Source organism: Streptomyces griseoflavus, from assembly GCF_014649995.1.
In the GTDB taxonomy this organism is placed as follows: Bacteria; Actinomycetota; Actinomycetes; order Streptomycetales; family Streptomycetaceae; genus Streptomyces; species Streptomyces griseoflavus.
Genome location: NZ_BMUC01000002.1, coordinates 548765 through 605761, shown reverse-complemented (window position 1 = coordinate 605761; position 56997 = coordinate 548765). Strand labels below are relative to the sequence as shown.

Annotated in this window: 51 protein-coding genes, 1 tRNA gene and 1 pseudogene (1 of these 53 running past the window's edge); 19 read left to right on the top strand and 34 right to left on the bottom strand. The window is 73.3% G+C overall.

Annotated features, from left to right (window positions below; translation table 11 throughout):
* The 9 genes from IE172_RS08580 to IE172_RS08540 form a co-directional block, all read right to left on the bottom strand.
* Positions 1-69 carry the 5' portion of an amino-acid N-acetyltransferase gene (locus IE172_RS08580; protein ID WP_190096473.1) on the bottom strand. 465 nt of this gene lie to the left of the window's left edge, so the window shows 69 of its 534 coding nt (coding positions 1-69); its start codon is at positions 67-69; the stop codon falls past the left edge of the window.
* 9 nt (positions 70-78) lie between these two features.
* Complete coding sequence (locus tag IE172_RS08575; protein ID WP_190096523.1) at positions 79-480, bottom strand: BlaI/MecI/CopY family transcriptional regulator; 402 nt, start codon at positions 478-480, stop codon at positions 79-81.
* A gap of 158 nt (positions 481-638) precedes the next feature.
* The gene (locus IE172_RS08570) at positions 639-815 is read right to left on the bottom strand and encodes a hypothetical protein (RefSeq protein ID WP_190096472.1); all 177 of its coding nucleotides are present in this window, start codon (positions 813-815) and stop codon (positions 639-641) included.
* 26 nt (positions 816-841) lie between these two features.
* Entirely contained in the window at positions 842-1453 is a 612-nt protein-coding gene (locus tag IE172_RS08565; protein ID WP_190096471.1) for a hypothetical protein, read from the bottom strand.
* 119 nt (positions 1454-1572) lie between these two features.
* Entirely contained in the window at positions 1573-2370 is a 798-nt protein-coding gene (locus IE172_RS08560) for a type III pantothenate kinase (RefSeq protein ID WP_190096470.1), read from the bottom strand.
* Between the two features lie 8 nt (positions 2371-2378).
* Complete coding sequence (nadC, locus tag IE172_RS08555) at positions 2379-3353, bottom strand: carboxylating nicotinate-nucleotide diphosphorylase (RefSeq protein WP_190096469.1); 975 nt, start codon at positions 3351-3353, stop codon at positions 2379-2381.
* A gap of 5 nt (positions 3354-3358) precedes the next feature.
* A complete protein-coding gene (locus IE172_RS08550) occupies positions 3359-5065 on the bottom strand; it encodes an L-aspartate oxidase (RefSeq protein ID WP_190096468.1) in 1707 nt (568 codons plus the stop codon).
* Positions 5062-6060, bottom strand: a complete 999-nt coding sequence (gene panC, locus IE172_RS08545; RefSeq protein WP_190096467.1) for a pantoate--beta-alanine ligase — start codon at positions 6058-6060, stop codon at positions 5062-5064. The genes IE172_RS08550 and panC overlap by 4 nt, the downstream gene beginning before the upstream one ends.
* 70 nt (positions 6061-6130) lie before the next feature.
* Entirely contained in the window at positions 6131-7096 is a 966-nt protein-coding gene (locus IE172_RS08540) for a Rossmann-like and DUF2520 domain-containing protein (RefSeq protein WP_190096466.1), read from the bottom strand.
* 170 nt (positions 7097-7266) lie between these two features.
* Here IE172_RS08540 and IE172_RS08535 point away from each other — a divergent pair, with 170 nt between their 5' ends.
* Positions 7267-8502: a threonine aldolase family protein gene (locus IE172_RS08535; RefSeq protein WP_190096465.1), complete on the top strand. Its 1236-nt coding sequence runs from the start codon at positions 7267-7269 to the stop codon at positions 8500-8502.
* 63 nt (positions 8503-8565) lie between these two features.
* On the opposite strand, the gene IE172_RS08530 is transcribed toward IE172_RS08535, so the two are convergent.
* Positions 8566-9237: a response regulator gene (locus IE172_RS08530; protein WP_190096464.1), complete on the bottom strand. Its 672-nt coding sequence runs from the start codon at positions 9235-9237 to the stop codon at positions 8566-8568.
* 91 nt (positions 9238-9328) lie between these two features.
* Positions 9329-10528 carry a sensor histidine kinase gene (locus IE172_RS08525; protein ID WP_190096463.1) on the bottom strand — a complete coding sequence of 400 codons (1200 nt, stop codon included), beginning with the start codon at positions 10526-10528 and terminating at the stop codon, positions 9329-9331.
* 141 nt (positions 10529-10669) lie between these two features.
* On the opposite strand from IE172_RS08525, the gene IE172_RS08520 reads away from it, so the two are divergent.
* The gene (locus tag IE172_RS08520) at positions 10670-11692 is read left to right on the top strand and encodes an SAM-dependent methyltransferase (RefSeq protein ID WP_229885881.1); all 1023 of its coding nucleotides are present in this window, start codon (positions 10670-10672) and stop codon (positions 11690-11692) included.
* A 3-nt stretch (positions 11693-11695) separates the two neighbouring features.
* On the opposite strand, the gene IE172_RS08515 is transcribed toward IE172_RS08520, so the two are convergent.
* Positions 11696-12847, bottom strand: a complete 1152-nt coding sequence (locus IE172_RS08515; RefSeq protein ID WP_190096462.1) for an NADH-quinone oxidoreductase subunit D — start codon at positions 12845-12847, stop codon at positions 11696-11698.
* 31 nt (positions 12848-12878) lie between these two features.
* On the opposite strand from IE172_RS08515, the gene IE172_RS08510 reads away from it, so the two are divergent.
* Positions 12879-13424: a PH domain-containing protein gene (locus IE172_RS08510; protein ID WP_190096461.1), complete on the top strand. Its 546-nt coding sequence runs from the start codon at positions 12879-12881 to the stop codon at positions 13422-13424.
* The gene (locus IE172_RS08505) at positions 13421-14755 is read left to right on the top strand and encodes a PH domain-containing protein (RefSeq protein WP_190096460.1); all 1335 of its coding nucleotides are present in this window, start codon (positions 13421-13423) and stop codon (positions 14753-14755) included. The genes IE172_RS08510 and IE172_RS08505 overlap by 4 nt, the downstream gene beginning before the upstream one ends.
* A 114-nt stretch (positions 14756-14869) precedes the next feature.
* On the opposite strand, the gene IE172_RS08500 is transcribed toward IE172_RS08505, so the two are convergent.
* On the bottom strand, positions 14870-16201 hold the full coding sequence (locus tag IE172_RS08500; RefSeq protein ID WP_190096459.1) for a hypothetical protein: 1332 nt from the start codon (positions 16199-16201) through the stop codon (positions 14870-14872).
* A 367-nt stretch (positions 16202-16568) separates the two neighbouring features.
* Between IE172_RS08500 and IE172_RS08495 the strand changes: the two genes are divergently transcribed.
* The 6 genes from IE172_RS08495 to IE172_RS08470 all read left to right on the top strand — a co-directional run bounded on the left by IE172_RS08495 (position 16569) and on the right by IE172_RS08470 (position 21735).
* The gene (locus tag IE172_RS08495; protein ID WP_190096521.1) at positions 16569-18446 is read left to right on the top strand and encodes a phosphatidylglycerol lysyltransferase domain-containing protein; all 1878 of its coding nucleotides are present in this window, start codon (positions 16569-16571) and stop codon (positions 18444-18446) included.
* A 102-nt stretch (positions 18447-18548) separates the two neighbouring features.
* Positions 18549-19463, top strand: coding sequence for a dihydropteroate synthase (gene folP, locus IE172_RS08490; protein ID WP_190096458.1), 915 nt, complete (start codon positions 18549-18551; stop codon positions 19461-19463).
* Positions 19460-19978: a nuclear transport factor 2 family protein gene (locus tag IE172_RS08485; RefSeq protein ID WP_190096457.1), complete on the top strand. Its 519-nt coding sequence runs from the start codon at positions 19460-19462 to the stop codon at positions 19976-19978. The genes folP and IE172_RS08485 overlap by 4 nt, the downstream gene beginning before the upstream one ends.
* A gap of 230 nt (positions 19979-20208) precedes the next feature.
* Positions 20209-20568 (top strand): dihydroneopterin aldolase, encoded by a 360-nt coding sequence (gene folB, locus IE172_RS08480; RefSeq protein ID WP_190096456.1) that lies wholly within the window; start codon positions 20209-20211, stop codon positions 20566-20568.
* On the top strand, positions 20565-21176 hold the full coding sequence (gene folK, locus IE172_RS08475) for a 2-amino-4-hydroxy-6-hydroxymethyldihydropteridine diphosphokinase (RefSeq protein WP_190096455.1): 612 nt from the start codon (positions 20565-20567) through the stop codon (positions 21174-21176). The genes folB and folK overlap by 4 nt, the downstream gene beginning before the upstream one ends.
* 61 nt (positions 21177-21237) lie before the next feature.
* Positions 21238-21735, top strand: coding sequence for a DUF3180 domain-containing protein (locus tag IE172_RS08470; protein ID WP_190096454.1), 498 nt, complete (start codon positions 21238-21240; stop codon positions 21733-21735).
* Between the two features lie 60 nt (positions 21736-21795).
* On the opposite strand, the gene folE is transcribed toward IE172_RS08470, so the two are convergent.
* The 6 genes from folE to dacB all read right to left on the bottom strand — a co-directional run bounded on the left by folE (position 21796) and on the right by dacB (position 29537).
* Positions 21796-22401 (bottom strand): GTP cyclohydrolase I FolE, encoded by a 606-nt coding sequence (gene folE / locus IE172_RS08465; protein WP_190096453.1) that lies wholly within the window; start codon positions 22399-22401, stop codon positions 21796-21798.
* A gap of 141 nt (positions 22402-22542) precedes the next feature.
* Positions 22543-24582: an ATP-dependent zinc metalloprotease FtsH gene (gene ftsH, locus IE172_RS08460; protein ID WP_190096452.1), complete on the bottom strand. Its 2040-nt coding sequence runs from the start codon at positions 24580-24582 to the stop codon at positions 22543-22545.
* Between the two features lie 189 nt (positions 24583-24771).
* Positions 24772-25332, bottom strand: a complete 561-nt coding sequence (gene hpt / locus IE172_RS08455; RefSeq protein WP_190096520.1) for a hypoxanthine phosphoribosyltransferase — start codon at positions 25330-25332, stop codon at positions 24772-24774.
* A gap of 68 nt (positions 25333-25400) precedes the next feature.
* Positions 25401-26426 carry a tRNA lysidine(34) synthetase TilS gene (gene tilS, locus IE172_RS08450; RefSeq protein WP_190096451.1) on the bottom strand — a complete coding sequence of 342 codons (1026 nt, stop codon included), beginning with the start codon at positions 26424-26426 and terminating at the stop codon, positions 25401-25403.
* Positions 26427-26619: 193 nt separating this feature from the next.
* Positions 26620-27753, bottom strand: coding sequence for a zinc-dependent metalloprotease (locus IE172_RS08445; protein ID WP_190096450.1), 1134 nt, complete (start codon positions 27751-27753; stop codon positions 26620-26622).
* A gap of 158 nt (positions 27754-27911) precedes the next feature.
* On the bottom strand, positions 27912-29537 hold the full coding sequence (gene dacB / locus IE172_RS08440) for a D-alanyl-D-alanine carboxypeptidase/D-alanyl-D-alanine endopeptidase (protein WP_190096449.1): 1626 nt from the start codon (positions 29535-29537) through the stop codon (positions 27912-27914).
* Between the two features lie 79 nt (positions 29538-29616).
* On the opposite strand from dacB, the gene IE172_RS08435 reads away from it, so the two are divergent.
* Both IE172_RS08435 and IE172_RS08430 read left to right on the top strand, forming a co-directional pair.
* Positions 29617-30108 carry an inorganic diphosphatase gene (locus tag IE172_RS08435; RefSeq protein ID WP_030828087.1) on the top strand — a complete coding sequence of 164 codons (492 nt, stop codon included), beginning with the start codon at positions 29617-29619 and terminating at the stop codon, positions 30106-30108.
* 134 nt (positions 30109-30242) lie between these two features.
* Positions 30243-31943 (top strand): threonine/serine exporter family protein, encoded by a 1701-nt coding sequence (locus IE172_RS08430; RefSeq protein WP_190096448.1) that lies wholly within the window; start codon positions 30243-30245, stop codon positions 31941-31943.
* Between the two features lie 139 nt (positions 31944-32082).
* Here the strand turns inward: IE172_RS08430 and IE172_RS08425 are convergent, their stop codons facing one another.
* Together IE172_RS08425 and IE172_RS08420 are read right to left on the bottom strand one after the other, a co-directional pair.
* Complete coding sequence (locus IE172_RS08425; protein ID WP_190096447.1) at positions 32083-32982, bottom strand: DedA family protein; 900 nt, start codon at positions 32980-32982, stop codon at positions 32083-32085.
* 190 nt (positions 32983-33172) lie between these two features.
* Positions 33173-33934, bottom strand: a complete 762-nt coding sequence (locus IE172_RS08420; RefSeq protein WP_190096446.1) for a MerR family transcriptional regulator — start codon at positions 33932-33934, stop codon at positions 33173-33175.
* A 100-nt stretch (positions 33935-34034) separates the two neighbouring features.
* Between IE172_RS08420 and IE172_RS08415 the strand changes: the two genes are divergently transcribed.
* Positions 34035-35321, top strand: coding sequence for an ion channel protein (locus tag IE172_RS08415; RefSeq protein ID WP_190096445.1), 1287 nt, complete (start codon positions 34035-34037; stop codon positions 35319-35321).
* A 58-nt stretch (positions 35322-35379) separates the two neighbouring features.
* A complete protein-coding gene (gene gad, locus IE172_RS08410; RefSeq protein WP_190096444.1) occupies positions 35380-36789 on the top strand; it encodes a glutamate decarboxylase in 1410 nt (469 codons plus the stop codon).
* 76 nt (positions 36790-36865) lie between these two features.
* Here the strand turns inward: gad and IE172_RS08405 are convergent, their stop codons facing one another.
* The 5 genes from IE172_RS08405 to IE172_RS08385 all read right to left on the bottom strand — a co-directional run bounded on the left by IE172_RS08405 (position 36866) and on the right by IE172_RS08385 (position 41860).
* Complete coding sequence (locus IE172_RS08405) at positions 36866-37594, bottom strand: ABC transporter permease (RefSeq protein WP_190096519.1); 729 nt, start codon at positions 37592-37594, stop codon at positions 36866-36868.
* Positions 37595-37629: 35 nt separating this feature from the next.
* On the bottom strand, positions 37630-38601 hold the full coding sequence (locus IE172_RS08400; RefSeq protein WP_190096443.1) for an ATP-binding cassette domain-containing protein: 972 nt from the start codon (positions 38599-38601) through the stop codon (positions 37630-37632).
* 75 nt (positions 38602-38676) lie between these two features.
* Positions 38677-39318, bottom strand: a complete 642-nt coding sequence (locus IE172_RS08395; protein ID WP_190096442.1) for a PadR family transcriptional regulator — start codon at positions 39316-39318, stop codon at positions 38677-38679.
* A 120-nt stretch (positions 39319-39438) separates the two neighbouring features.
* Positions 39439-40899, bottom strand: coding sequence for an aldehyde dehydrogenase family protein (locus IE172_RS08390; protein WP_190096441.1), 1461 nt, complete (start codon positions 40897-40899; stop codon positions 39439-39441).
* Between the two features lie 124 nt (positions 40900-41023).
* On the bottom strand, positions 41024-41860 hold the full coding sequence (locus IE172_RS08385) for a Sco1979 family transcriptional regulator (RefSeq protein WP_494402818.1): 837 nt from the start codon (positions 41858-41860) through the stop codon (positions 41024-41026).
* 374 nt (positions 41861-42234) lie between these two features.
* On the opposite strand from IE172_RS08385, the gene IE172_RS08380 reads away from it, so the two are divergent.
* Positions 42235-42732 (top strand): ATP-binding protein, encoded by a 498-nt coding sequence (locus IE172_RS08380; RefSeq protein ID WP_190096440.1) that lies wholly within the window; start codon positions 42235-42237, stop codon positions 42730-42732.
* 87 nt (positions 42733-42819) lie between these two features.
* Here IE172_RS08380 and IE172_RS08375 read toward each other — a convergent pair whose 3' ends face one another.
* Positions 42820-43104, bottom strand: coding sequence for a DUF397 domain-containing protein (locus IE172_RS08375; RefSeq protein ID WP_190096439.1), 285 nt, complete (start codon positions 43102-43104; stop codon positions 42820-42822).
* A gap of 391 nt (positions 43105-43495) precedes the next feature.
* Between IE172_RS08375 and IE172_RS08370 the strand changes: the two genes are divergently transcribed.
* The gene (locus tag IE172_RS08370; RefSeq protein WP_438817009.1) at positions 43496-44038 is read left to right on the top strand and encodes a hypothetical protein; all 543 of its coding nucleotides are present in this window, start codon (positions 43496-43498) and stop codon (positions 44036-44038) included.
* 151 nt (positions 44039-44189) lie between these two features.
* Here IE172_RS08370 and IE172_RS08365 read toward each other — a convergent pair whose 3' ends face one another.
* Positions 44190-45314 (bottom strand): DUF2786 domain-containing protein, encoded by a 1125-nt coding sequence (locus IE172_RS08365; RefSeq protein ID WP_190096438.1) that lies wholly within the window; start codon positions 45312-45314, stop codon positions 44190-44192.
* An 87-nt stretch (positions 45315-45401) separates the two neighbouring features.
* Between IE172_RS08365 and IE172_RS08360 the strand changes: the two genes are divergently transcribed.
* Together IE172_RS08360 and IE172_RS08355 are read left to right on the top strand one after the other, a co-directional pair.
* The gene (locus tag IE172_RS08360; RefSeq protein ID WP_190096437.1) at positions 45402-46154 is read left to right on the top strand and encodes a Clp protease N-terminal domain-containing protein; all 753 of its coding nucleotides are present in this window, start codon (positions 45402-45404) and stop codon (positions 46152-46154) included.
* A 185-nt stretch (positions 46155-46339) separates the two neighbouring features.
* A complete protein-coding gene (locus IE172_RS08355) occupies positions 46340-48031 on the top strand; it encodes a bifunctional 3'-5' exonuclease/DNA polymerase (protein ID WP_190096436.1) in 1692 nt (563 codons plus the stop codon).
* Here the strand turns inward: IE172_RS08355 and IE172_RS08350 are convergent, their stop codons facing one another.
* Positions 48032-51058, bottom strand: coding sequence for an AfsR/SARP family transcriptional regulator (locus IE172_RS08350; RefSeq protein ID WP_190096435.1), 3027 nt, complete (start codon positions 51056-51058; stop codon positions 48032-48034). It lies immediately after the preceding gene.
* Positions 51059-51291: 233 nt separating this feature from the next.
* A complete protein-coding gene (locus IE172_RS08345; protein WP_190096434.1) occupies positions 51292-52185 on the bottom strand; it encodes a glycosyltransferase family 2 protein in 894 nt (297 codons plus the stop codon).
* Positions 52186-52555: 370 nt separating this feature from the next.
* Between IE172_RS08345 and IE172_RS08340 the strand changes: the two genes are divergently transcribed.
* Positions 52556-52792, top strand: coding sequence for a hypothetical protein (locus IE172_RS08340; protein ID WP_190096433.1), 237 nt, complete (start codon positions 52556-52558; stop codon positions 52790-52792).
* A gap of 75 nt (positions 52793-52867) precedes the next feature.
* Here IE172_RS08340 and IE172_RS08335 read toward each other — a convergent pair.
* The 4 genes and pseudogenes from IE172_RS08335 to IE172_RS08320 all read right to left on the bottom strand — a co-directional run.
* Positions 52868-52941: transfer RNA gene (locus tag IE172_RS08335), tRNA-Thr, on the bottom strand.
* A 118-nt stretch (positions 52942-53059) separates the two neighbouring features.
* Positions 53060-54655: an alpha/beta hydrolase gene (locus tag IE172_RS08330; protein ID WP_190096432.1), complete on the bottom strand. Its 1596-nt coding sequence runs from the start codon at positions 54653-54655 to the stop codon at positions 53060-53062.
* A 98-nt stretch (positions 54656-54753) separates the two neighbouring features.
* On the bottom strand, positions 54754-55959 hold the full coding sequence (locus IE172_RS08325; protein ID WP_190096431.1) for a DNA polymerase III subunit delta': 1206 nt from the start codon (positions 55957-55959) through the stop codon (positions 54754-54756).
* Positions 55960-56063: 104 nt separating this feature from the next.
* A pseudogene (locus IE172_RS08320) lies at positions 56064-56997 on the bottom strand (dTMP kinase); the annotation flags it as partial.

The following is a 56997-nucleotide window of genomic DNA, read 5'->3' as shown; positions in this document are numbered from 1 at the left end:
TACATCGCTGGTGCGGGCCCGGCGGACCGTGATGGCATTTGCGGTGGCTTCGGGGCTGTCTGCTGACATGAGCGGACGCTATCGCCCGCCGCGGTCCTCGGCGGAGCCGGGGTTCTCGTCGGTGCCGGTTTCCGGGAGCTGGACGATCCGTACCGCGTCGGTGAGAGCCTGGCGCTGTTCCTCGCTCATCATGCCGAAGAAGGCGACGAGAGCGGCCGCGGCGTTGTCGCTCTGCGACCACGCCTCGTTCATCAGCGCGGCGGCGTAGGCGGCGCGAGTGGAGACCGCCTCATATCGATAGGCCCGGCCTTCGGCTTCCCGGCGCACCCAGCCCTTCTGATGGAGATTGTCCAGGACGGTCATCACCGTGGTGTACGCGATGGACCGCTCCTTCTGGAGATCTTCCAGGACTTCCCGAACGGTCACCGGGCGGTTCCACTTCCACACCCGCGTCATGACCGCGTCTTCGAGTTCTCCCAGGGGGCGAGGCACAACTCAGACAATAGTGGGAGAACTCCGTCACGGCGTGCCGGAGGGGCCGCGACGTGGCGAACGCGCGCGAACAGGGCGCACGAGTGGGAGTCGTACGCCCTGGGAGTGCGGCGGCGTCGGGCGGCCGCGAGGGCCGTGGGGAGGCGTCAGGCCTCGGACCTGGGGGCGGGGCTCGCGCCCTCCACCCTGGTGAGGGCCGCGTCGACGGCGGCGTCCTCCTTCGTCTTGTTGGCGCCGCCCTGAGTCTTCACGATCACTCGGATGACGCTGATGAAGAGGACGGCCATGACGGCCGGGGGGAGGAGCGCGGAGACGTAGTCCATGACACCAGGGTAGCCAGCCCGGGCCGTCAGCCCGCGGCCAGGTGCCGGCCGGGCGGGGGCGGGGTGGGTTTGCGACGGGGGAAGACCTCGCCGGGAGTGGGGACGGGGCGGCGGGTGGGCTTGGGGGTGCCGGGCGGAGGGGCGGGCGTGGGAGCGGGGGTGGGATTCGGTGCCGGGTGGGGCCTGGACGGCCGTTCCGCGGGCTCGTTCTCCTGGTCCTCGCCGGAGGCGGCGGTGGCGGCCGCCCGGCCTCCGGGGAGGGCCGTGAGGCGGGTGCGCCCGCAGTGCCGCAGGAGGGCGGCGGCGGTGGGGTTGCCGCGCAGGGCGCGCAGGGCGGCCAGGTCGTCGGGGCCCGGGCGGTACCCGGCGCCCAGCGCCTCCTCCAGGAGTGTGAGGTAGCCGGCGGCGGTGCCGGGGAGGGCGGCGCGGTAACGGCCTAGGTCGGCCAGGAGGAAGGCGCGCAGCCGGGCACTCTCCCGCGTCGCCTCGTCGAGGGAGTCGGCGAGGCGGAGGCAGTCCTGGACGTCGTCGGCCGAGGCGGGGGTGGGGTGCAGGGCGAGGGCGAGGGCGCGGCGGAGCACGCGCAGTTCCTCCGCACCGAACGCCAGGCCGCCGCGGGATCCGTAGGGCGTGGGCATGGTGCGACGATACGCGCTAATCAGACAAACAGGGCGTATCGGGTGATGGTGTGGCGCCGGGTGCCACCCAGGTGGGCGGGGTGGCACCCGGCGGCCGGGGGCACTGCCCCCGGCGGCCCCTACAGGCGGGACACGTTCCGCTCGTACACCATGCGGAGGCCGATCAGGGTCAGCCACGGCTCGTGCTCGTCGATCACCGAGCTCTCCCCCAGCACCGTCGGCGCCAGTCCGCCCGTCGCGATCACCGTCACGTCGTCGGGATCGTCCGCCAGCTCCCGCGCCATGCGGTTGACGACCCCGTCCACCTGGCCGGCGAAGCCGTACACGATGCCCGACTGCATCGCCGCGACGGTGTTCTTGCCGATCACCGTCCGGGGCCGGGCCACCTCGATCTTGCGCAGCTGGGCCGCCTTGACCCCGAGCGCCTCCACCGAGATCTCGATGCCGGGGGCGATGACCCCGCCGACGTACTCCCCCCGCGCGGAGACCGCGTCGAACGTCGTCGCCGTACCGAAGTCGACGACGATGGCCGGTCCGCCGTACAGCTCGTTCGCCGCGACCGCGTTGATGATGCGGTCGGCGCCGACCTCCTTGGGGTTGTCGAACTGGATCGGGACGCCCGTCTTCACGCCCGGTTCGACGAGGACCGCCGGCACGTCCCCGTAGTAGCGGCGCGTGACCTCGCGCAGTTCGTGCAGGACGGACGGGACCGTCGCGCAGATCGCGATGCCGTCGATGCCGTCGCCCAGCTCGTCGCCGAGCAGCGGGTGCATGCCCATGAGGCCCTGGAGGAGGACCGCGAGCTCGTCGGCCGTGCGGCGCGCGTCGGTGGAGATGCGCCAGTGTTCGACGATCTCCTCGCCGTCGAACAGGCCCAGGACGGTGTGCGTGTTGCCCACGTCGATCGTCAGCAGCATGATCGGTCCTACTCCGCCGCGCGCAGGTCGAGGCCGATGTCGAGGATCGGCGAGGAGTGGGTGAGGGCGCCCACGGCCAGGTAGTCGACGCCCGTGTCGGCGTACGCCTTGGCGTTGGTGAGCGTGAGGCGGCCGGAGGCCTCCAGGGCGGCACGGCCGTCGACGACGGCCACCGCCTCCGCGCACTCGCCCGGCGTGAAGTTGTCCAGCAGGATCAGGTCGGCGCCGGCGTCGAGGACCTCGCGGAGCTGGTGCAGGGTGTCGACCTCCACCTCGACGGGCACGTCGGGGAAGCGTTCGCGGACCGCGGCGAAGGCCTCGGCGACCCCGCCTGCGGCCACCACGTGGTTGTCCTTGACCAGGGCCGCGTCCGACAGGGACATGCGGTGGTTGACGCCGCCGCCGCAGCGCACGGCGAACTTCTCCAGGCTGCGCAGGCCCGGCGTGGTCTTGCGGGTGTCGCGGACCTTCGCCTTGGTGCCCTCCAGGGTGTCCGCCCAGGCGCGGGTGGCGGTCGCGATGCCCGAGAGGCGGCACAGGAGGTTGAGGGCGCTGCGCTCCGCGGTGAGGATGTCGCGGGTGCGGGTGGTGATCGACAGCAGGGCCTGGCCGGCCTCCACACGGTCGCCGTCCTCCACGTGGCGCTCGACCTCGAACTCCTCCGTGCAGACGATCGACATGACCGCCTCGGCGACCCTGAGGCCCGCCACGGTGCCGGCCTCCCGGGCGGTGAAGTCGGCGGTGGCGACGGCGTCGTGCGGGATGGTCGCGACCGTCGTCACGTCCACTCCGTGGGCCAGGTCCTCCTGGAGCGCCACGTTGGCGATGTCCTCGACCTCGACGGGGTCGAGGCCCGCGTCGGCGAGGAGCTGGGCGAGCGCGGGGTCGAGGCCGCACTCCAGGTAGGTCTCCTCGTCGGCGCCGCAGGCACAGCCGTCGCCACAGCCGCCGGAGGAAACGAGGGGAAGGTCGGGGGTGGTCACTGCTGTCACTGCTCCTGGGGCCGGGTGAGGGTCGGGGGGAAGTCTGTGGTGTCGGTGGTGCGCACCGCCAGCGAGCGGTCCGGATTCAGCCGTACGACGATGTGGCGGCGCCAGACCGTGTCGTCGCGCTCGGGGCGGTCCTCGCGCCAGTGGCAGCCGCGGGTCTCCTCACGGCGCTGCGCGGCGGCCACCAGGACACGGGCCACGCACAGGAGGTTGGTGGCCTCCCACGTGTCGACGCCCGGTTCGGCCGTCTTGCCGTTCTCGTCGAGGGCGTCGCGCGCCTCGGCGTGCAGGCGGTGGAGGCGGTCGGCGGCCTCGGCGAGGGACGCCGCGGAGCGCAGGACGCCCGCTCCCCGGGTCATGGCCCGCTGGATGGTGAAGCGGGTCTCCGGGGCGAGGAGGGGGTGGGCGGGGCGCTCCGTGACGGGCAGCGGCTGCGGCTCGCGCGGGTGGAGGGTCCCGGTGCGGGCGATGTCGGCGGCGATGCGCTCGGCGTACACCAGGCCTTCGAGGAGGGAGTTGGAGGCCAGCCGGTTGGCTCCGTGCACGCCGGTGCAGGCGACCTCGCCGCAGGCGTACAGGCCGGGCACGGTGGTGCGGCCGCGGGAGTCGGTGCGGACGCCGCCGGAGGCGTAGTGGGCGGCCGGGGCGACGGGGACGGGCTCGGTGACCGGGTCGATGCCGTGCGCACGGCAGGCCGCGAGGATCGTGGGGAAGCGGTGCTCCCACATCTCGGCGCCGAAGTGGCGGGCGTCGAGGTACATGTGCTCGGCGTCGCGCTCCCGCATGCGGCGCATGATGCCCTTGGCGACGATGTCGCGCGGGGCGAGTTCGGCGAGGTCGTGCTGCCCCAGCATGAAGCGCACGCCGTCCGCGTCCACCAGGTGGGCGCCCTCCCCGCGCACCGCCTCGGAGACCAGCGGCTGCTGGCCTTCCGCGTCCGCGCCGAGGAAGAGCACCGTGGGGTGGAACTGGACGAACTCCAGGTCGCTCACCTCCGCGCCGGCCCGGAGGGCCAGGGCCACGCCGTCGCCGGTGGAGACGGCGGGGTTCGTGGTCGCCGAGAAGACCTGGCCCATGCCGCCGGTGGCGAGGACCACGGCGGGCGCGTGGACGGCCCCCACGCCGTCGTGCTGGCCCTCGCCCATGACGTGCAGGGTGACGCCGGCGGTGCGGCCGGCGGCGTCCGTGAGGAGGTCCAGGACGAGGGCGTTCTCGATGGTGCGCAGCCCGCGCGCGCGGACCGCCTCGACGAGGGCGCGGGAGATCTCCGCTCCCGTGGCGTCGCCGCCGGCGTGGGCGATGCGGCGGCGGTGGTGGCCGCCCTCGCGGGTGAGTTCCAGGCGGCCGTCGGTCGACTCGTCGAAGTGCGCGCCGGTCGCGATGAGCCGCCGTACGGCGTCGGGGCCCTCGGTGACCAGGATGCGGACCGCTTCCTCGTCGCACAGGCCGGCCCCGGCGACCAGGGTGTCGTCCAGGTGCTGTGCGGGGGTGTCGCCCTCGCCGAGGGCCGCGGCGATGCCGCCCTGGGCCCAGCGGGTGGAACCGTCGTCGAGGCGGGCCTTGGTGACGACCACCGTGGTCAGGCCCGCCGCCTCGCAGCGCAGGGCGGCGGTGAGGCCCGCGACGCCGGAGCCGACGACCACGACGTCCGCGTCGATGGACCATCCGGGCGCGGGGGCGTGCAGTCGTATGCCTGTGCTGGTCACGAGGCGGCTCCGAAGGTTCCGAAGGTCAGGGGGACGTTGTCGATCAGGCGGGTGGCGCCCACGCGGGCGGCGACGGCGAGGACGGCGTCGCCGGTGAAGCCGTCGCCGATCTCGGTGAAGTCGGCCGGGTCGACCAGGGCCAGGTAGTCCAGGGCGAGGGGCGGGTCGAGGCGGGCGGCCTCGTCGAGGACCAGCCGGGCGGCGGCGCGGATGGCGGCGGGGCCGCCGGCGGTGGTGGCCACCGCGTGCGTGTCGGCCGCCGCGCGGGACTCGCCGATGGCGCTGAGCGCCTCGGCACGCTCGCGCGTGGCGGGCACCTCGCGGGCACGCGCGCGCAGCGCCTGCTGGGCCGCGTGCCGGTCGCGTCCGGCGAACAGGGCCTGGGACAGGGCGAGCGCGGTGCGCCGCTCGGCGGGCGACAGGTAGCGGTTGCGGCTGGACAGGGCGAGCCCGTCCTCCTCGCGGACGGTGGCGACGCCGACGATCTCCACGCCGAAGTTCAGGTCGCGCACCATGCGGCGGATCAGGGCGAGCTGCTGGGCGTCCTTCTGTCCGTAGAGGGCGGTGTCGGGGCGGGTGAGGTGGAGCAGCTTGGCGACGACGGTGAGCATGCCGTCGAAGTGGCCGGGGCGGGCGGCGCCCTCCAGGCGCGCGCCCATGGGGCCGGCGGTGATCCGTACCTGTGGTTCGCCGCCGGGGTAGACCTCGTCCACGGCGGGGGCGAACACGGCGTCCGCGCCGGAGCGTCCGGCCAGCTCGAGGTCGGCGTCCAGGGTGCGCGGGTAGCGGTCCAGGTCCTCGCCCGCGCCGAACTGCAGCGGGTTGACGAAGACGGTCACCACCACCTCGCCGTCGGCGCCCGCGATCTCCCGCGCGGCGCGGATCAGCGTGGCGTGGCCCTCGTGCAGCGCGCCCATGGTCATCACGACCGCGCGGCGGCCGGTGCGCGCGCGGGCGTGCAGTTCGGCGGCGGTGCGCAGCAGGGTGGCGGTCATCGGAGGGCTCCGTTCCGGGACGCGCGCGTCGTCGTACGGCTGGGGTGGGTGGTGAGGGCGGGGATGCCGTTCATCGGTTCTCCCCCGGGGCGTCGCCGGTGCCGTCGGTTCCGTCGGTGCCCCTGGTGCCGTCGGCTCCGCCGGCGAGTACGCCGAGGAGGTCCTCGGCGAGTTCCGGCTTCAGCAGACCGTGGGCGAGGGCGCGGTCGGCGGTCGCCCGGGCCATGGCGAGGTAGCCGGCGACGGTCCCCGGTGCGTGCCGGCGCAGCTCGGTGACGTGCGCGGCGACCGTGCCCGCGTCGCCCCGGGCGACCGGTCCGGTGAGGGCCGCGTCGCCGGAGCGCAGGGCGTTGTCCAGGGCGGCGCCGAGCAGCGGGCCGAGCATCCGGTCGGGTGCCCCGACACCGGCGGCGCTCAGCAGTTCCATGGACTGGGCGACGAGGGTGACCAGGTGGTTGGCGCCCAGGGCGAGGGCAGCGTGGTAGAGCGGGCGGTTCTGCTCGGCGATCCACTCCGGTTCGCCGCCCATCTCGATGACGAGGGCCTCGGCGGCCAGCCGCAGCTCCTCGGGGGCGGTGACGCCGAACGAGCAGCCGGCCAGGCGCTGCACGTCGACGGGGGTGCCGGTGAAGGTCATCGCCGGGTGCAGGGCCAGCGGCAGGGCGCCGGCGCGCCGGGCGGGGTCGAGGACCTTCGCGCCGTACCGGCCCGAGGTGTGCACCAGCAGCTGGCCCGGCCGTACCGCGCCGGTGTCGGCGAGTCCGGCGACCAGTTCGGGCAGGGCGTCGTCCGGGACGGTCAGCAGCACCAGTTCGGACCGCCGCAGGACGTCGGCGGGCGGGACCACGGGCACGTCCGGGAGCATCTGCTCGGCGCGCCTGCGGGAGGCGTCGGAGACGGCGGAGACGGCCACCGGGCGGTGCCCGGCGAGCTGGAGGGACGCGGCCAGGGCGGGGCCCACGCGTCCGGCGCCTACGACGCCTACGGTGAGCCGCGCGGGGCGGTCCCGGGGATCGGGCTGTGGGGTTGTGTTCACGCGACGGGGACCTTCCCGTTCCAGTCCGCTCGGGGTACCGGACGATTTCTCGTCATGTTAACGCGATCGGTTCCGGTGGCGGTCGGTTGTCCACAGGCTGTGGGTTTCCGCGCGACGCCGTGACACACGCGCGTGCGGAAATGGGGTGCCCGTGGGGCGGGCGGCGCGGGATGATCGCCCGCATGAGCGATGCGGTGGACGACAGGGACGGCACGGCGGCCGGGGGCGGGCACGGAGGGGTCGCCGGGGAGGGCGACGCGTCGCCGCCGACGCTGCGGGCGCGGCGGATCGCCGCCTGGCGTGCCGCCCCGCGGGTGCTCGCGCGCCCGGGTTTCCTCGCCCCCCTCTCGGAGCGGCTGGCGCTCCTGGAGGCGGCGGGCGGCGTGTACGACCTCGACGAGGACTCCGACATCTACGGCAACGGCGTCGTGGAGGCCCTGGAGCGGCGGGTCGCCGGGCTGCTCGGCACCGAGGCCGCCGCGTTCTTCCCGACCGGCACGATGGCCCAGCAGGTGGCCCTGCGCTGCTGGGCCGGCCGCACCGGGAACCCGGCGGTCGCCCTGCATCCGCTCAGCCACCCCGAGGTGCACGAGCGGAACGCGTTCAGCCAGGTCAGCGGATTGCGGCCGGTGCGGGTGACCGACGAGCCGCGGCTGCCCACCGCCGCGGAGGTGCGGGACTTCGAGGAGCCCTTCGGGACGCTGATGCTGGAACTGCCGCTCCGGGACGCGGGTTTCGTCCTGCCCTCGTGGGAGGAGCTGACCGGGGTGGTGGACGCCGCGCGGGAACGCGAGGCGGTCGTGCACTTCGACGGGGCGCGGCTGTGGGAGTGCACCGAGCACTTCGGGCGGTCGCCGGCCGAGATCGCGGGTCTCGCGGACAGCGTCTACGTGTCGTTCTACAAGTCCCTCGACGCCTTCGGGGGCGCCGCGCTCGCCGGCCCGGCGGGTCTGGTCGAGGAGGCGCGGGCCTGGCGGCACCGGTACGGGGGCAATGTCTTCCAGCAGTTTCCGACCGCGCTGTCCGCGCTGATCGGGCTGGAGCGGGAGCTGCCGCGGCTGCCGGAGTACGTGCGGCACGCGCGCGTCGTGGCCGCCGCCCTGCGGGAGGGGTTCGCGGCGGGCGGGCTGCCGTGGTCCCGGGTGCACCCCGAGGTGCCCCACACCTTCGACTTCCAGGTGTGGCTCCCCTACGACGCGGAGGTCGTCGCCGAGGCGGCGATCCGGGCGGCGGAGGAGACGGGCTCGATGCCCTTCGCCAACTACTGGGACCCGAGGGGACCGGGACTGGCGTCCACGGAGGTGTACGTCCGGGCGGCGGCCCTGGAGTGGACGGCCGGCGACGTACGGACGGCGGCGGAGGAGTTCGCGGGGCGTCTGCTCCGTCAGGCGGCGGCCCCCGCCTGACGCGCCGGCCCGGGTTCTCCCTCCGGGAGGCCGCGAGAAGCGGGCCCGGGCCCCCGGGCCGGGTCAGCCGTGGCCGCCGGCCCGTACCAGGCCCGTCTCGTAGGCGAGGACGACCACCTGCACGCGGTCGCGCAGGCCCAGCTTGGTGAGGATGCGGCCCACGTGGGTCTTCACGGTGGCCTCGGAGAGCACCAGCCGGGCCGCGATCTCGCCGTTGGACAGGCCCTGGGCGACGAGCACCATGACCTCCCGTTCGCGCTCGGTGAGCCGTTCCAGCTCCTTGTGCGCGGGCTGCTTGCCGCTGCTGGGCAGCATCGGCGCGAAGCGGTCCAGGAGCCGGCGGGTGGTGGACGGGGCGACCACGGCGTCGCCGCTGTGCACCGCGCGGATCGCGGCGAGCAGATCGCCCGGCGGCACGTCCTTGAGCATGAATCCGGAGGCGCCCGCCTTCAGCCCGGAGAAGGCGTACTCGTCGAGGTCGAAGGTGGTGAGGATCAGCACCTTCGGCGGGTCGGTGTCCGCGCAGATCCGGCGGGTGGTCTCGACGCCGTCCAGCTTGGGCATGCGGACGTCCATCAGCACCACGTCGACGGCGGTGGACCGCAGCACCTGGAGGGCCTCGACGCCGTCGCCCGCCTCCGCCACGACCTCCATGTCCGGCTGGGCGGCGAGCACCATCCGGAACCCGGTGCGCAGGAGCACCTGGTCGTCGACGAGCATCACGCGGATCGCCATCGGGGGCCTCTTCCGTTTCGGTTCGCAGATCTTCGGGTCGTCAGGTGGTCACACGGTCGTGACAGGTGTCAACAGGGGGCGTGCGTGGGCGTCACGACGCGGGTTTGAGCGGCAGCAGCACACTGATGCGGAATCCTCCGCCCGGGCGCGGCCCCGCGTCCAGCGTCCCGCCGACCATGCCGACCCGCTCCCGCATGCCGATCAGGCCGTGGCCCTGCCCGTCGAAACCGCCCTCCTCGTACAGCTCGTGCGGAGCGCCCTTGCCGTCGTCCTCCACGAGCAGGCCGAGACCGTCGTCGAAGTACACCAGGCGCACGCTGGCGCCCGCGTTGGGACCGCCGTGCTTGCGGGTGTTGGTGAGCGCCTCCTGCACGATGCGGTAGGCGGTCAGTTCGACGCCGCTGGGCAGCGGGCGCGGCGTGCCCTCGACCTTGAAGTCCACCGGCAGCCCGGACCCCCGGCACTCCTCGACGAGGTCCTCGATCTGCCGCACGTCGGGCTGCGGCACGTACTCCCCGGCCTCCTGGTGCTCGCCGGTGCGCAGCACGCCCAGCAGCCGGCGCATCTCGGCGAGGGCCTGACGGCCGGTGGAGGAGATGGTCTCCAGCGCCTTCTTCGCCTGGTCGGGGGCGGCGTCGAGGACGTAGGCGGCACCGTCGGCCTGCACCACCATCACCGACACGTTGTGCGCAACGACGTCGTGCAGCTCGCGGGCTATCCGGGCGCGTTCGGCGGCGACGGCGACCTTGGCCTGCGCCGCGCGTTCCTTCTCCAGGCGGGCGGCCCGCTCCTCCAGCTGCGCGAAGTAGGCCCGGCGGGTGCGGATGGAGTCGCCGAGCACCCACGCGAGGGCGAAGGGGAGCGCCTGGAAGACCATGACGGCGACGTTGGTCGCCACGCTCTGCGCCTCGTCGGGCCAGCGCAGCTGCGCGAGCGGAGCCGCGCACAGGCCGGCGGTCAGCGCGAGGCGGGAGGCCCAGCGCGCGCCGATCGCCGCGACCGTGTAGACGATCACCAGCAGGGCGAAGTCGGCGGGCAGCGTCGCCACGTCCGCGACCAGCTGTCCCGCGCCCACGACGACGGCGAGGACCAGCATCCGCTCGGGCATCCGGCGGCGCAACGCGACGACCAGCGACAACAGCACCACGACCGGCACGGTCAGGGCCGGCAGATCCGTGCCGCGCGGCTCCACGGTCGCTCCGCCGGCGAACGAAATCCCGAACAGGACCACGGCCCAGAAGCCGTCGACCCAGGTCGGGTGTCTGCGGAGGAAGTCGTAGAGGCGCTGCACGTGACCCAGCGTAGGGAAGCGAAATGCGTGCAGGGGTCAACCGGAGGGCCGATACCCGGTCCTCACGTGTACTCCGCAAGGTGGAGGCCGGGCGTACCCGCGCGCTTAACCTGGGCCGGTGACGACGGCGAGGGCGGGTGCGTGGAACCGGTGACGGACGGGGCCGGGGCGGGCGGCGCGCGGGGCTGGCGGGCGGCCGCCCAGGACGCCCTGTACGGGCCCGGCGGCTTCTACCGCCGGGCCGGCGCGGGACCGGCCGGGCACTTCCGCACGTCGGTGCACGCCTCCCCGCTGTTCGCCGGGGCCGTGGCGCGGCTGCTGTGCCGGGTCGACGAGGCGCTGGGGCGTCCGGCGGTGCTCGACTTCGTGGACATGGCGGCCGGGCGGGGCGAACTGGCCGCCGGGGTGCTCGCCGCGCTGCCCGCCGGCGTGGCGGCGCGCACCCGGGCGTACGCCGTCGAGCTGGCGGGGCGGCCCGCCGGGCTCGACCAGCGGATCGAGTGGCGGGCCGGACTCCCGGAGCGGGTCACCGGCCTGCTCTTCGCCAACGAGTGGCTGGACAACGTCCCCGTGGACGTCGTCGAGGTGGACGCGGCCGGCGTACCGAGGCGGGTGCTGGTGGAGGCGGACGGGAACGAGCGGCTGGGCGAGCCGGTAGTCACCGGCGCGGAGGCCGAGTGGCTGGCGCGGTGGTGGCCGCCCGGGACCGAGCCGGGGCTCCGCGCGGAGATCGGACTCCCCCGGGACCTGGCCTGGGCCGCGGCGGCCGGGACGGTCGCGCGGGGGCTCGCCGTCGCGGTGGACTACGCGCACACCGCCGCGGCGCGGCCGCCGTTCGGGACGCTGACGGGCTTCCGGGAGGGGCGGGAGACGACACCGGTGCCGGACGGATCGTGCGACATCACCGCGCACGTCGCCCTGGACGCGTGCGCCGCGGCCTGCACGCCCCCCGGCGCGCGCCTGCTGTCGCAGCGCGACGCCCTGCACGCCCTGGGCCTGAGCGGCGCACGCCCCCCGCTCGCGCTCGCGTCCACCGACCCCGCCGGGTACGTGCGCGCCCTCGCGGGCGCCGGGGCGGCCGCCGAACTCACCGCACCCGGCGGACTCGGGGACTTCGGATGGCTGGTGCGGCCGGTCGGGATCCCTGACGTCCTCGGCGGGTGACGGCTACTTGTCGATGTCGCCGACGACGAAGAACATCGAGCCCAGGATCGCCACCATGTCCGCGACCAGTGTCCCCGGCAGCAGCTCGGTAAGCGCCTGGATGTTGTTGTACGACGCCGAGCGCAGCTTCAGCCGGTACGGCGTCTTCTCCCCCTTGCTGACCAGGTAGTAGCCGTTGATGCCGAGCGGGTTCTCGGTCCACGCGTAGGTGTGTCCCTCGGGCGCCTTGAGGACCTTCGGCAGCCGCTGGTTGACGGGGCCCGGCGGCAGGTCGGCGAGCCGGTCGAGGCAGGCGTCGGCGAGGTCGAGGGCGTTGTGGGTCTGCGCCAGCAGGCACTCGAAGCGGGCCAGGCAGTCGCCCTCCTCGCGGGTCACCACCTCCAGCACGTCGCCCAGTTCGCCGTAGGCGAGGTACGGCTCGTCGCGGCGCAGGTCGAAATCGACGCCGGAGGCGCGTCCGATCGGTCCGCTCACTCCGTACGCGTGCACGGCCTGCGGGGACAGCACACCGACGCCGCGCGTGCGGCCCCGGAAGATCTCGTTGCCGAGCACCAGGTCGTCGAAGCGGTCCATGCGCGAGCGCACGTCGGCGACGGCGGTGCGCGCGCGGCCGGTCCAGCCGGCGGGAAGGTCCTCCTTGAGACCGCCCACGCGGTTGAACATGTAGTGCATCCGCCCGCCGGAGACCTCCTCCATGACGTGCTGGAGCTCCTCGCGCTCGGTGAAGGCGTAGAAGATCGGGGTGATCCCGCCGAGCTCCAGCGGGTAGGAGCCGAGGAACATCAGGTGGTTGAGCACCCGGTTCAGCTCGGCGAGCAGGGTGCGCAGCCACACGGCACGCTCGGGGACCTCCATGCCGAGCATCCGCTCCACGGCGAGGACCACACCCAGCTCGTTGGAGAAGGCCGACAGCCAGTCGTGGCGATTGGCCAGCATGATGATCTGGCGGTAGTCACGGGCCTCGAACAGTTTCTCCGCGCCCCGGTGCATGTAGCCGATCACGGGCTCCGCGCGGACGATCCGCTCGCCGTCGAGGACGAGCTTCAGCCGCAGCACGCCGTGCGTGGAGGGGTGCTGCGGTCCGATGTTGAGCACCATGTCGGTGCTCTCCGCCGCGCCGCCGATGCCGACCATGGTCTCCGTGGTGGGAGTCATGCTCACAGTCTCCCCTACGTACGCTTGCCCCATGGAGACGGGGAGCCCGCGGAACACGGGGCCGGCGGGGACGGGCGGAACGGCACCGGCGGCGCAGCCGGCGATCACGGCGGACGAGCCGGTGTGGATCGCGCTGCCGCCCGGACTGCTGAGGATGCGGCGGCTGCTGCTGGTGGTGTGGCTGGGGCTGCTGACGGTGGCCACGGCACTGGTGCCGGGACTGCTGGCCGGGCCGGGCTGGGCCGCCTTCGCGGTACTGCCGCTGGCCGTGCTGGTCTGGGGCTGGGTGATGCTGGAGCACAACTGGCGCTCCTGGCGGTACGCGGAACGCGCCGACGACCTGCTGATCAGCCGGGGTGTCCTGTGGCGCCAGGAGACGGTCGTGCCATACGGGCGGATGCAGCTGGTCGAGGTCACCTCCGGACCCGCCGAACGGCACTTCGGGCTGGCCAGCGTGCAGCTGCACACGGCTGCCGCGGCCACCGACGCGACCATCCCCGGCCTCCACCCGGCCGAGGCGGAACGGCTGCGCGACCGGCTCACCGAACTCGGCGAGGCCCGATCGGCGGGGCTGTGACCGCCCCTGACGTCCACGAGGACGTACCCGGCCGGCTGCCGGTGACCGAGAGGCGGCTGCACCCCGTCACGCCCTTCAGGCGGGCGTGGGCCCCCATCGCCGTGCTGTTCGGGTGGGCGCTGCACGACCCGGACCAGGCGCAGCGCCACCTGACCCGGCTGACGACCACCACCCTGCTGCTCGGCCTCGCCGTCCTCGTCCCCGCCGCCGCCCTCTACGGCTTCCTGAGCTGGTGGTTCACCCGCTTCGCGGTGACCGACAGCGAGCTGCGCATCCGGACCGGGCTGCTCTTCCGGCGCACCGCGCACATCAGGCTGGAGCGGATCCAGGCCATCGACGTGACCCAGCCGCTGCTCGCGCGGGTCGCGGGCGTGGCGAAACTCAAACTCGACGTCATAGGCGCCGACAAGAAGGACGAGCTCGCCTTCCTCGGCGCCGGCGAGGCACGTGCGCTGCGCGCCGAACTGCTCGCGCGGGCGGCGGGGTTCGCCCCGGAGACCGCGCACGAGGTCGGCGAGGCGCCGTCCCGGGAGATGCTGCGGGTGCCGCCGGGCGTGCTCGCCGTCTCCCTGCTGCTGACCGGGGCGACCTGGGGCTGGCTGATCGTCGCCGCCGTCGCGCTGCCGCTGCTGTGGACGGCCACCCACAGCCTGTGGACGGTGCTCGCCGCGGCCGTGCCGATGCTGGGCGCCGCGGGGGCGAGCAGCGTGGGGCGCTTCGTCACCGAGTACGACTGGACGCTCGGCGAGTCGCCCGACGGGCTGCGCATCGACCACGGGCTGCTGGACCGGGCGCACGAGACGGTGCCGCCGGGCCGCGTGCAGACCGTACGGCTCGTCGAGCCGCTGCTGTGGCGGCGGCGGGGCTGGGTGCGCGTGGAACTGGACGTGGCCGGGTCCTCGAACTCGCTGCTGCTGCCGGTCGCACCCCGCGAGCTCGCGGAGTCGGTCGTCGCGCGGGTGCTGCCCGGGGTCACCGTGCCCCCGCGTGAAGCGCTCCTCCCACCGCCGCGCCGCGCGCGGTGGTGCGTGCCGGTGTGGTGGCGCGGCTACGGGCTCGCCGTCACCGACGCGGTGTTCGCCGCCCACCACGGGCTGCTGCGCCGCAGCCTGTCCCTGGTGCCGCACGCCAAGGTGCAGAGCGTACGGCTCGTCCAGGGGCCCTGGCAGCGGGCCCGGGGTGTGGCCGACGTCGTGGTGGACACCGGCGCCAACAAGTCCGTCGAGGCGAACCTGCGCGACGCGGCGGAGGCGGCGGCCCTGCTGCGCTCCCAGGCGGAACGATCCCGCACCGGCCGCAGGGACGCCCGTCCGGACCGCTGGATGTCCTGACGCCGCCGCGCCGGGCGGCGCCGGCGGGCGTCCCCGCGGGCGCGAGGGCCGGGACACGACGGCGGGGCCCCGCGCACGGTGTGTGCGCGGGGCCCCGCCGGTACGTGCGGTGGTTCAGGAGGCCGCGCTGCGCAGACCCTGGACGTCGATGTGCTCCGTCTCGTCGTGCTCGGTCAGATCGATGACCTGGCCGACCCCGCGCGCGCCCTCGCCGGCCGGCTTGTACCGCGCCTCGGCCTCGGCCTTGTGCAGCGCGAGCGCCTCCTGCCCGACGACATCGGCGAGGTCCTCGTTCTGCACGGCGTCCAGCGCGGACCCGTCCGTCTCCTTCTTCGTGCCGAAGAAGTCGAACCCGCCGTCGGCCACGGGACGCCGTGCGGGCGCCGTCGGCGGGACGACGGCCACCGCGGTCGGCACGGTGAAGTGCCCGGAGGGCCGCCGCGCGGACGGGGTCCGGGGAGCGGCCGGGGCGGCGGACGCCGCGGTCTCGCGCTCATGGCCGCCGGCCGCCTCCGGGCGCCTCCCGGCGTCGTCCTCCGGCGCCGGCCCGGGCCGGGACTGCTTCGCGGGGCCGGGGCCGTCGTCCTCGGGGGTGCGGTCGCCCTGCGGGGATTCGTCGCCGCGCCGCGGGGACGGTGCGTCCGCCGCCGTGCCGCCGTCGGACCGCTCGGCGGCGTCAGCGGCGTCAGCGGCGTCAGCGGCAGCCTCGGCCGCGTCAGGGGCCTCGGCGGCGGCCGCCGTCCCGGCTCCCTCGACGGTGTCCGCGGTCTCCTCGCCGTCGGTGGCCCCGGCGAACCGCCGAAGTGCCGCGTCGGCCCGCAGGAACAGCTTGGACCCCTCCGGTGAGAAGACCGCAGGAGCCTTGGCCGCCTCCCCGGTGCCCTTCGCGTCGCCGGCCGCCGTCCCGGCCACCGCTTCCGCGGGCGTCCCACCGGGCTCCGGTGCGGACGGTGCCGCCGACGGGCCGGCCGGCAACGCGCGGGCGGGAACCGTGGCCTCGATCTCGAGCACCCGGCGCTCCTCCAGGACGCTCGCCCGGTCGACCTCCGCCGCCGCGTACCGCCGCAGCAGCGACGCGTGCTCGTTGCGCAGCCCCGCCAGTTCGGCACGCTTGGCGCGCAGCCGCTGGTCCAGCTTCATCCGCAGCTCACGCGACTCCTCGAGGTCGGACTCGAGTTCGGCGACCCGCTCCTCGAAACGCCACTCGTCGCTCGCACGCGCGCGCGTGAGTTCGGCGACCCGCTTGCCCGCCTGCGCGTCCCAGTGCCGCATCACGACGGCGCCGACCACCGCGGTGACCGCGGCGGCCGCGGCCAGGACGCGAAGCACCAGGGGTTGCGTGAACACCCACGGTCCCAGGGCGCAGACGACGGAGACGCCTGCGATCGCCGACGGGGGCAGCATCCTGTGCAGGGGCGGGGAATGACGGTGACGTCCACGTGGCATGGCCAGAAACTTACCGCGCGTAGGCGAATCATGTTGCCCCGCCCCGTAAAAACAAAGCCATGCCCGGGGTTTCACAGGGCATCAAACGCCGCCGGGTGAACGTGAATAGACACTTGACCCGAATTCAACAAGATCTTTTCCAGCTCGGAAGTCCGACCGCAAGGCACTGAAGTCCTCCGCGCGCCATTCCACTTCACGCCGTGCCGCGCCACCCGCACCCGCCGAAGATCCACCCCGCACGGAGTGAACCTCACCCCCCGAGCCGCCGTCCTAGAGGGCGCAATGTCGCCGGATGCCCGAATCGGCACCGGATCCACGGTCTCTCGCAGAACTACGGGACGCGATGTCTGTCATGACAGGTGAGGAAATGTCGGGCGGCACGCCGCTCCCCCCGGGCGGGCGGCATCCCGCGGGCGGACCCCGGGACCCCGCACCCCCACGGGGCATACGCCGCCTGCGGCGCGGCCCGCGCCCCGAAGCGGTCCCCGTCCTCGCCGGGCGCGCCTGTGCGCTGGTGGGCCTCCTGGACATCGCCGCGGGCGTCTTCCCCCGCTTCCGGCACAGCCGTGTGCACGCCCTCGCCGAGGTACTGCCCGGCGCCCTCGGCCCGTTCGCGGCCGCCCTCTCCCTCAGCGTCGGCGTGCTGTTGCTGCTGCTCGCGCACGGCCTCAAGCGGGGCAAGCGCCGGGCCTGGCGGGCCGCCGTCGCCCTGCTGCCGGCCGGCGCCGTCGCCCAGTTCACCTACCGCCACTCCCTCCTCGGCGTCCTCCTCACCCTCGCCCTGCTCGTGCCCCTGCTGCGCCACCGCGACCAGTTCACCGCGCTGCCCGACCCGCGCAGCCGGTGGCGGGCCCTGGCCAACTTCGTCCTGATGGGCGCCGGTTCGCTGCTGCTCGGCCTGGTCGTCGTCAACGCCCACCCCGGCCCGCTGGTCGACGACCCGAGCCTCGCCGACCGCCTCACCCACGTGCTGTACGGCCTGTTCGGCTTCGAGGGCCCGGTCCACTACCGCGGCGACACCTCCTGGACGGTCTCCTTCTCCCTCGGCGCGCTCGGCCTGCTCACCGCCGTCACCACCATCTACCTGGCCTTCCGCCCCGAGCACCCCGCCGCACGGCTCACCGGCGACGACGAGGCGCGACTGCGCGCCCTGCTCGCCCGGCACGGCGCGCGCGACTCCCTCGGCCACTTCGCGCTGCGCCGCGACAAGGCGGTGGTCTTCTCCCCCAGCGGCAAGGCCGCGGTCACCTACCGGGTGGTCTCCGGGGTGATGCTCGCCAGCGGTGACCCGATCGGCGACGTCGAGGCCTGGCCCGGCGCCATCGAGCGCTTCATGGACGAGGCCAGGGCCCACTCCTGGACACCCGCCGTCATGGGCTGCTCCGAGACCGGCGGCGAGGTGTGGACCCGGGAGACCGGCCTCGACGCCCTCGAACTCGGCGACGAGGCGGTGGTGGACGTCGCGGATTTCTCGCTCGCCGGCCGCCCGATGCGCAACGTCCGCCAGATGGTCAAGCGCATCGAGCGGGCCGGTTACCGGACCCGCGTCCGACGGGTGAGTGACCTCGGCGAGGCCGAACTGGACCGGATCCGGCGCGCCGCCGACGACTGGCGCGGGACGGACACCGAACGCGGCTTCTCCATGGCGCTGGGCCGCGTCGGGGACCCGGCCGACGGCGACTGCCTCGTCGCCACGGCGCACCTGACCGACGCCCCGACGGCCGGGCACGGCGACCTCAAGGCGGTCCTGCACTTCGTCCCGTGGGGCACCGACGGCGTCTCGCTCGACCTGATGCGCCGGGACCGCTCGGCCGACCCCGGCATGAACGAACTCCTGATCGTGGCCGCGCTGAGGTCCGCCCCGCGATTCGGCATCGAACGCGTCTCGCTCAACTTCGCCATGTTCCGCTCCGCCCTGGCGCGCGGCGAGAAACTCGGCGCGGGACCGGTCCTGCGGATCTGGCGCGGCCTGCTCGTCTTTCTCTCCCGCTGGTTCCAGATCGAATCCCTGTACAAGTTCAACGCCAAGTTCCGGCCGCGCTGGGAACCGCGTTTCGTCGTCTACCGCGCCTCCGCCGACCTGCCGCGCATCGGCCTCGCCGCCCTGCAGGCGGAAGGCTTCCTCAACCTCGCCCTCCCCCTGCCCCGCGTCCTGCGCCGCCGCTCCCGCGCACCCCGCCCCTGCGCCCACCGGACGGCGCCGGACCCCGCCCGCGCACGGGCGGACACCGCCCGCACGGCATGAGGCACCCCGCGCGGAGCCCCCGGGCGGGACGGGAGGACGCCCGGGTCCGCCCCGCCCGGCCCGGGGCAGACCCGGGCCACTCCCTGGGCCTACGCTGAACATATGAGCAACCACAGCGGACGCCGCCAGGTCGCCGGCCTTCCTCACTGGGACCGGTGCGCCGTCATGGGAGTCGTGAACGTCACCCCCGACTCCTTCTCCGACGGCGGCCGCTGGTTCGACACGACCACCGCCGTCAAGCACGGCCTCGACCTGGTCGCCCAGGGCGCCGACCTGATCGACGTCGGCGGCGAGTCGACCCGGCCCGGCGCCACCCGCGTCGACGAGGCCGAGGAGCTCAAGCGCGTCATCCCGGTGGTGCGCGGCCTCGCCGCCGAGGGCGTCACCGTCTCCGTCGACACCATGCGCGCCTCCGTCGCCGAACGCTCCCTCGTCGCCGGCGCCGCCCTCGTCAACGACGTCAGCGGCGGACTCGCCGACCCCGCCATGATCCCCGTCGTGGCCGACGCCGGAGCCCCCTTCGTCGTCATGCACTGGCGCGGCTTCCTGGAGGGCGGCAACGTCAAGGGCTCGTACGCCGACGTGGTCACCGAGGTCACCGACGAACTCCACGCGCGCGTGGCGGCGGTCCTGGAGGGCGGCATCGCGGCCGACCGCGTGATCCTCGACCCCGGCCTGGGCTTCTCCAAGGACACCGGCCACGACCTGGCCCTGATCGCCCGCCTCGACCGTCTCCTGGACCTGGGCCACCCCGTCCTCGTCGCCGCCTCCCGCAAGCGGTTCCTCGGCCGCGTCCTCGCCGGCCCGGACGCCCCGCCCCCGCCCGCCCGCGAACGCGACGCGGCCACCGCCGCCGTGTCCGCCCTCGCCGCACAGGCCGGCGCCTGGGCGGTCCGGGTGCACGACGTCCGCGCGACCGCCGACGCCGTACGGGTCACCCGCGCGATCGAGCAGGCCCGTACGGCACACCCCGCCCCCTCCGATTCCGGCGCGCACGGCGCGGAAGGAACCCGGTGACCGCACCCCACACCGACGTCGAACAGGTGGAGGCCGCCAACACCGCCTTCTACGAGGCGGTGGAGCGGGGCGACTTCGAGGAGGTCGCCGCGCACTGGCTCACCCCGGCCGACCTGGGCGTCGACGAGACGTACCACGACCCCGCGGACAGCGGGGTGGTCTCCTGCGTCCACCCCGGCTGGCCGGTGCTCACCGGACGCGGCGAGGTCCTGAGGTCGTACGCCCTGATCATGGCGAACACCGACTACATCCAGTTCTTCCTCACCGACGTGCACGTCTCCGTCACCGGCGACACCGCCCTGGTGACGTGCACCGAGAACATCCTCAGCGGCGGCCCCGCCCCCGAGGCCGGCGAGGAGCTCGGGCCGCTGGTCGGGCAGCTCGTCGTCGCCACCAACGTGTTCCGGCGCACCCCGGCGGGCTGGAAGCTCTGGGCGCACCACGCCTCCCCGGTGCTCGCCGAGGAGGACGAGACCGAGGACGACGACACACCCGGGCCGGGCCTCCCCGGCTGACACCGGGCGCCGACGTGGCCGGGATCACGGCACCGGCGGCGAAGGGGGCCGCCGGCCGGTGAGCACCCGCCCCCGGCAGGGCAAACGGGGAGTGAAGCCCCCGGACACCGCCCCGCGGCGGCACCCCCGGGGCACCGGCACCACCGGCGCCCGCGGGTAGATTCGAGGCAGACCGGTGTGCCCCGCACGGGCACGGGCCGGCCGGACCGACGACTGCAGGAGTGATTCGCGTGGATCGTGTCGCGCTGCGCGGCCTGAAGGCCCGCGGGCACCACGGTGTCTTCCCGAAGGAACGCGAGGAGGGCCAGCCCTTCATCGTGGACCTCGTGCTCGGCCTGGACATCCGGCCCGCCGCGGCCGACGACGACCTGACGAAGACGGTGCACTACGGCATCGTGGCCGAGGAGGTCGTGGCCGTCGTCCAGGGCGAGCCCGTCAACCTCATCGAGACGCTCGCCGAACACATCGCCCAGGTCTGTCTGAAGCACGACGTGGTGCGGGAGGTCGAGGTGTGCGTCCACAAGCCGGACGCTCCGATCACCGTGCCCTTCGACGACGTGACCGTCACCATCACCCGGAGCCGCGTATGACCAGGCCGTCCACCACGGGCCACACCGACCCCACCGTCCAGCCCGTCCCCGCCTCCGTGGTCGAGCGGGTCGACGCCGCCGACGCCACGCTGCAGAACCCCAAGCCGGCCGTGGTCTCCCTCGGCGCCAACCTCGGCAACCGCCTGGAGACCCTCCAGGGCGCCGTGGACGCCCTGGAGGACACCCCGGGCGTCCGGGTCAAGGCGGTCTCCCCCGTGTACGAGACGGAGCCGTGGGGCGTCGAGCCCGGCAGCCAGCCCTCGTACTTCAACGCGATCGTGGTCCTGAAGACCACCCTGCCCCCGTCCTCGCTGCTGGAGCGGGCACAGGCGGTCGAGGAGGCCTTCCACCGGGTCCGGGACGAACGCTGGGGCCCGCGCACCCTGGACGTCGACATCGTCGCCTACGCCGACCTCCACTCGGACGACCCCCAGCTCACCCTCCCCCACCCGCGCGCCCACGAGCGGGCCTTCGTGCTCGCCCCCTGGAACGACGTCGACCCCGAGGCGCAACTCCCCGGCCACGGCCCGGTCGCCGACCTCCTGCACACGGTCACCAGGGAGGGTGTGACGCCCCGCGCGGACCTGGAACTCCGGCTGCCCGAATAGCCGTTAAGGTCGACACGACCACTTTCCGGGGCACCGGTCCGGGGGAACGCGAAGGGACACCGTGAAAGAGCTGCGCATCAGGGTCCTGGCCGGCGTCTTCGTCGTCGCCGGGGTCCTGTCCTGGGCGGGCGCCCGCCTGTGGAGTTCCTTCGGGACCCTCCCCAGCGTGCCCGTGGCCGCGCCCATCGTCCTCGCGCTGATCGCGGTGGTCCTCACGGCGACCGCGCTCTCGCTGCGCGCCCGCCTCAGGGCCCAGCGCGAACGGCAGCACGACGCCAAGGGGGTCGACCCGCTGATGGCCGCCCGCGCGGTCGTCTTCGGACAGGCCAGCGCCCTGGTCGCGGCCCTCGTCGCCGGCATGTACGGCGGCACGGGGGTCTTCCTGCTGGAGTCCCTGGACGTCCCGGCCCGCCGCGACCAGGCCATCTACGCCGGCGCCTCGGTCCTGGCGGGCATCGGCGTCATAGCGGCGGCGATCTTCCTGGAGCGCGTCTGCAAACTCCCCGAGGACGACGACAACGGCAACGGAAACGGCCCGGGCACGGCACCCGCGGCGTGAGCCGGGGCACCCGCGCGGCGCGCGGGACACCGTCCGGCAGCGGTGGGGCGGGGGCGCGGCTCAGCGCGCCATGATCAGGCTCATCGCCTCGTTCCGGGTGGCGGGGTCACGCAGCTGTCCCCGCACGGCCGACGTGATGGTCTTCGCCCCCGGCTTCCGCACCCCGCGCATCGACATGCACATGTGCTCGCACTCGACGACGACGATCACTCCGCGCGGCTCCAGGATCTCCATCAGGGAGTCGGCCACCTGAGTGGTGAGCCGTTCCTGCACCTGCGGGCGCCGTGCGTAGACGTCCACGAGCCGTGCCAGCTTCGACAGGCCCGTGATCTTGCCGTCGACCGACGGGATGTAGCCGACGTGGGCGACGCCGACGAACGGCACCAGATGGTGCTCGCAGTGGCTCAGGACCTCGATGTCCTTCACGAGCACCATCTCGTCGTGACCGAGGTCGAACGTCGTGGTCAGGACGTCCTCGGGCTTCTGCCAGAGCCCCGCGAAGATCTCCCGGTACGCCCGCGCCACCCGTGCCGGGGTCTCCCGCAGGCCCTCCCGGTCCGGGTCCTCGCCGACCGCGATCAGCAGCTCGCGCACGGCGTTCTGGGCCCGCTTCTCGTCGAACTCGCCGACGGGGGCTATGCCGTCCAGCGTCACGGGGTCGGTCATGGAGTGCCTCGTTCCTGTGCCTTCTCGCGCGCCGGGCACGCGTCTCAACTGCGGGTACGCAAAAAGCCGCGTCCCCCAGGCTAGAACCTGGGGGACGCGGCATCCATTCCGGGCCCGGTGGGGCGCCGAGGGGGCCTCGGATCAGCCCTCGGGGCGCTCCTCCGGAGTCCGCTCGGGCGCCGGGGCGGGCTCCGCCGCGGTGCTCTTGATGGTGCTGATGGCCGGCGTCGCGCCGTTCGCCCCGTTGGTCAGGGCCAGCTCCTTGGGGGAGAGGACCGGCGGGCGGGTGGACGGCGTGCGCCGCGAGGAGCCGGTCCAGGCGGGCCTGGGCGGGCGCTTGACGATCGGCGCGAAGATCTCGGCGATCTCCTCCTTGCCCAGCGTCTCCCGCTCCAGGAGGGCCAGGACCAGGTTGTCGAGGACGTCGCGGTTCTCGACCAGGATCTCCCACGCCTCGTTGTGCGCGGTCTCGATGAGCTTCTTGACCTCTTCGTCGACCAGCGCGGCGACCTCTTCCGAGTAGTCCCGCTGGTGAGCCATCTCACGGCCGAGGAACGGCTCGGTGTTGTCACCGCCGAACTTGATCGCGCCGAGCCGCTCGGTCATGCCGTACTGCGTGACCATGGCACGGGCCAGACCGGTGGCCTTCTCGATGTCGTTGGCGGCACCGGTGGTCGGGTCGTGGAAGACGAGCTCCTCCGCCGCGCGGCCGCCCAGCATGTAGGCGAGCTGGTCCAGCATCTCGTTGCGCGTGGTGGAGTACTTGTCCTCGTCCGGCAGGACCATGGTGTAGCCGAGGGCACGGCCTCTGGAGAGGATGGTGATCTTGTGGACGGGATCGGAGTTCGGTGAGGCCGCCGCGACCAGGGCGTGACCGCCCTCGTGGTACGCGGTGATCTTCTTCTCCTTGTCCGACATGATCCGGGTCCGCTTCTGCGGGCCCGCCACCACACGGTCGATCGCCTCGTCCAGCATGTGGTTGTCGATCAGCTTCTGATCGCTGCGCGCGGTCAGCAGCGCCGCCTCGTTCAGCACGTTGGCCAGGTCGGCACCGGTCATGCCGGGGGTGCGGCGGGCGACGGCCGACAGGTCGACGTCCGGGGCGACCGGCTTGCCCTTCTGGTGCACCTTGAGGATCTCGAGGCGCCCCTGCATGTCCGGGCGGTCGACCGCGATCTGGCGGTCGAAGCGGCCGGGCCGCAGCAGGGCCGGGTCGAGGATGTCGGGCCGGTTCGTCGCGGCGATGAGGATCACGCCGCCCTTGACGTCGAAGCCGTCCATCTCGACGAGGAGCTGGTTGAGGGTCTGCTCGCGCTCGTCGTGACCGCCGCCGAGGCCGGCGCCGCGGTGGCGGCCGACCGCGTCGATCTCGTCGACGAAGACGATCGCCGGCGCGTTGGCCTTGGCCTGCTCGAACAGGTCACGGACCCGGGAGGCACCGACACCGACGAACATCTCGACGAAGTCGGAACCGGAGATCGAGTAGAACGGCACACCGGCCTCGCCCGCGACGGCACGCGCGAGCAGGGTCTTGCCCGTACCGGGCGGACCGTAGAGCAGCACGCCCTTGGGGATCTTGGCGCCGACGGCCTGGAACTTCGCCGGCTCCTGGAGGAATTCCTTGATCTCGTGGAGCTCCTCGACGGCCTCCTCGGAGCCCGCGACATCGGCGAAGGTCGTCTTCGGGGTGTCCTTGGTGATGAGCTTCGCCTTGGACTTGCCGAACTGCATGACGCGGGAGCCGCCGCCCTGCATCTGATTCATCAGGAACAGGAAGACCACGACGATGAGGACGAACGGCAGCAGCGACAGCAGAATGCTCACGAACGGGTTCTGCTTCGACGGAGAGACCGTGTAGCCGTCCGGGATCTGCTTGTTCTGGAACTTGTCCTGCAGCGTGTTGGCGATGGTGACGCCCTGGTCACCGATGTAACTCGCCTGGATCTTCGAGCTGTCCTTGACCTTCTGGCCGTCCTTGAGCTCGACCTTGATCATCTGCTCGTCGCCGGTGGTCAGCTTGGCCGACTCGACCTTGTTCTCATTGATCGCCTGGACGACCTGGCCGGTGTCCACTGTCTTGTAGCCGCCGGACGAGCCGACGACCTGCATCAACACGACCACGGCGAGGACGGCCAGCACGATCCACATGACCGGCCCACGGAAGTATCGCTTCACGTCCATCCATACGGAGCGGTGCCGCCCCGTCCCTCCTGCCATAGTGAGTTTGATAAAAGACTGTTCTTCGGACGGTACCCCAGCATGGCCCCCCGAAGCTGCGGGGGACGGCCGGCATTCGCGTCCACGCATGCTCCAACGCCGCGGAGCCCGCCGGGGTTCCCGATCACCGTACGGCGGGCCGGGCCCCGGCGTTCAGCCGCCGTAGACGTGGGGGGCGAGCGTACCGACGAACGGAAGGTTGCGGTACTTCTCGGCGTAATCGAGGCCGTAACCGACGACGAACTCGTTGGGAATGTCGAATCCCGCCCATTCCACGTCGATGGCGACCTTGGCGGCCTCGGGCTTGCGCAGCAGCGTGCACACCTTGAGGGAGGCGGGCTCGCGCGAGCCGAGGTTGGAGATCAGCCAGGACAGGGTCAGTCCGGAGTCGATGATGTCCTCGACGATCAGGACGTGCCGGCCCTTGATGTCGGTGTCGAGGTCCTTGAGGATCCGCACCACACCGGAGGACTGGGTGCCCGCCCCGTAGGACGAGACGGCCATCCAGTCCATGGTGACCGGGGTGGACAGCGCCCGCGCGAGGTCGGCCATCACCATCACCGCGCCCTTGAGCACGCCGACGATCAGCAGGTCCTTGCCCGCGTACTCCGCGTCGATCTTCGCGGCAAGCTCCGCCAGCTTGGCGTCGATCTCTTCCTTGGTGATGAGTACCTTCTCGAGGTCGGCACCCATGTCGTTCGCGTCCACCCGCATCACTTTCGGTCGTCCCACCGGCCGGTCCGGTCCGCCCCGCGGCTCGCAGGGGTCGGTGGGGTCCGGATTCAGCCCTGCCGAATCACCAGTCTGCCACCCTGCCGGCGGGCGACGACCCGGCCGGGGAGATTGATGGCCCCCTGACCGCGCCAGCCGGTGATCAGCCGGTCGACCTCCTCGATGTGCCGGGCGAACAGCGAACCGGCCGGTGCGCCGGCCTCGATGGCGGCGCGGCGCAGCACACGGCGGCGCACGGCGGGCGGCAGGGCGTGCAGCGCGGCGCACTCCAGGCGGCCGTCGGCGTCGCGCACGCCGGCTTCGGCGCGGCCGGCCCACGCGTCGAGGGCGTCCGCGTCGTCCCGGGAGAGCTGGGCCGTACGGGCGAGGGCTTCGACGACGCCCTTGCCGAGGGCCTTCTCCAGGGCGGGCAGGCCCTCGTGGCGGAGCCGGGAGCGGGTGTAGGCGGGGTCGGCGTTGTGCGGGTCGTCCCAGACGGGCAGGGACTGGACCATGCAGGCCGTGCGGGCGGTCTGCCGGTCGAGCTGGAGGAAGGGGCGCCGGTAACGGCCGTCGGCCCCCGAGACCGCGGCCATTCCGGACAGGGAGCGGATGCCGGAGCCGCGGGCGAGGCCGAGCAGGACGGTCTCGGCCTGGTCGTCGCGGGTGTGGCCGAGCAGGACGGCGGTGGCGCCGTGCCGTTCGGCGGCGGTGTCCAGGGCGGCGTAGCGGGCGTCCCGGGCGGCGGCCTCGGGGCCCCCGCCTCGGCCGACGGTGACGGCGACGGACTCCACGGGGTCGAGGCCGAGTTCCCGCAGGCGCACGACGACGTCGGCGGCACGCAGGTCGGAGCCGGCCTGGAGGCCGTGGTCGACGGTGACGCCGCCGGCGCGCAGGCCGAGCCGGGGGGCTTCGAAGGCGAGGGCGGAGGCGAGCGCCATGGAGTCGGCGCCGCCGGAGCAGGCCACGAGCACCAGCGGGGAGGAGGGCCGCTCGTGCGGGATCTGGCCGGGGGTTCGGCCGTGGTCGTCGAGGATGTCGGTCAGGACGCGGCGGACCGCCAGGCGTATCGCCGCGACCGCAGGATGGGGACCCATGTCCGGTTCCCTTCATGAAGTTTTCGGGGGGTGAGCCCGAGGTCCGGTCACTCAGAGTGTGTAGATGGTGACAGAACCGGGCCGTTCTCCGAGCATTGCACGCCTGCCCAGGACCCACGGTCCCTCGGACGGGTGATTGGTGGGGCGCCCGTCTGCCGTCGGCCGGAAACCTCGCACGGCGGATGCGCGGGGCTCACGCCTCCGGTTTGCGGTGCACCCGCGTGACCCAGTCCGCCGGTTTGGCGATCTCCGCCTTGGTGGGGAGGGTGTTGGGCGAGGTCCACACCCGGTTGAAGCCGTCCATGCCGACCTCGTCGACGACGGCGCGCACGAAGCGTTCGCCGTCGCGGTACTGCCGGAGCTTGGCGTCCAGGCCGAGCAGCTTGCGCAGGGCCATGTCGAGGCGGGAGGCGCCCTTGGCGCGGCGCTGCTGGAACTTCTCGCGGATCTCGGCGACGCTCGGCACGACCTCGGGGCCGACGCCGTCCATCACGAAGTCGGCGTGGCCCTCCAGCAGCGACATGACGGCGGTGAGCCGGCCGAGGATCTCGCGCTGCGCGGGCGTCTGCACGACCTCGACGAGGGAGCGCCCCTCGTCGCCCTCCTCGCCCTCGGGCCGCCCGCCGGCGAGCGACTGCGCGGCCTCGCGGACACGTTCGAGGACGGTCATGGGGTCGACGTCGGTCTCCTCCAGGAACGACTGGATCTCGCCCTCGAGGTGGTCCCGCAGCCAGGGGACGGCGGTGAACTGGGTGCGGTGGGTCTCCTCGTGGAGGGTCACCCACAGGCGGAAGTCGTGCGGCTCGACGTCGAGTTCGCGTTCGACGTGGACGATGTTGGGGGCGACGAGCAGCAGCCGGCCGCCGCCGTTCGCCCCGGCCGGGAGGTCGCGGGTGGCGGGGGCGAAGGTCTCGTACTGGCCGAGGACGCGGGAGGCGAGGAAGGACAGCAGCATGCCCAGTTCGACGCCGGTGACCTTGCCGCCGACGGCGCCGAGGACCGCGTTGCCGGGGCCGGTGCCGCGGCGTTCCTGCATCTTGTCGAGGAGCGGCCTGAGCAGTTCGCGGAAGCCGGCGACGTTGGCCCGGACCCAGCCGGGGCGGTCGACGACGAGGAGGGGCGTGTCGTGGGTCTCCTCGGTGCCCAGACCGGTGAAGCCGCGCACGTGCTCCTCCGAGGCCTGCGCGTGCCGGCGCAGTTCCGCGACGACGGCCCGGGCCTCGTCGCGGCTCACGTCGGGGCCCGGCCTCATGAGGCGGGTCGCGGTCGCGACCGCGAGGTTCCAGTCGACCATCCCGGAAGAAGCGGCACCACCGATGCTCGTCATGCGTCAACGGTACGTGAGTGCTGCGGGTTGGGGCAGGGCGGCGAGGTGGCGGCGCCCGCGCGCAAGCTGTCGGGCTCCCGGCTTTCCCAGCCCTCGCCGCTCCGGCCCTTCCCGGCCACGGGGCTCCGTTCGCGCGGTTCCCCGCGCCCCTTTCGAGGTCAGCGGCAGCCGCAGGCGGCCAGGGCGGTGGTGGCCTTGTCGAGGGCGGTCTGGGCCGGGGCCTGGCCGGTGGTGCCGTTGGCCAGGAAGGCGAAGGCCAGCAGCCGGCCGTCCTTGTCGACGACGGTGCCGGCGAGGCTGTTCACCCCGGTGAGCGTCCCCGTCTTGGCGCGGACGACACCGGCCGCGCCGTCGCCGTAGCGGCCCGCGAGGGTGCCGGTGAAACCGGCGACGGGCAGGCCGGTCAGGGCGGGGCGCAGCTCGGGGTGGGCGGGGTCGCCGGCCTTGGCGAGCAGGGCGGTGAGCAGGTCGGCGGTGAGCTTGTCGCGCCGGTCGAGGCCGCTGCCGTCCTTGACGTCGGCGCCCTTCACGGGGAGGCCGAGCTGCTTCAGGCGGGCGGTGATCGCCGCTCCGCCGCCGGCGAAGTCGGCGGGCCTGCCGGTGGCGAGGGCGGTGTGCCGGGCCAGGGCCTCGGCGAGGTCGTTGTCGCTGTGGGTCAGCATCCGCTCGACGAGGGAGGCGAGCGGGGGCGAGGAGACGGTGGCGAGGGTCGTGGCCCGGGTGGTGGACTTCGACGGGCCGGGGGGCGTCGCCTTGATGCCGTGTTCCTTCAGCAGGTCGCCGAACTTCCGCGCGGCGTCGGCGGCCGGGTCAGGGACCCGCGGCGCGGGTCCGCTGGAGGAGTCGTCGGTGCGGGCCTCGTCGACCATCAGCGGCGTGACGGCGGCGAGGTTGGGATTGACGCCGATCGGGTGCCTCGTACCGCCCTTGTAGAGGGTCGTGTCGTAGGACAGCGTCACCTCGCGGACCCCGCGCTTGGCGAGGGCGGCCGCGCTCCGTGCGGCGAGGTCGCGCAGGCTGGCGGAGTCCCGGGCGTCCTTGCGGGCGGTGAGCGTGGGGTCACCGCCGCCGACCAGGACGACCTCCCCGGTGTCGGGTTCGTACACCGCGCGGGTGGTGAGGCGGTGGTCGGCGCCCATCGCGGAGAGCGCGGCGACGGCGGTGGCGATCTTCGTGGTGGAAGCGGGGGTCAGCGCGTCCGCCGAACCGGTGGCGTAGAGCCGTTCGCCGGTGGCCACGTCGATCACGGCGGCGGAGCGGCGGCCCAGCGCCGGGTTCTTCAGGAGCGGGTCGAGGATGCCGGTGAGGGTCTTGGCGGCGGGCGCCGACCGCGCCGCGGTGGCGGTGCCCCCGAGGGCGGTGAGCACGGACGGGGCCGGCGGGGCGGCCTGCGGCCCGCGGGGCGGCGTCCCGGCGCCGGCCCGGCCGGTGCCGTGATCTGTGCCACGCGAGGCCTGGAGGGCCACGGCGCGGTCCCGCTCCGCCGTACGCTGGCCCGAGGAGTCCCAGGGACCGGCGGCGGTCACCACACCCGCGGCCAGCGCCAGACCGGCGGTGGCGGCGGTCGCGGTGAACTGCCAGGTCTTCGGCCGCGCGACCCGCGGGACCCGCGGTGATCCCGGCCGGTCCGGCCGCGCGAACCGTGGCCCGACGGCCGCGGCGACGCGCGCCAGACGTGGCCGCACGGTCTCCGCGGCCCGGGTGAGACGCGGCCGTACGGCGCCCGCGATCCGCACGACGTGCGGTCTCGCGGCCCGCCAAGGCCTCAGCTCTGGCACGACCACCAGCCCCTTTCGCGATCACACACCTGCGTGAGGGACACTTAATCACCAGAACTATGTGCTGATCATGGAGGAGCGTCCGGTGGAGTTCGACGTCACGATCGAGATCCCGAAGGGTTCGCGGAACAAGTACGAGGTGGACCACGAGACGGGTCGGATCCGGCTGGACCGTCGGCTCTTCACCTCGACCGCCTACCCGACCGACTACGGCTTCGTCGAGAACACCCTCGGCGAGGACGGCGACCCGCTGGACGCGCTGGTCATCCTGGACGAGCCGACGTTCCCGGGCTGCCTGATCCGCTGCCGCGCGATCGGCATGTTCCGCATGACGGACGAGGCCGGCGGCGACGACAAGCTGCTGTGCGTCCCGTCGACGGACCCGCGGGTGGAGCACCTGCGCGACATCCACCACGTGTCGGAGTTCGACCGCCTGGAGATCCAGCACTTCTTCGAGGTCTACAAGGACCTGGAGCCGGGCAAGTCCGTCGAGGGCGCCAACTGGGTCGGCCGGGTGGACGCCGAGGCCGAGATCGAGCGGTCCTACAAGCGTTTCAAGGAGACGGGCGGCCACTGAGCCCTCCCGCTGCAGGACGCAGAACGGGCCGCGCGCGTGCGTGCGGCCCGTTTTGTCGTGTGTGCGCATACTGAGGCCCTACGGGGCAGGCTTGGAACGATCACGGACGGTGTCGTACGAGGAGCGAAGGGCACGTGACGGACGCGGAGGACCGCAAGCCGCAGTCGGACGAGGCGAGGAGCGGGTTCCTGCCGCCCTCCGGGGTGGCGGCGCCGGCCGAGCCCGACGCGTCGACGACGTCCGAGTTCGCCGTTCCCGAGGGTCTGGCCGTCTCCAGGCCGTCGGGTACGGAGTCGGAGACGACGTCCGAGTTCGCCGTGCCGGACGGCCTGGACGTCGCGCCGCCGCAGTCGGCCGAGTCGGAGGGGTCGGCGTTCAACCGGCCCAGTACCTACAGCGCGAAGCAGCCGCCGCCGGCGTTCACCCCGCCGAACGGCGTACCGGCCGTCAGTCTCACCCGGGACGTGCCGTGGCAGGACCGGATGCGCACGATGCTGCGCATGCCGGTGACCGAGCGGCCGGCGCCGGAGCCGCTCCAGCGGCACGACGACGCCGGGCCCGCCGTGCCGCGTGTGCTCGACCTGACCCTGCGGATCGGGGAGTTGCTGCTGGCGGGCGGTGAGGGCGCCGAGGACGTGGAGGCGGCGATGTTCGCCGTGTGCCGCTCCTACGGCCTGGACCGCTGCGAGCCCAACGTCACCTTCACCCTGCTGGCGATCTCCTACCAGCCGTCGCTGGTCGACGACCCCGTGACCGCGTCCCGCACCGTGCGGCGGCGCAGCCCCGACTACACCCGGCTGGCGGCCGTATACCAGCTGGTGGACGACCTCAGCGACGACGAGACCCATGTGTCCCTGGAGGAGGCCTACCGGCGGCTGGCGGAGATCCGCCGCAACCGGCACCCGTACTCCGGCTGGGCGCTGACCGCGGCGAGCGGACTGCTCGCCGGCTCCGCCTCGGTGCTGGTCGGCGGTGGCGTCCTGGTGTTCGTGGCCGCCGCGATCGGCGCGATGCTCGGTGACCGGCTGGCCTGGCTGTGCGCGGGGCGCGGACTGCCGGAGTTCTACCAGTTCACGGTGGCCGCCACGCCGCCGGCCGCCATCGGGGTGGCGCTCACCGTGGCGCACGTGGACGTGAAGGCGTCCGCGGTGATCACCGGTGGGCTGTTCGCGCTGCTGCCGGGGCGGGCGCTGGTGGCGGGCGTGCAGGACGGTCTGACCGGCTTCTACATCACCGCGTCGGCACGCCTGCTGGAGGTCCTGTACTTCTTCGTGGGCATCGTGGCCGGGGTGCTGACGGTGCTGTACTTCGGCGTGCAGCTCGGCGCGAAGCTGAACCCGGACGCGGCGCTCGGCGGCGATCCGCGGCCGGTGCTGCAGATCGCCGCGTCGATGGCGCTGTCCCTGGCCTTCGCGGTGCTGCTCCAGCAGGAGCGGTCCACCGTGCTGATGGCGACCCTGAACGGCGGGATCGCCTGGGTGGTGTTCGGGGCGCTGAACGTCACGGGCGGCATCTCCCCCGTGGCGTCGACGGCGGTCGCGGCCGGTGTGGTGGGCCTGTTCGGGCAGTTGCTCGCCCGCTACCGGTTCGCGTCCGCGCTGCCGTACACCACGGCGGCGATCGGGCCGCTGCTGCCGGGTTCCGCCACGTACTTCGGTCTGCTGGGCATCGCCCAGAACGAGGTCACCGACGGGCTGGCGTCCCTCACCAAGGCCGTGGCCCTGGCCATGGCCATCGCGATCGGGGTGAACCTCGGGTCGGAGATCTCCCGCATGTTCCTGCGGATCGGTTCCCCGGAGAAGCGCCGGGCGGCCAAGCGGACGCGGGGATTCTGAGGCGGCACCGTCCGGCGGCGGTCACGGTACGGCTCGGGCGGCTGCCGGCCGGCGGGGCCTGTCGCGCCCGCGCAGGCCTGTCGCGCCCGCGGGGCGGAGCCGCACACCGTCGGCACCGCCCCGCGCCCCGGTGGGCGTTTCAGTAGCCGCCGTTGTAGGGCTGCTGCTGGTTGTAGTGCTGGTCGTTGCCGTACGGCTGCTGCTGGGGGTGGCCGTCCTGCCGGCCGTACGGCTGCTGCTGCGGGGCCTGCTGCTGCGGGTAGCCGCCCTGGTGGCCGTAGTGCTGCTGCTGGGGCTGCTGCGGGGCGGCCGGGGGGATGCGGCGCAGCTGGGTGGTGGCGTCGTCCATGAGCGGGGCCACCGGGGCCTGCGGGTACTGCGGGGCGGCCGGGGCGGCGGCCGGTGCCTCGGCGGCGGCGCGCTTCTTCTTCCCGCGCTCGCGCACGTACTCGATGATGATCGGCACCACGGAGAGGATGACGATCAGGACGATGATCGCCTCGATGTTCGTCTTGATGAACGCGATCTGCCCGAGCCAGTAGCCCGCGACGGTGACACCGCAGCCCCAGGCGACACCGCCGATGATGTTGTACGTGAGGAACGTGCGGTACCGCATGCGGCCCGCACCGGCGGTGATGGGGGCGAAGGTGCGCACGATCGGGACGAAGCGGGCCAGGACGATCGCCTTGGGGCCGTACTTCTCCATGAACTCGTGCGCCTTCTCCAGGTTCTCCTGCTTGAAGAGCTTGGAGTTGGGCCGGTTGAACAGCTTCGGCCCGAGGAACTTGCCGATCATGTACCCGACCTGGTCGCCTATGACGGCGGCCAGCACGATCAGGGTGCACACCAGCCACAGCGGCTGACTGATGTAGTTGCCCTCGGCCACGAAGAGCCCCGCCGTGAACAGCAGGGAGTCACCGGGCAGGAACGCGAAGAGTCCGGACTCCGCGAAGACGATCAGCAGGATGCCGGGAAGGCTGAAGGTCTCGATCAGGTAGTCCGGGCTCAGCCACTCAGGGCCGAGCGCAAGCGTGGTCACGGGGATGTGGCTCCTGCACTGGGGAGGTACGGGCTGGGCTGACTGCCCAAATTATGAACGCAGCCGTCGAAGCCCAGGTTCCGCGGGGGGTACCAGGATGCACCGTGTCCCGCCCGGGAGAAAGCCGTGATCCGCCACTGCGGGTGATCACCGCTGGTCGTGGCCCGGAACCCGGCCGGGCCACGACCGCTCAGGCGGAGTGCCGGGCGGCGTTGGCGACGATCGCGTCGCGCATGTAGGCGGCGAGACCGGGCTTCGCCCGGTCGATGTTCCGCGTGAAACGTTCGTCGCCGACGTACATCTCACCGAGGCAGGCGTGCATCTCGTGGCCGCAGTCGTAGTGGTTGCGGGCGATGCCCAGACGGTGGTCCTCGGCGGTGTCCATCGCCGCCCCGGAGTCCGCCGGTTCACCCGCCTCCATCAGGGCGACGAAGCGCCGGGTGAGCTCGTCGGCCTCGTCCTGGATCCGCTGCCAGTCCTCCTTGGTGTAGGAGGCGGTCCGCTCCCTCGACTGGCGGTAGGCGTCGGTGTCGCCCCACCGCTGCCGGACCTCCTCCGTGTGCTCGTCGGGGTCGAAGTCCCCGAAGACCTCGAACTTCTCCTCCGGGGTGAGGTTGATTCCCATCGTGCGTGCCTCCATCGCGTGTTCCACGGCCGCCGCCATCTTCCGCAGCGTCTCGATCCGGGCGGTCAGCAGGTCGTGCTGGCGGCGCAGGTGCGCGCGCGGGTCCGCGTCCGGGTCGTCGAGCAGTACGGCGACCTCCTCGAGGGGGAAGCCGAGCGCGCGGTAGAACAGGATCTGCTGCAGCCGGTCGAGGTCGGCGTCGCTGTAGCGCCGGTGACCGGCGTGGCTGCGCCCGCTGGGCGCGAGCAGGCCGATGCCGTCGTAGTGGTGCAGGGTGCGCACCGTGACGCCGGCGAAGCCGGCCACCTGTCCCACGGAGTAGCTCACTTCCGCTCCTTTCCGTTCCGCGCTCCAGCCTGGGTCCTGACGTCGCGTGAGGTGCAAGCCGGTTCCCGATTTGTCCGTCTCGTCCGTTTATCGTGTGCGCGTGGCCCAGGACAGCGCACAGCCGGCACCCTCCGCCGCCCCTGCGGCCGCGGCACGCACGCTCCTGCCGACCCTCGTGCCCGCACTGCTCGTGGGCGTGGTGACGAGTCTGACCCTGCTGGGGGTCAGTACCGCCGCCGGGGAGTTGCAGGACGTCCTGTGGGAGACGGTGCCGGACGCCCTCGGCGTCGGCAGGTACTCCGTGCTGTGGATGTTCGCGATGCTCGTCGCCACCGGCGTCGCCGTCGGGCTCGTGGTGTGGAAGGTGCCGGGCCACGCGGGCCCGGATCCGGCGACCACCGGACTCGACGCGCGGGTGCTCCCGCTCACGGTGCTGCCGGGGCTGCTGCTGGTGACGGCGCTGGTCCTGGCCGGCGGGCCCAGCCTGGGTCCGGAGAACCCGATCATCGCCGTGAACGTCTCCCTCGCGGTCTGGGCGGGCCTGCGGGCCTTCCCCCGGACCCGGGAGAGCGGCTGGGTGGCGCTGGCGGAGGCCGGGACGATCGGCGCGCTGTTCGGTACGCCCGTCGCCGCCGCGCTCGTCATCTCGGAGGCGCTGGCCGGGCAGCGGATCAAGGGGCAGCTGTGGGACACCCTGTTCGCGCCGCTGGCGGCCGCCGGAGCGGGCGCGCTCACCACCGCGCTGGTGTCCGAGCCGAGCTTCGATCTCCACCTGCCGCCGCTCGGCCGGCCCGACTGGGGCGACCTGCTGGCGTCACTGGTGGTGGCCTCGGTGGGCGCGGCGCTCGGCATGTGCGCGGTGTACGCCTTCCCCCATGTCCACCGGGCCTTCGCCCGGCTGCGGCACCCGATGCTGATGCTCCCGGCCGGCGGGGTGGTGCTGGGCGCCCTGGCCGCCTGGGGCGGGCAGGTGACCCTCTTCAAAGGGCTGGAGGAGATCGGGGAGCTGGCGCGCGACCCCGACGGCTGGACGGCGGGTGAGTTCGCCACGATGACGGTGGTGAAGCTGGCCGCGATGCTGGTCGCCACCTGCTGCGGCTTCCGGGGCGGCCGGATCTTCCCCTCGGTGTTCGTCGGTACGGCGCTCGGGCTGTGCGCGCACGCGCTGATGCCCGCCGTACAGCCGGCGGTGGGTGTGTCGGCGGCCGTGCTGGGGATCCTGCTGGCCGTCACCCGGCAGGGCTGGGTGAGCCTGTTCGTCGCCGCCGTCCTGGTCGACTCCCCCTCGATCCTCGCCCTGCTGTGCATCGCCTCCCTGCCCGCCTGGCTGCTGGTCACGGGCCGCCCGCGCCTGCAGCTGCGGGAGGACGGGACGGCGATCCGATGACCCGCGAACCCCGACCCGCCCCGGCCCCCCGGGCCACCGACCCTCACGGAGGCACCCCATGCCGCTGCACAAAGGCACACAGCACGAAGAGCGCCCCCTGTCCGTCAATCCCTTCGTGGGACCGGCCAACCCGGTCGGGGACATGCTCGCGGCGCCGCCCAAGCACCGCCTGCCCGACGGTCCCATGGCGCCCTCGACGGCGTACCAGCTCGTCCACGACGAGCTGATGCTCGACGGCAACGCCCGGCTGAACCTGGCCACCTTCGTCACCACCTGGATGGAACCCCAGGCCGGGGTCCTGATGGCGGAGTGCCGGGACAAGAACATGATCGACAAGGACGAGTACCCGCGCACGGCCGAGCTGGAGCGGCGCTGCGTGGCGATGCTCGCCGACCTGTGGAACGCGCCGGACCCGTCGTCGGCCGTGGGCTGTTCGACGACCGGTTCGAGCGAGGCGTGCATGCTCGCCGGGATGGCGATGAAGCGGCGCTGGATGCACCGCAACGCCGACCGCTACCCGTCGGCGGACGCCCGGCCGAACCTCGTCATGGGGGTCAACGTCCAGGTCTGCTGGGACAAGTTCTGCACCTTCTGGGAGGTGGAGCCCCGTCAGGTGCCCATGGACGGCGACCGGTTCCACCTCGACCCGGCCGCCGCCGCCGAACTGTGCGACGAGAACACCATCGGCGTCGTCGGCATCATGGGATCCACCTTCGACGGGTCCTACGAGCCGATCGCGGATGTGTGCGCCGCGCTGGACCGGCTCCAGGAGCGCACCGGCCTGGACGTCCCGGTGCACGTCGACGGGGCGTCCGGCGCGATGGTGGCGCCCTTCCTCGACGAGGACCTGGTGTGGGACTTCCGGCTCCCGCGGGTGGCCTCGGTCAACACCTCCGGGCACAAGTACGGGCTGGTGTACCCGGGTGTCGGCTGGGTGCTGTGGCGGGACGCGCGGACGCTGCCGGAGGAACTGGTCTTCCGGGTGAACTACCTGGGCGGCGACATGCCGACCTTCGCGCTGAACTTCTCCCGCCCGGGCGCGCAGGTCGTGGCGCAGTACTACACGTTCCTGCGGCTGGGCCGGGACGGCTACCGCGCGGTGCAGCAGGCCGCCCGGGACGTGGCGACGGGACTGTCCGCGCGGATCGGGGCGCTGGACGACTTCCGCCTGCTCACCCGGGGCGACGAACTGCCCGTCTTCGCGTTCACGACCGCGCCCGACGTGACGGCGTACGACGTGTTCGACGTGTCCCGGCGGATGCGGGAGAGCGGCTGGCTGGTGCCCGCGTACACCTTCCCGGCGAACCGCCAGGACCTGTCGGTGCTGCGCGTGGTGTGCCGCAACGGCTTCTCCGAGGACCTCGCGGACGTGTTCGCCGAGGACCTGGCCCGGGCGCTGCCCGACCTGCGCCGGCAGCCGCGCCCCCTCACCGAGGACAGGAACGCGGCCACCGGGTTCCACCACTAGGGACCGGGTTCCACCACTAGGGGGTGTCCGACACATGCCCGCGGCGTCGCGGGCATGTGTCGGACACCCCTGGGCCCTACCGGCTGAGCCGCGCGAACCGCCGTACCGCCAGCGGGAGGAACACCGCGAGCAGGGCCAGCGGCCACAGCACGGCCGCCCCCACGTGCCCCGGTTCCCCGCCGGGGCCGCCGAACAGGTCGCGCACGGCCGTGGCGGTGTGGGACATGGGGTTCCACTGGACGACCGTGCCGAGCCAGTCCGGCATGGAGCCGGGGTCGGCGAAGGCGTTGGACAGGAAGCCGACCGGCCAGACCAGGATCTGCACGGCCTGGACCAGCTCCGGCTTCCCGGCCACCAGCGCCAGGTGGATGCCGATCCACAGCATCGCGAACCGGAAGAGCAGCAGCAGCCCCACGGCGCCGAGGAGACCGGCCGCGCCGCCGTGGGGGCGCCAGCCGAGCGCGGCGGCGACGGCGAGGAGCACGGCCAGGCCGAGGGCCGACTGGAGCATGTCGGCCGCGGAACGGCCGACCAGGACGGCGCCGTTGGCCATCGGCATGGAGCGGAAGCGGTCGATGACGCCCTTGTTGAGGTCCTGGGTGACCGCGAGCATCGTGCCCTCCAGGCCGAAGGCCATGGTGAGCGCGAGCATGCCGGGGACCAGGAAGCCGAGGTAGTCGCCGCTCACGCCCCGGCCGCCGCCGACCAGGTAGCCGAACATCAGCAGCAGCATCACCGGGAAGACCAGGCCCACCAGCACGGCGACCGGCTGCCGTTTCCAGCGGGCGAGTTCCCGGCGGGTCATGGTCCAGGAGTCGGTCAGGGCGTACGTCGCGGCGGTCACGCGGCCTCCTTCACCCGGTCGTCGTGCCCGGTCAGGCGCAGGAACACCTCGTCGAGGGTGGGCCTGCGCAGGGAGATGTCCTCGGCCTCGACGCCCGCCTCCTCCAGCGCGCGCACCACCCCGGCCAGGGCCGCCATGCGGTCGGTGACCGGGGCGCTGAGCAGCCGCCGGTCGGTGTCCACGCTCACCGTGTCCTTCGGTACGGGCAGCAGGGCGACGGCTGCGCCCAGCTGTCCGGCGTCGCGCAGGACGATGTCGATGCGGTCGCCGCCGGTGGCCGCCTTGAGCTCGTCCGCCGTGCCGTCGGCGACGACCCGTCCCGCGTCCACCAGACTGATGCGGTCGGCGAGCTGGTCGGCCTCCTCCAGGTACTGGGTGGTGAGCAGGACCGTCGTGCCGCCGCCGACCAGGGAGCGGACCGACTCCCACACCTCCGCGCGGCCGCGCGGATCGAGGCCGGTGGTGGGTTCGTCGAGGAAGAGCACCTCCGGTTCGGTGATCAGGGAGGCGGCGAGGTCGAGGCGGCGCCGCATGCCGCCGCTGTACTGCTTCACCGCCTTGTGTCCGGTGTCGGCGAGTTCGAAGCGCTCCAGCAGTTCACCGGCCCGCGCGCGGGCGCGCCGCGCGCCCAGGTGGTACAGGCGGCCGAACAGTTCCAGGTTCTGCCGGCCGCCGAGTTCCTCGTCGAGCGCCGCGTGCTGGCCGAGCAGGCCGATGCGCAGCCGTACGGCGTAGGCCTCGCGCACCACGTCGCATCCCGCCACCTCGACCCGGCCCGCGTCGGGCCGGAGCAGGGTGGCGAGGATCCTCACCAGGGTGGTTTTGCCCGCGCCGTTCGGCCCGAGCACCGCGTGCACCGTGCCGCGCGCGACCGTGAGGTCGAGCCCGTCCAGTGCGGGTCTGTTGGTGCCGCCGCCTCCGCCGTAGGTCTTGCGTACGTCCTCGACGGTGATCGCCGCGTCGGTCAAGGGACCTCCCTCGCTAGTCAAACTTGACTACCAGCTCGGACGGTAGTACCCGCGAAGCCATCTCGTCAAACTTGATTACCGGGTGTCCCCGGGATGCCGCTCCCCCGTGGCGTACGGATTCTCCTCGCCCTCGCCCAGGACGCCCACGAACGGCTCGCCCTCACCGGCGAAGGTGTAGGCACCGTCCCGGATGCGCGCGATGAGGCGGCGGGTCCAGTCGGCGCCGGTGTCCGCGGAGTGGACCCAGAAGTCCATGATCTCCCCGATGTGGCCGAGCTGCGCCGGCCCCTCCTCGGGCACGTAGTACTCGGTGACCGCCCTGCGCCACTCCCCGATGGACCGCAGCCGCTGCTCCAGCAGGGCCAGCGCCTCCTCGCGCGGCAGGTCGACCATGAGGCCGAGCCCGGCCGAGAGGACGTCCGGCTTCTGGTCGTAGGAGGTCAGGGACTCCCGCAGCATCCGGAAGTACTCCCGCGTCCCCTGCTCGGTGATCTCGTACTCCGTGCGCGGCGGGCCGCCGGCCGTGGACGGGGCGATCTCGTGCGCGTGCAGCAGGCCCTGCTTCGCCATCTGCTTCAGCGCGTGGTAGATCGAACCGGGCTTGGCGTTGGACCACTCGTGCGCGCCCCAGTACTCCAGGTCGTTGCGCACCTGGTAGCCGTGGGCCCGGCCGTGCTGGCGCACCGCGCCGAGCACCAGGAGACGGATCACTGACATGCGGTCCAGAGTAGGCCGCACCGCTTCCCGCCCGGGGAGCTGCCCCGCTCCCTCACCCACGGGCCGCCCGCCGCGCGGCGTTCCGTGCTCCCGGTACCCGGCGTCCTTCGCCGTCGGCGCTCAGAAGGGGAAGCCGCTGCGGCCGTGCTGGACCGAGATCCACTTCGTCGTGGTGAACGCGTCCAGCATCGTGTCGCCGTTCAGACGGCCGATGCCGGAGTGCTTCTCGCCGCCGAAGGGGACGATCGGCTCGTCGTGCACGGTGCCGTCGTTCACGTGGAACATGCCGGTGTCGATCCGCTTGGCGAAGTGCACGCCCCGCTCGATGTTCCCCGTGTGCACGGCTCCGCTCAGCCCGTACGGGCTGTCGTTGACGATGCGCACGGCCTCCTCCTCGCCGTCGAACGGCACGAGGAAGGCGACGGGCCCGAAGACCTCCTGCCGCAGCAGGGCGGAGTCCGCGGGCAGCCCGGTCAGCACGGTCGGCTCGACCAGGTTGTCGGTGCGCCCGCCCCGCACCAGGGCGGTGGCGCCCTCGGCGAGCGCCTGCTCGACGACGGCCGAGAGGGCGTCCGCCTGCCGGGAGTTGATCACCGGGCCGATGACGGTCTCCGGGTCACGCGGGTCGCCGGCCTTCAGGGACCTGACCTTGGCGGCGAACTTCTCCGTGAACTCCTCGGCCACCGCGCGGTCGACCAGCACCCGGTTGGCGGCCATGCAAACCTGGCCCTGGTGGACGAACCGGCTGAACACGGCCGCGTCCACCGCGTAGTCGAGGTCGGCGTCGTCGAGGACCACCAGGGCGCTGTTGCCGCCGAGTTCGAGGACGGCGCGCTTGAAGAGGGAGGCGCAGACGGTCGCCACGTGACGGCCGACCTGGTCGGAGCCGGTGAAGGAGATGACCTTCGGGATCGGGTGCTCCAGGAACGCGTCGCCGATCTCCGCGATGTCGGTGATCAGCACGTTCAGCAGGCCGCCGGGCAGGCCCGCGTCCTCGAAGATCTTCGCGACCAGCGCGCCGCCGACGATCGGGGTGTTCTGGTGCGGCTTGAGCACCACGCCGTTGCCGAGCGCGAGCGCGGGCGCGACCGACTTCAGCGACAGCAGGAACGGGAAGTTGAAGGGGCTGATCACACCCACGACACCCACGGGCACGCGGTAGACGCGGTTCTCCTTGCCGTCCACCGGCGAGGGGATGATGCGGCCCTCGGGGGCGAGCGCGAGGTGGACCGCCTCGCGCAGGAACTCCTTGGCGAGGTGCAGCTCGAAGGCGGCCTTCAGCCGCGTGCCGCCGAGCTCGGCGACGATCGCCTCGGCGATCTCCTCCTCGCGCTCCTCCACCAGCCCGAGCGCCTTCTCGAACACCGCGCGGCGGGCGTACGGGTTGGTCGCCGCCCACTGCTTCTGCGCGCGGGCCGCCGCACGGTAGGCCTGATCGACCTCGTCGACCGTGGCTATGGTGATCGACGCGAGCTTCTCGTCGTCGTAGGGGTTGAAGTCGATGATGTCCCAGGAACCGGAGCCCGGGCGCCACTCGCCGTCGATGTACTGCTGAGCCAGGTCGGTGAAGTACGGCGACATGTGATCCCTCGATCCCTCGCTGCGTCAGCAGAGCACTGATCAGCTCTCCACGGTGTGATCACGCGTCATCGTACTTGTGTTTCAACGGAGTTGGGCGTTCTCCCGCGTTCTCCCGGGTTCTCCCTCAGGAGAGCTGCAGCAGTCCCCGCAGCAGGTCCCGGCTCTCCGAGGGGCCCGGACTGTCGTGCTGGAGCTCCTTCAGCGCCTTCTCGTACTGGCCCACGTCCTCGGCCTTGTCGAGGTACAGCGCGCTGGTCAGCTGCTCCATGTACACGACGTCCGACAGATCGGACTCGGGGAAGCTGAGGATGGTGAACGAGCCCGACTCGCCGGAGTGGCCGCCGAGGCTGAACGGGACGACCTGCAGCCGCACGTTGGGCCGCTCGGAGATCTCGATGAGGTGCTGGAGCTGGCCGCGCATCACCCCGCGGTCACCGTAGGGCCGGCGCAGGGCGGCCTCGTCGAGGACGACGTGGAACTCCGGGGCGTTCTCCGCCACCAGGTACTTCTGCCGCTCCAGGCGCAGCGCCACCCGCCGCTCCACGTCGGCGTCGCTCGCGCTCTTCATGCCCCGCCGCACCACCGCGCGGGCGTACTCCTCGGTCTGCAGCAGACCGTGCACGAACTGCACCTCGTAGGCGCGCAGCAGCGAGGCGGCGCCCTCCAGGCCCACGTAGGTGGGGAACCAGCTGGGCAGCACGTCCGAGTAGCTGTGCCACCAGCCGGCGACATTGGCCTCCTTGGCGAGGGAGATCAGCGAGGTGCGCTCCTGCTCGTCCGTGATGCCGTACAGCGTCAGCAGGTCCTCGACGTCCCTGGTCTTGAAGCTCACCCGGCCCAGCTCCATCCGGCTGATCTTCGATTCGGAGGCGCGGATCGAGTAGCCCGCCGCCTCGCGCGTGATCCCCCGCGCCTCACGCAGTCGCCTGAGTTGTGATCCGAGCAGCATGCGCCGCACCACCGATCCCGGCTCTCCCGCGCTCACGTTCGCCAGCCTCCCCAACGTCTTCAAGGCCCGCAGTCTGCCACTAAAACACTTCGAGCAGTACTCGTCCGGTTACGGAAACGGAATCGAGCCGAGCGATCCGATCGGGAAGCATCACGGATCGGGCAGGCAAGAGCAACGGGACAGCAAGAGAACAGCCAGGAGAGGACAGGAAGATGACGGAAAAATTGGCCAACAAACCAGTACGGGCGTGACCAATTCGGTCAGCTGCACGTGCATCTGCCCTTGCATCTGCTGTGCGCATCCGAAACCATGGTCCCCGCACCACCGCCGCTCGCTACGACCGCGAATTCCCGGGAGTGCCTCGCATGGGGACGAATGGATCGACCATGCTCGAGCCGTTACGGCAGGGCCTTCCGCCACTGAACCTCTCGGCCGCCTCCGACGCCGCCTCCTGCGCCCTCCCCGCCCGGTACGAAGCGGTCGGCGACGCACGGCACTTCACCCGCAAGACGCTCGACCAGTGGGACCTGGGCGACCGTTTCGACGATGTCTGCCTGGTCGTCTCCGAACTGGTCACCAACGCCCTGCGGCACGCCCTGCCGCCCGGCGCCCCGCGGCAGCTGCCGCAGGAACCGCCGGTCCGGCTGCATCTGATGCGGTGGACCGCGCGGCTGGTGTGCGCGGTGCGCGACCCGAGCGACGACAGCCCCGTCGCCCGTGACTCCGACGACTTCTCCGCCGAGTCCGGCCGCGGGCTGTTCCTGGTCGACTCCTTCAGCGACAGCTGGGGCTGGCACCCGATGGCGGGCGCGCTCAGCGGCAAGGTGGTGTGGGCGCTGTTCCGGCTCCCCCGGCCCGCCGGGGACACCTGTCCCGGCGCCTGACGAAGCGCCGCGCACACGGGCGCCGCGGTTCTACGCGCGTCGCCGCACCTCGGGCACCCCGGGCCCCCGCGGTCACGTCCGGGGGCGTCAGCCGGCGACCAGGTGGTCGAACTCGCCGTCCTTCACGCCCAGCAGCATCGCCTCGATCTCCGCGCGGGTGTAGACGAGCGCGGGACCGTCGGGGAAACGGGAGTTGCGCACGGCCACCTCGCCGCCGGGCAGCCGCGCAAACTCCACGCACGATCCCTGCGAGTTGCTGTGCCGGCTCTTCTGCCAGGCCACGCCGTCCAGCCCGGTGGCCGCCATGCCGTTGTGCACGCCGGGCGCGCCGGCACCGTCGTACACGTCACCGTCGAACACGTCGTGGTCCACAGGTCGCTCCCCGCTGGTGCACTGGCTGGTGTGGCCATTGATGCAGTGGTCAACTGACCGGGATCATAGCTTTGTTCAAATGCAGATGCATGGGCAGATGCACGTGCACGCGGGGTGTTCCTGTGATTACAGCGTCGCCAGTCGTGCCGTGTCCGCTTTGACGGACGCTTTACCGAATCCCCGCGGTAGGAGAGACGCACCCCAGGGCTTTTGTGTTCCCTCGTGTGCCGTTCTGGTGAGACGGGCCGACCGGGGTGCGAGGTGTGTCACGGGGGGCTGGCCGGGGGCGGACGGTTCCTGTTAGCTGACTCGGGTCGTCCGGCCGACGGGGCCGGCAACAGGCAGGGGGCTCGCAGTGACTTCGGAGGCTCTGGACGCTTCGGTGGATCCCGTGACCCAGGCACCCGCACCGCACGCGCCCGTACCTCGCGGGTCGTCCCGGGGGCGTGTGCGGGCCGCCGCCGTGGCCGTGGGACTGGCCGGCGTGCTCACCCTCACGGCGTGCGGCGGGGACGGCTCCGACGGCGCGGACGGCACGCCGAGCCCCACCCCGTCCGCCACGGCGTCCGCGGACTCCGGCGGCGGCACGGGGGACCCCGGGGCGAGCGGGGCCCCGGCGGGCGGGCTGGACGGCAGCTGGCTCACCACCGCCGGCGGGGCCGCCGTGGTCCTCATGGTCAACGGCGAGGAGGCGGCGCTCTTCGCGACGGGCGGCACCCTGTGCACCGGCTCCGCCCGCGAGGACGGCGGGAGCCGGTCGATCAGCCTGAAGTGCGACGACGGCACCGAGGACCGGGCGAGCGGCACGGTCGACTCGGTCGACGGGACCTCCCTGAAGGTCACGTGGGAAGGCGCTCTCGGCACCGAGACGTACACCAAGGCCGAGGGCGGCGACTTCCCGACAGGGCTGCCGACGGCCGGGCCGGCCTCCTGAGGGGCACCGACCGGGAAGGCACCGACTCGTCGGGCTGAAGGGCGCCGCCTCGGGGGACGCCTCTCCTTCCGGGCCGGAGGGCGGCGACTCGTGGGGACGCCGGCCCTTACGGCGAGAACGGCGCGGGGCGGGCGGCCGGGCCGGGCCGGGTTCAGGGCAGGCGCGGGCGCGCCCCGACCTGGGCGCCGTCCGCCGCGCGGGCGCCCTCCTCCCAGCCCGCCGCGTCGCTCACCCCGCGCATCCGCGTGGTGGTCGTCTCCGGGAACAGGCGGTCCGTGCGGTCGGCGACCGCCACCGCGCGGGAGGCGAGGACCGGGAGCAGGTCGTCGCTCACCTCGGTCTCGGCGGCGGCCGCGAGACGCGTCCCCACGCGGTGGGCGTAGGCCGCCATGAAGGACTGCCGGAAGGTCTTGGTCCGCTTCCGCCCGCCGGCGCGCTGCGCGGCCTCCGCCCTGGTCATCGCCGTGGTGGCCTGCACGAGCAGTGAGGTGTGGAGGAGCTCGACCGCCTCCAGGTCGGAGGCGAAGCCGACCACGGTGGAGAAGCCGAACGGTTCGTTCCACACCGCCCGGCAGTGGTTCGCGCCCGCGACCGCGTCCAGCAGCACCGCCTTGGCCTGCTCGTACGGCGGCTCCACCCCGATCCGGCAGGCGTCCGGGATCTCGCCCGAGGGCTCCCGGGCGGCGAGCAGCGCCTCGTCGACACTGTGCCGCGCCATCAGCTCCTGCGCCTTCGCGCTGAGCGCCTCCGCCTCCTCCGGGAACCCGGTCGCCTCCGCCTTGGCCAGCAGCGCCCGGATGCGGCCGAGCATGCGGGACTCCGGCCGCCGGTCGCGCGGGCGGGGGGCGGCCGTCTCGTCGAGGGGTTCCAGGGCGGGCAGGCGGAGCAGCAGGCGGTACAGCTCCAGCACGGCGGTGGCGTGCGAGAAGCGGTCGCCGCGCGGGGCGGCGTCCGGGGCCTCTTCGTGGAGCCGGTCGAGCTGTGCCCTCCAGCGCGGCCCCCGGGGCCGGTCGTCGCGCGGGGCCTGCGCGCGGATCAGCGCCGAGACGAGGCGTACGTGCACGTCGTCCAGTTCGCGCCGGGCGATCCGGACGACGTCGGCGGGCTGCCAGCCGCGCCGCCAGACGGTGCTCAGGAACTCCTCGCCCCGCCGGGCCAGTTCGGCGTCGGCCGCCGGGTCGGCGGCGAGCAGGGACGCGCCGGTGTCGAGGGCGGTGTCGCCGGTCTCGTAGAGGGCGGCCCGGAAGGCCCGGTCGACGGTGCTGGACGTACTCACGGATCCGATCGTGCCATGCCCCGGACGTTCACCCGAAGGTGTCAACCATGGGTTGACGATCCAGGGGTGTCAACTTACGGTTGACACATGACGACGAACCCCGCCATCAAGTCATCCGTGCGCCTCGACGACCTCATCGCGGCGATCAAGAAGGTCCACGAGGAACCCCTGGAGCAGCTCCAGGACGCGGTGCTCGCCGGTGAGCACCTCGGGGACGTGGCCGACCACCTGATCGGCCACTTCGTGGACCAGGCCCGGCGTTCGGGCGCCTCCTGGACGGACATCGGCAGGAGCATGGGCGTCACCCGGCAGGCGGCCCAGAAACGCTTCGTGCCGAAGGAGGGCAACGACCTCGACCCGAGCCAGGGCTTCAACCGCTACACCCCCCGCGCCCGCAACACGGTCATGGCCGCGCACAACGAGGCCCAGGCCGCGCACAACGCCGAGGGACTTCCCGAGCACCTCGTCCTCGGTCTGCTGGCCGAGCCCCAAGGGCTCGCGGTGAAGGCCATCACCGAACAGGGCGTCACCGTGGACACGGTCCGCGAGGCCGCCCGTGCCGCGCTCCCGCCCGCCGTCGAGGGCGCCCCCGAGCTGGTGCCGTACGGTCCGGCCGCCAAGAAGGTCCTGGAACTGACCTTCCGCGAAGCCCTCCGCCTCGGCCACAACTACATCGGCACCGAGCACATCCTGCTCGCCCTGCTGGAGCACGAGAACGGCAAGGGCCTCCTCGACGGCCTCGGCATCACCAAGACGGCCACCGAGCGGTACGTCGCCGAGATGCTGGCCCAGTACGTCGAGACCCGGACGGAGACCGACGACGACACGCAGGAGGGCTGACCGCGCCGGCGGCCTGAGGGCCGGTCCTGGGCGCGGCGGACCGCACAGGTCCCGCCCTGGGCGCGGCGGCCCGCGCAGGTCCCGCCCTGGGCGCGGCGGCCCGCGCAGGTCCCGCCCTGGGCGCGGCGGCCCGAGCAGGGTCCTGTCGGGGGTGCGCTGTCAGACCCCCCTGCCACACTCGCGGTATGACCGACCGGTGGGCCCTCGCCCCGGCCGAGGAGGGCGGTGCCGACGTCGCCCCCCTCGGTCCGGACGGTCTGCCCTGCGCCCCCGTGCGGCGCGAGACGGACCTCGCCGAGGCCGTACGGAGCCGTCCCGGTGTCACCCGGTGGGTGTGGCGGTCCACCGCCGAGGTCTACCCGCGCCTGCTCGCCGCGGGGGTGCGCGTCGAGCGGGCGTACGACATCGAGGCCGCGGAGACGCTCCTGCTCGGTCACGAGGGCCGGTACGGCGAACCCCGTTCGGCGGCGGCCGCGCTGGCCCGGCTGCACGGCGGCCCCGTACCGCCCGACCCGCCGCAGCGGCACGCCGAACCGGGCGCACAGTCGTCGCTGTTCGAGCCGCGGGGCATCCCGCTGCCGCTGACGGACCTCCTCGCGGTCTACGCCGGGCAGCAGCGGCGCACCGGGGCGACCGCGCACCCGGACCGGATGCGGCTGCTGACCGCCGCGGAGTCGGCGGGCATGCTGGTGGCCGCCGAGATGAACCGCGCCGGGCTGCCCTGGCGGGCGGACGTGCACCGCGCGGTGCTGCACGACCTGCTCGGCGAGCGGTACGCGGGCGGCGGGGAGCCCCGCCGTCTCGCCGAGCTCGCCGACGAGGTGTCCGCCGCCTTCGGCCGCCGGGTGCGGCCCGATCTGCCCGCCGATGTGGTCAAGGCCTTCGCGCAGGCCGGCGTCAAGGTCTCCTCGACCCGCCGCTGGGAGCTCGAGTCCGTCGACCACCCGGCCGTCGAACCGCTGATCGCCTACAAGAAGCTGTACCGGATCTGGGTCGCCCACGGCTGGTCCTGGCTCCAGGACTGGGTGCGCGACGGCCGCTTCCGGCCCGAGTTCCTCGCCGGCGGCACGGTCACCGGCCGCTGGGTGACCAACGGCGGGGGCGCCCTGCAGATCCCCAAGGTGATCCGCCGCGCCGCCGTCGCCGACCCCGGCTGGCGGCTCGTCGTCGCCGACGCCGACCAGATGGAACCGCGGGTGCTGGCGGCGATCTCCCGCGACCCCGGGCTGATGGAGGTGGCCGGCCGCGAGAGCGACCTCTACCAGTCGGTGTCCGACCGCGCCTTCTCCGGCGACCGCGCCCAGGCCAAGCTCGCCGTCCTCGGCGCGGTCTACGGCCAGACCTCCGGCGACGGCCTGAAGAACCTCGCCGCGCTCAGGCGCCGCTTCCCCCGGGCGGTGGCCTACGTCGACGAGGCCGCCCGTGCGGGCGAGGAGGGCCGGCTCGTACGGACCTGGCTGGGCCGCACCTGCCCGCCGGCCGCCCGTCCGGCCGACGACGCGGTGGAGGAGGCGGGCATCCCGCCCGCCCAGGAGGAACAGGGCTCCGAGACCCGCCCGTGGGTCCCGGGCCACGCCTCGGCCGACGCCCGCGCCCGGGGCCGTTTCGCCCGCAACTTCGTGGTCCAGGGCAGCGCCGCCGACTGGGCGCTGCTGCTGCTCGCGGCGTTGCGGAGGGCACTGAGCGGCATGGCGGCCGAACTGGTCTTCTTCCAGCACGACGAGGTGATCGTGCACTGCCCCGAGGAGGAGGCGGCGACAGTGGCGGAAGCGATCCGGCGGGCGGCCGACCTGGCCGGCCGGCTGACGTTCGGGCCGACCCCGGTGCGGTTCCCGTTCACGACGGCGGTGGTGGAGTGCTACGCCGACGCCAAATGATCAGCTGACCGGCCGGGCCCCGGCCACCAGTCGGCGCAGCTCCTCCACCACGGCCCGCTCGTCGGTGCCGTCCAGCGCGGCGAGCGCCGACCGCCACTGCTCCCTCGCCTCGCCCACCCGCCCCCGCTCGCGCAGCAGCAGACCGTACTGGTGGCGGGCCAGAGCGCCGGTGTAGCGGTCGGCGCGGGCGTCCGCGCGGCGCAGCAGTTCGGCGCACTCGGCGTCGGCCCGCCCGGAGCGCCCCAGCTGCCGCAGGGCGCGCACCAGGCCGAGCCGGGTCTGCGACTCGCCGTGCCAGTCGCCGTGCCCGCCGAGGATGCGCAGACTCTCCTCGAAGTGCGGTAGGGCCGAGGCCGGTTCGCCCAGCCGGAGGTGGGCGTAGCCGATGTTGCAGTGCGCGGTGTGCCGCACGATGACCGCCGCGATCCCGTCCCCGATCGCGAGCGAACGCCGGTGCTGCTCGATCGCCGCGCGCGGATCGGTGTGCTCGTACAGGTTGCCCAGGTGGCTGAGGGTGACGGCCTCGCCGTAGGGGTCGTCCAGCTGCCGTGAGTAGGCGAGGCTCTGCCGCAGTGCCCGCTCCGACTCGGCGTACCGGCCGAGCCCTTCGAGCAGCAGCCCCCGGTTGTTGAGCGACCGCCGGATCCAGGAGACGGCACCGAGCCGCCGCCAGATCTCCAGCGCCCGGTCGGTGAGGGCGAGGGCCTCGCCGGTGCGGCCGGTCAGGAAGTGCAGGCCCGCCAGGTCGCCCAGCGCGCACGCCTCGGCGGCCTCGTCCCCGAGCCGCCGCGCCACCCGCAGGGCAGCCCGCCCGAGCACCTCCAGCTCGGGAACCCGGCCGCCGCGCAGGAGGTAGGGGTGGAGCAGGCGGAGGAGGACGGCGATGTGGACGTCGTGTCCGCCCCCGTCACCACCGTCACCGGTGTCCTCGCCGGCGTACCGCTCGACGAGGGTGACGATGTTCTCCAGCTCCCGGTCGCACCGGGCGAAGGCCGCCCGCGCGTCGGCGAACGGGGGCACGGACGCGACGTGGGCGGCGTGATCGAGCGGCTGGGACGGGGTCGGGCGGCGGCGGTCGTCCTGGTCGAGACCGGGTTCGACGATCGCGGTGAGGGCGCGTTCGGCGACGGCGGCGTACCAGCGCAGGGCGGTCCCGGCGGGGTGCTCGCGCGGGCCGCCTTCCGTATCGGCCGCCGCCCGGGCCCGTTCGCGGGCGAAGTCACGGACCAGGTCGTGGGGGGCGTAGCGGCCGTACGCCGTCTCCTCCACGAGGGCCACGTCGACGAGCCGGTCCAGTGCCGCCTCCGCCCGGCGTTCGCCGGTGCCGGTGAGCCGGGCCAGCAGCGGTGCGCCGTAGGCGGGCAGGTCCAGCGCGCCGATGCGGCACAGGGCGAGGGCCGCGTCCCGGTCCGTCTCGCGTTCGGAGACCGTGAGGGCGTCGTGCGCGACGGCCAGCGAGCGGCGGACGCTGAGGTCGTCGTACTCCAGGTGGGGCAACCGGCTGTCGGTGGCGGACAGTTGACCGGCGAGGGCGTCGGGCGTGAGGGCCCGTCGCGCGGCGAGCCGGGCGGCGACGACCCGCAGGGCCAGCGGAAGCCGGCCGGTGAGCGCGACGAGCGGATGCCCGGCGCCGAGACCGTCCCGGCCGGAGACCGCCCGCAGCAGGGTGGCGCTGTCCTCGTCGGACAGCGGGTCGAGCGGGACACGGACGGCCCCGTCGAGCGTGGTGAGCGGCGAACGGCTGGTGACGATCACCGCGCAGCCGGGCCCGGCCGGCAGCAGCGGCCGCACCTGCGCGGCGTCCGCGGCGCCGTCCAGCACCAGGAGGGTCCGGGTGGGCGCGAGCAGGGAGCGCAGCAGGGCGGCTGCCGCGTCCGGGTGTTCGGGGACGGCACAGGGTTCGGTGCCCAGGTCACGCAGGAGGGTGCTGAGGGCCTGGGCGGGGGTGAGGGGGGTCATGCCGGCGGTGGCGCCGTGCAGGTTGACGTAGAGCTGGCCGTCGCTGAAACGTTCCGCCAGCGTGTGTGCGACCTGGAGTGCGAGGGCGCTCTTGCCGACCCCCGCGGTACCGCTGACGACGACGGCCGGGGGCCCCGCGGCGGGCCCGGGCGCACGGGTGAGCACCCGGATCAACTCGTCGCGCACCGCGTCGCGCCCGGTGAAGTGACCGGGCGCGGGCGGAAGTTGCGCGGGCCGGGGCGGCACACCGACTCCACCGGAACCGCCCGCGGACGGACCGCGCTCCTGCCGCCGCTCCCCTCCCCCCGTCAACACCTCCACATGGGCCTCGCGCACCCCCGGCCCCGGCTCGACGCCGAGCTCGTCCGCCAGACGGGCCCGCAGATCCCGGTGGACCACCAGCGCCTCCGCCTGACGGCCGGTGCGGTGCAGGGCCAGCATCAACTGGCGGTGGTACGACTCCCGCAGCGGGTGTTCGGCGGCCAGTGCCGCCAGTTCGGGCACGAGATCGGCCAGGCGTCCGCCGTCCAGGGCCAGTTCGGCGTCGTACCGCCACTCCAGGAGCAGCAGCCGTGCCTCGCGCAGCCGCCTCACCAGGGCGTAGCCGCCCACTTCCGGGGGCAGCCCGGCCAGCGGGTTCCCCCGCCACAGCGCGAGCGCGGCGGCGCACTCGCGCGCCACCCGCTCCCAGTCCCCCGCCGTGTGCGCGGCACGGGCGGCGGCGGTGTGCGCGTCGAACACCTGCACGTCCACCTCGCCCTCGCCGACCCGCAGCAGATACCCGGTAGGCACGGTGAGCAGCCTGCCCGGGTCGTCGAGCAGCCGGCGCAGCCGGGCGACGTGGTTGTGCAGCGAGGGCAGCGCGGAGACGGGCGGCGCACCGCCCCACATCGCGTCCTTCAGCGCCTCGACGGACACGACCCGTCCCGCGTCGAGCAGCAACGCCACCAGCAGGGCGCGGAGTTTGGGACTTCCGACGACCTGGACGGACCCGGGGGCGTCGGGCGCCCCGCCGTCGTACAGAACCGGCGTCCCCAGCAGTCCGAACCGCAGTCCGCGCCGTGTCACGCCGCACCACTGCCCTGGGTGACCGAACGGAGAACCATCGGCCTCATGTTAGCGATCCGTTGGCAAAGTCTGATGTGATCACTACATCGGATCCGGCCCGGGGGTGCGCGCGTAGAACGCGCAGCTCGGGGGAGCGTCGCCGCCGCGGCCCGGTCCGCACACGAGGGTCCCCGGTCGGCAGAGGTGAGCGACCGGGCCCTCGTCGTTTCCCGCCGTCGGGTGAACCCCTCGGATCAGATGACGGGCGGCCGTCCGAGCCGGGTGAGCCGCCACACCGTTCCCCAGCGCATGGCCCGCCGCTCCCCGGCCGGTTCCCGCAACCCTTCCACGAACCCGCCGAACCAGGCGCGCAGCCCCCGCACCGACCGGCTCCGCAGCAGGGTGAGCAGGACCCACACTCCGAGATGCACGGGAATCAGCGCGAGCGGCAGCCGCCGCCGGACCAGCCAGACCCGGTTGCGGGCATTCACCCGGAAGTAGATGGCGTGCCGGGCCGGCGAGGTCTTGGGGTGCTGGAGCAGCAGGTCCGGCGCGTACAGGATCCGCCAGCCCGCGTCGACGGCCCGCCAGGCGAGGTCGGTCTCCTCGTGCGCGAAGAAGAACGCGCCGGGCCAGTCACCGATCTCGTCCAGCATCGTCATCCGCAGCGCGTGCCCGCCCCCGAGGAACCCGGTGACGTACCCGCCCTTCATCGGGTCGGCCTTCCCCAGCCGGGGCACGTGACGCCGCTGCGTCTCCCCCAGCTCGTCGGCGATCCGGAAGCCCACGATGCCGAGCCGCTCGTCCGCCGCGTACAACTCCCCCACCCGGCGCAGCACATCGGCGTCGACCAGCAGACCGTCGTCGTCCAGTTCGACGACGACGTCCACGTCCCCGAACTCCCGCAGCCGCTCGATCCCCACGTTCCGCCCGCCCGGGCAGCCGAGGTTCTCCGCCAGCTCGACGGTGGTGACCTCGCCGGGCAGGGACAGCCGCTGGGCGAACTCGGGCAGCGGACAGCCGTTCCCCACGATCACGATCCGCGTGGGCGCGACGTCCTGCTTCGCCACGGACTCCAGCAGCGCGTCCACCTCGGCCGGCCTGTTCCCCATGGTCACGACGGCGACGGCGATCCTCGGCGTCTCCATGTCCCTCACCCCACTCCAGCCGGCTGCTCCGCTGACGGGCGATGCTAACCGTTCACCCCCAGGCCGCACGCACGCCACCCACCCCCACGACCCCCACCACCCACCCGTACATACGAAACCCAGGGCAATCCACCCACCCCGCGCCCCCCGGCGACTCCGTGGGACGCCCCCTTGGCCGACATCCCGGCTCTGACCACCGGCACCACTCGTACGGGCCACGCCCACCGGTGTGATCGGATCAACCCGCGTGCAGACCCTCGAGTACAGCGTGGGAGGCAGGACGATGAAGGTTCCGACGGGCGGCATGTTCACGCGCATCACGGGGTGCGGCGCGTGAGCCAGTGTCACCACATCACGAAGTGAGTAGTTCATGACCGATGACCGGAAGGACCCGAACCCGCAGTCGGCCACACGGCGGCGCCACGCGGGAATCGCCGCGTTCCTCGTGGGCCTCGTCCTCTCGCTCGCCTTCTTCGCCTTCTTCCCCGGACTGCCCCATGTCATCGACTGGGGGGCGATCCTGGTGTCCCTGGCCGTGGGTGGACTCGCTCGCTGGGGCTGCCAGTCCTGGATCACGAGAACGGCGCATCAGCATACGAACCGGTGATCGCGGCGGCCGGCGGCCCGTCCGCTGAACGAAAAAGGTCCAGCTCAGGGGCACAGAGCTGGACCTTATTCAGAGAGCCGCCTTCGGGATTCGAACCCGAGACCTACGCATTACGAGTGCGTTGCTCTGGCCATCTGAGCTAAGGCGGCGTGCTGGGTGCACCCATGGTGCGATCAGCGACGTCGGTAAGTCTACACAGTTTCGAGGGGTGGTTCGTACCGGCCCCGGAGGCGGGCCGGAGGGCTGCCTCCGGGGTGGGTGCGCCGGTCAGGAGCAGCGTTTGCCGTCGGTGGGCGGGGTGCCGTGGAGGAGGTAGGTGTTGATCGCGGAGTCGATGCAGGTGCTGCCGCGGCCGTAGGCGGTGTGGCCGTCGCCGTCGTAGGTGAGGAGGCGGGCCGTGGCGAGCTGGCCGGCCAGGCCCTGGGCCCAGGGGTAGGGGGTGGCCGGGTCGCGGGTGGTGCCGACGACGACGAGGGGGGCGGCGCCCTTCGCCTCGATGCGCTGGGCCTCGCCGGTGGCCTTCACCGGCCAGTACGCGCAGTTCAGGGAGGCCCAGGCGAGGCCCTCACCGAACACCGGGGACACCTTCTCGAAGTCGGGCAGCGCCTTGCGCACCTCGTCCGGGGAGTCGAACGCGGGCGGGAGGTCCAGGCAGTTCACGGCCGCGTTGGCGAACATCAGGTTGGTGTACGCGCCGTCGGCGTCCCGTTCGTAGTAGCTGTCCGAGAGGAAGAGGAGGCCGGCGCCGTCCTTCTCCTTCATCGCGGCCGTGAGTGCCTCGCGCAGCTGCTGCCAGGCGCCCTCGTCGTACATGGCGGCGATCACGCCGATGGTGGCGAGCGACTCGGTGAGGGTGCGGCCGTCGGCGTCCCCGGTGGGCAGGGGGCGGGCGTCGAGCTTGTCGAAGAAGGCCTTCAGGTTCTTGCCGGCCCGTTCGGGGCTGGTGCCGGCGCGGCCGAGGGGGCAGTCGCTCCGCCGGACGCAGTCCTCGGCGAAGGCGGTGAACGCCGTGCCGAAGCCCTCCGTCTGTTCGAGGTTGATCCGCCGCGCGGACAGGGACGGGTCCATCGCGCCGTCCAGGACGAGTCGGCCCGTGCGGTGCGGGAAGAGTCCCGCGTAGGTGGCGCCGAGGAACGTGCCGTACGAGGCACCGACGTAGTTCAGCTTCTTGTCGCCCAGCGCGGCCCGCACGAGGTCCATGTCCCGGGCCGCTTCGACGGTCGACACGTGGCGCAGCAGCTCGGGCGCGTCCGCCCCGCACCCCTCGGCGAACGTCCGGTACGCGGCGACCAGCGCGTCGGTCTCCTTCGTGTCGTCGGGGGTGATGTCCGTCCGCGTGTAGGCGTCCATCCGCGGGCCGTCCAGGCACTCGACGGGTTCGCTGCGGGCGACGCCGCGCGGGTCGACGGCCACCATGTCGTAGCGGGCGCGCACGTCCGCCGGGTAGCCGATCCCGGCGTACGCCTGGACGTAGGCGGTGGCCGAGCCGCCGGGACCGCCGGGGTTGACCAGCAGGGAGCCCAGTCGCTTGCCCGGACCGGTGGCTTTCTTGCGGGTGACGGCGAGACGGATGTCGCCCTTGGACGGTTCGGCGTAGTCGAGCGGGGCCTTCAGCGTGGCGCACTGGAACCCGGGGGTGCCGCAGTCGCGCCAGGCCGGTTTCTGCTCGTAGTACCGCGTGAGCGCCGCGGGTGTGGAGCCGGGCAGGGGGGTGAGGGCTGCTGCCGCCTCCTTCGCCACGGAGTTCGCCGTGTTCGCCGTGTCCGTGGTGGTCCCGGACGAACAGCCCGGGATCAGCAGCGCGACGGCGGCGAGCAGGGTGGCTCCGGCACGGGTCCTGCGGTGGGTACGCCTTGTGTCCATGCACCGAGCGTAACCGTGTGCGACCGGTCGAGTGCTCTATGTGTACGTCGTGCCTCGTACGAGTTGCGCGGTCACGCGTGGGCCGGGGCGGTGGTTCGTCAGCCCGCTCTGAGGGCCATGGTCATCGCCTCCACGGCGAGCAGTGGGGCCACATTGCGGTCCAGTGCCTCGCCGCAGGCCGTGATCGCCTCGATGCGGCGGAGCGTGGACTCCGGGGAGCTGCCGCGGGCCAGGCGCTGGAGCGCGTCCTCGGCGTCCGTGTTGGCGAGGGCGACGCGGGAGCCGAGCTGGAGGGCGAGTACGTCGCGGTAGAAGCTGGTCAGGTCGGTCAGCGCCACGTCGAGGCTGTCGCGCTGGGTGCGCGTCCTGCGGCGCTTCTGCATGTCCTCCAGGTCCTTGACCACGCCCGCCGTGCCCCGGGGCAGGCGCCCGCCCTGGGCCGCGCCGAGCGCCGCCTTCAGCTCCTCGGTCTCCTTGCCGTCCATCTCCTCGGCGAGCTGCTTGGCGTCCTCGGCGGCGGCGTCGACGAGTTCCTGGGCGGCCTTCAGCGCACCGCCGATCTCGTCGACCCGCAGGGGGAGCTTCAGCACGGAGGCCCGGCGGGCTCGGGCGGCGGGGTCGGTGGCCAGGCGGCGGGCCCGGTCGACGTGGCCCTGGGTGGCGCGGGCGACGGCGGCGGCGGTGTCCGGCTCGATGCCCTCGCGCCGTACGAGCATGTCGGCGACGGCGTCCACCGAGGGCGTGCTCAGATTGAGGTGGCGGCAGCGGGAGCGGATCGTCGGCAGGACGTCCTCGATGGAGGGCGCGCACAGCAGCCAGACCGTGCGGGGGGCGGGCTCCTCGACGGCCTTGAGGACGGCGTTGGCCGACTTCTCGTTCAGCCGCTCGGCGTCCTCGACGAGGATCACCTGCCAGCGGCCGTTCGCCGGGGCGGTGAAGGACTTGCGGACGGTGTCGCGCATGGCCTCGACGAGGATCTGGGAGCCGACGGCGGCGATCGAGCTGACGTCGGCGTGCGTACCGACCAGCGCGGTGTGGCAGCCGTCGCAGAATCCGCAGCCGGGGGCTCCGCCGAGGGCCCGGTCGGGGCTGACGCACTGGAGCGCGGCGGCGAAGGCCCGCGCCACCTGGTTGCGTCCCGCGCCGGGCGGTCCGGTGAACAGCCAGGCGTGCGTCATCTTCGACGCCTCGGGCGGGGGCGTGCCGTCCGCCACGGCGGTGACGAGCGCGTCGGCGTCCCGGGCGGCGGCGGCGAGCTGCCCGCTCACCCGCTCCTGCCCGACGAGGTCGTCCCACACGGTCATGGGTCAGCCCGCCCTTCCGTCGCGTCCGTCACTTCTGTCCTGCGGGTCCCATTGTGCGGGCGGGCACTGACAACGGCCGTGCCCGCCCACCACCGCGGGGCCGGTCAGCGCCGGCGTCCCCGGCGGCCGTCGTCGTCGCCCTCGTCCTCGTGCGGGCCCAGCAGTTCGTCGGCCAGGGTCGGGAGGTCGTCCAGCGGGGTCTCCTCGGCCCAGTCGGAGCGCTTGCGGCGCCGGCGCGGCGCGTGCTCGGCGTCGACCTGCGGCAGCTCGCGCGTGCGGTCGACCGGGCCCCCGGGACTGCCGGAGCCGCTCGCCGGCTCCTCGTCCTTGAAGTAGCCGGGCGGCACCCGGTCCTCGGCGCGGCCCCGCTCGTCGCCGCGCACCGGCGGCAGCACCGCGGTCTCGTCCGTGGCGCCCGGGGGCACGGCGGGCAGCACGGCCGTCTCGTCGGTCGCGCCCGGCGGGACCTGCGGCTTCGGCAGCTCGGTCGTCACCTCGGCCTCGGAGACCCCGGAGCCGGACCGTCCGGGCCGCTGCCCGGAGTCCTCGTCCGGCACCCGCGGCAGCACCGCCGTCTCGTCCACCGGTCCGCCCGACGCGTTCGTCGGCGCCACCACCGGCGTCGGCACGGTCATGGCGTCGTCGGCCTGCGGCCGGGAGGCCCCGGGCGCGGACGGCCGTGCGGCACCGGGGCCGCCGGTCGTCTTCGGTCCGGCCTCGGCCGCGGCCGCCGCCTGTTCGGCCAGCCGCCGGGCCTGCTCCGCGCGCAGCAGGGCCTCCTCGGCCTTGCGCTGCTTCTCCAGCCGCAGTGCCTCGGCCTCGGCGCGCAGCCGCTCCTCTTCCTCGGCCTGCTTGCGGCGGCGTTCTTCTTCCGCCCTGCGGCGTGCCTCCTCCTCGGCGCGTGCCTTCTCCTCGGCGAGCAGCCGCTGCCGCTCCTCCTCGGCACGCCGGCGCGCCTCCTCGGCACGCAGCCGGGCCTCCTCCGCCTGCCGTTCGGCCTCGCGCCGCTGCGCCTCCTCGAGTTCGCGCTGCTTGCGC

What these genes read in the sequence shown, in the direction of transcription:
- folE (WP_190096453.1), bottom strand. Translation starts at nt 22,401, where the DNA reads ATGACCGACCCCGTGACGCTGGACGGCATAGCCCCCGTCGGCGAGTTC.
- IE172_RS08330 (WP_190096432.1), bottom strand. Translation starts at nt 54,655, where the DNA reads ATGGACACAAGGCGTACCCACCGCAGGACCCGTGCCGGAGCCACCCTG.
- IE172_RS08345 (WP_190096434.1), bottom strand. Translation starts at nt 52,185, where the DNA reads ATGGAGACGCCGAGGATCGCCGTCGCCGTCGTGACCATGGGGAACAGG.
- IE172_RS08500 (WP_190096459.1), bottom strand. Translation starts at nt 16,201, where the DNA reads ATGCCACGTGGACGTCACCGTCATTCCCCGCCCCTGCACAGGATGCTG.
- IE172_RS08360 (WP_190096437.1), top strand. Translation starts at nt 45,402, where the DNA reads ATGACGACGAACCCCGCCATCAAGTCATCCGTGCGCCTCGACGACCTC.
- hpt (WP_190096520.1), bottom strand. Translation starts at nt 25,332, where the DNA reads ATGCGGGTGGACGCGAACGACATGGGTGCCGACCTCGAGAAGGTACTC.
- IE172_RS08325 (WP_190096431.1), bottom strand. Translation starts at nt 55,959, where the DNA reads ATGACCGTGTGGGACGACCTCGTCGGGCAGGAGCGGGTGAGCGGGCAG.
- tilS (WP_190096451.1), bottom strand. Translation starts at nt 26,426, where the DNA reads ATGGGTCCCCATCCTGCGGTCGCGGCGATACGCCTGGCGGTCCGCCGC.
- IE172_RS08530 (WP_190096464.1), bottom strand. Translation starts at nt 9,237, where the DNA reads ATGGCGATCCGCGTGATGCTCGTCGACGACCAGGTGCTCCTGCGCACC.
- IE172_RS08510 (WP_190096461.1), top strand. Translation starts at nt 12,879, where the DNA reads ATGGAGACGGGGAGCCCGCGGAACACGGGGCCGGCGGGGACGGGCGGA.
- IE172_RS08565 (WP_190096471.1), bottom strand. Translation starts at nt 1,453, where the DNA reads ATGCCCACGCCCTACGGATCCCGCGGCGGCCTGGCGTTCGGTGCGGAG.
- IE172_RS08405 (WP_190096519.1), bottom strand. Translation starts at nt 37,594, where the DNA reads ATGACCCGCCGGGAACTCGCCCGCTGGAAACGGCAGCCGGTCGCCGTG.
- IE172_RS08340 (WP_190096433.1), top strand. Translation starts at nt 52,556, where the DNA reads ATGACCGATGACCGGAAGGACCCGAACCCGCAGTCGGCCACACGGCGG.
- panC (WP_190096467.1), bottom strand. Translation starts at nt 6,060, where the DNA reads ATGACCGCCACCCTGCTGCGCACCGCCGCCGAACTGCACGCCCGCGCG.
- IE172_RS08495 (WP_190096521.1), top strand. Translation starts at nt 16,569, where the DNA reads ATGTCGGGCGGCACGCCGCTCCCCCCGGGCGGGCGGCATCCCGCGGGC.
- gad (WP_190096444.1), top strand. Translation starts at nt 35,380, where the DNA reads ATGCCGCTGCACAAAGGCACACAGCACGAAGAGCGCCCCCTGTCCGTC.
- IE172_RS08395 (WP_190096442.1), bottom strand. Translation starts at nt 39,318, where the DNA reads ATGTCAGTGATCCGTCTCCTGGTGCTCGGCGCGGTGCGCCAGCACGGC.
- IE172_RS08515 (WP_190096462.1), bottom strand. Translation starts at nt 12,847, where the DNA reads ATGACTCCCACCACGGAGACCATGGTCGGCATCGGCGGCGCGGCGGAG.
- IE172_RS08535 (WP_190096465.1), top strand. Translation starts at nt 7,267, where the DNA reads ATGATCGCCCGCATGAGCGATGCGGTGGACGACAGGGACGGCACGGCG.
- IE172_RS08445 (WP_190096450.1), bottom strand. Translation starts at nt 27,753, where the DNA reads ATGACGAGCATCGGTGGTGCCGCTTCTTCCGGGATGGTCGACTGGAAC.
- IE172_RS08570 (WP_190096472.1), bottom strand. Translation starts at nt 815, where the DNA reads ATGGACTACGTCTCCGCGCTCCTCCCCCCGGCCGTCATGGCCGTCCTC.
- IE172_RS08560 (WP_190096470.1), bottom strand. Translation starts at nt 2,370, where the DNA reads ATGCTGCTGACGATCGACGTGGGCAACACGCACACCGTCCTGGGCCTG.
- folP (WP_190096458.1), top strand. Translation starts at nt 18,549, where the DNA reads ATGAGCAACCACAGCGGACGCCGCCAGGTCGCCGGCCTTCCTCACTGG.
- folK (WP_190096455.1), top strand. Translation starts at nt 20,565, where the DNA reads ATGACCAGGCCGTCCACCACGGGCCACACCGACCCCACCGTCCAGCCC.
- IE172_RS08380 (WP_190096440.1), top strand. Translation starts at nt 42,235, where the DNA reads ATGCTCGAGCCGTTACGGCAGGGCCTTCCGCCACTGAACCTCTCGGCC.
- IE172_RS08355 (WP_190096436.1), top strand. Translation starts at nt 46,340, where the DNA reads ATGACCGACCGGTGGGCCCTCGCCCCGGCCGAGGAGGGCGGTGCCGAC.
- IE172_RS08390 (WP_190096441.1), bottom strand. Translation starts at nt 40,899, where the DNA reads ATGTCGCCGTACTTCACCGACCTGGCTCAGCAGTACATCGACGGCGAG.
- ftsH (WP_190096452.1), bottom strand. Translation starts at nt 24,582, where the DNA reads ATGGACGTGAAGCGATACTTCCGTGGGCCGGTCATGTGGATCGTGCTG.